At 38.6% G+C, this 57671-nt stretch carries 45 protein-coding genes (2 of these 45 cut by a window edge); 32 read left to right on the top strand and 13 right to left on the bottom strand.

Annotated features, from left to right (window positions below; translation table 11 throughout):
* The 8 genes from LQ227_RS17640 to LQ227_RS17605 form a co-directional block, all read left to right on the top strand.
* Positions 1-825, top strand: partial view of an exo-alpha-sialidase gene (locus LQ227_RS17640; RefSeq protein WP_230140229.1) — the 3' portion only. 345 nt of this gene lie to the left of the window's left edge; the window shows 825 of its 1170 coding nt (coding positions 346-1170); its start codon lies off the left edge, out of view; the stop codon is at positions 823-825.
* An 83-nt stretch (positions 826-908) separates the two neighbouring features.
* Complete coding sequence (locus tag LQ227_RS17635; protein ID WP_230150179.1) at positions 909-4256, top strand: SusC/RagA family TonB-linked outer membrane protein; 3348 nt, start codon at positions 909-911, stop codon at positions 4254-4256.
* 17 nt (positions 4257-4273) lie between these two features.
* Positions 4274-5719, top strand: a complete 1446-nt coding sequence (locus tag LQ227_RS17630; RefSeq protein ID WP_230150176.1) for a RagB/SusD family nutrient uptake outer membrane protein — start codon at positions 4274-4276, stop codon at positions 5717-5719.
* Between the two features lie 11 nt (positions 5720-5730).
* Positions 5731-6510 carry a phytanoyl-CoA dioxygenase family protein gene (locus tag LQ227_RS17625; RefSeq protein ID WP_230150174.1) on the top strand — a complete coding sequence of 260 codons (780 nt, stop codon included), beginning with the start codon at positions 5731-5733 and terminating at the stop codon, positions 6508-6510.
* 9 nt (positions 6511-6519) lie between these two features.
* Positions 6520-7449 carry a dihydrodipicolinate synthase family protein gene (locus LQ227_RS17620; RefSeq protein WP_230140238.1) on the top strand — a complete coding sequence of 310 codons (930 nt, stop codon included), beginning with the start codon at positions 6520-6522 and terminating at the stop codon, positions 7447-7449.
* Positions 7450-7466: 17 nt separating this feature from the next.
* On the top strand, positions 7467-8378 hold the full coding sequence (locus LQ227_RS17615) for a dihydrodipicolinate synthase family protein (RefSeq protein ID WP_230140240.1): 912 nt from the start codon (positions 7467-7469) through the stop codon (positions 8376-8378).
* 37 nt (positions 8379-8415) lie between these two features.
* Positions 8416-9540, top strand: a complete 1125-nt coding sequence (locus LQ227_RS17610) for a galactose oxidase (RefSeq protein WP_230150172.1) — start codon at positions 8416-8418, stop codon at positions 9538-9540.
* A gap of 29 nt (positions 9541-9569) precedes the next feature.
* Complete coding sequence (locus LQ227_RS17605) at positions 9570-10802, top strand: MFS transporter (RefSeq protein WP_230150170.1); 1233 nt, start codon at positions 9570-9572, stop codon at positions 10800-10802.
* Positions 10803-10894: 92 nt separating this feature from the next.
* Here the strand turns inward: LQ227_RS17605 and LQ227_RS17600 are convergent, their stop codons facing one another.
* From LQ227_RS17600 to LQ227_RS17590, 3 genes are read right to left on the bottom strand one after another with little or no spacing between them, the layout of a single operon-like run.
* Positions 10895-11401, bottom strand: coding sequence for a GNAT family N-acetyltransferase (locus LQ227_RS17600; protein WP_230150168.1), 507 nt, complete (start codon positions 11399-11401; stop codon positions 10895-10897).
* 2 nt (positions 11402-11403) lie between these two features.
* Positions 11404-12015: an FMN-binding negative transcriptional regulator gene (locus LQ227_RS17595; protein WP_230150166.1), complete on the bottom strand. Its 612-nt coding sequence runs from the start codon at positions 12013-12015 to the stop codon at positions 11404-11406.
* 31 nt (positions 12016-12046) lie between these two features.
* Positions 12047-12937, bottom strand: a complete 891-nt coding sequence (locus tag LQ227_RS17590; RefSeq protein ID WP_230146612.1) for a DMT family transporter — start codon at positions 12935-12937, stop codon at positions 12047-12049.
* A gap of 90 nt (positions 12938-13027) precedes the next feature.
* Here LQ227_RS17590 and LQ227_RS17585 point away from each other — a divergent pair, with 90 nt between their 5' ends.
* From LQ227_RS17585 to LQ227_RS17545, 9 genes are all read left to right on the top strand, one after another.
* Complete coding sequence (locus tag LQ227_RS17585; protein WP_230140259.1) at positions 13028-14440, top strand: PLP-dependent aminotransferase family protein; 1413 nt, start codon at positions 13028-13030, stop codon at positions 14438-14440.
* Between the two features lie 523 nt (positions 14441-14963).
* On the top strand, positions 14964-16178 hold the full coding sequence (locus tag LQ227_RS17580) for a hypothetical protein (protein WP_230140261.1): 1215 nt from the start codon (positions 14964-14966) through the stop codon (positions 16176-16178).
* Entirely contained in the window at positions 16175-16678 is a 504-nt protein-coding gene (locus LQ227_RS17575) for a hypothetical protein (protein WP_230140263.1), read from the top strand. Before LQ227_RS17580 ends, LQ227_RS17575 begins: the two co-directional genes overlap by 4 nt.
* An 865-nt stretch (positions 16679-17543) precedes the next feature.
* Positions 17544-18626, top strand: coding sequence for an efflux RND transporter periplasmic adaptor subunit (locus LQ227_RS17570; RefSeq protein ID WP_230150164.1), 1083 nt, complete (start codon positions 17544-17546; stop codon positions 18624-18626).
* Between the two features lie 24 nt (positions 18627-18650).
* Positions 18651-21821, top strand: a complete 3171-nt coding sequence (locus LQ227_RS17565; RefSeq protein ID WP_230140273.1) for an efflux RND transporter permease subunit — start codon at positions 18651-18653, stop codon at positions 21819-21821.
* Positions 21814-23247, top strand: a complete 1434-nt coding sequence (locus LQ227_RS17560; protein ID WP_230140282.1) for a TolC family protein — start codon at positions 21814-21816, stop codon at positions 23245-23247. The genes LQ227_RS17565 and LQ227_RS17560 overlap by 8 nt, the downstream gene beginning before the upstream one ends.
* A gap of 349 nt (positions 23248-23596) precedes the next feature.
* Positions 23597-24427, top strand: coding sequence for an aldo/keto reductase (locus LQ227_RS17555; protein WP_230140290.1), 831 nt, complete (start codon positions 23597-23599; stop codon positions 24425-24427).
* Positions 24428-24986: 559 nt separating this feature from the next.
* On the top strand, positions 24987-25448 hold the full coding sequence (locus tag LQ227_RS17550; RefSeq protein WP_230140292.1) for a VOC family protein: 462 nt from the start codon (positions 24987-24989) through the stop codon (positions 25446-25448).
* 66 nt (positions 25449-25514) lie between these two features.
* The gene (locus LQ227_RS17545; protein ID WP_230150162.1) at positions 25515-26672 is read left to right on the top strand and encodes a serine hydrolase; all 1158 of its coding nucleotides are present in this window, start codon (positions 25515-25517) and stop codon (positions 26670-26672) included.
* A gap of 9 nt (positions 26673-26681) precedes the next feature.
* Here LQ227_RS17545 and LQ227_RS17540 read toward each other — a convergent pair whose 3' ends face one another.
* The gene (locus LQ227_RS17540) at positions 26682-26906 is read right to left on the bottom strand and encodes a DUF3606 domain-containing protein (RefSeq protein ID WP_029280094.1); all 225 of its coding nucleotides are present in this window, start codon (positions 26904-26906) and stop codon (positions 26682-26684) included.
* Between the two features lie 298 nt (positions 26907-27204).
* On the opposite strand from LQ227_RS17540, the gene LQ227_RS17535 reads away from it, so the two are divergent.
* The 5 genes from LQ227_RS17535 (at position 27205) to LQ227_RS17515 (ending at position 32176) form a co-directional block, all read left to right on the top strand.
* Positions 27205-28413, top strand: coding sequence for a glycosyltransferase family 87 protein (locus tag LQ227_RS17535; RefSeq protein ID WP_230150160.1), 1209 nt, complete (start codon positions 27205-27207; stop codon positions 28411-28413).
* 107 nt (positions 28414-28520) lie between these two features.
* Positions 28521-28694, top strand: coding sequence for a DUF3606 domain-containing protein (locus LQ227_RS17530; RefSeq protein ID WP_215127755.1), 174 nt, complete (start codon positions 28521-28523; stop codon positions 28692-28694).
* 10 nt (positions 28695-28704) lie between these two features.
* Positions 28705-31401, top strand: a complete 2697-nt coding sequence (gene ligD, locus LQ227_RS17525; RefSeq protein WP_230150158.1) for a DNA ligase D — start codon at positions 28705-28707, stop codon at positions 31399-31401.
* A gap of 48 nt (positions 31402-31449) precedes the next feature.
* A complete protein-coding gene (locus tag LQ227_RS17520; RefSeq protein ID WP_230140301.1) occupies positions 31450-31746 on the top strand; it encodes a Dabb family protein in 297 nt (98 codons plus the stop codon).
* A gap of 232 nt (positions 31747-31978) precedes the next feature.
* Positions 31979-32176: a hypothetical protein gene (locus tag LQ227_RS17515; RefSeq protein ID WP_215127748.1), complete on the top strand. Its 198-nt coding sequence runs from the start codon at positions 31979-31981 to the stop codon at positions 32174-32176.
* Between the two features lie 190 nt (positions 32177-32366).
* On the opposite strand, the gene LQ227_RS17510 is transcribed toward LQ227_RS17515, so the two are convergent.
* Positions 32367-34868, bottom strand: a complete 2502-nt coding sequence (locus LQ227_RS17510) for a TonB-dependent receptor (protein ID WP_230150156.1) — start codon at positions 34866-34868, stop codon at positions 32367-32369.
* 158 nt (positions 34869-35026) lie between these two features.
* Here LQ227_RS17510 and LQ227_RS17505 point away from each other — a divergent pair, with 158 nt between their 5' ends.
* Both LQ227_RS17505 and LQ227_RS17500 read left to right on the top strand, forming a co-directional pair.
* On the top strand, positions 35027-36193 hold the full coding sequence (locus LQ227_RS17505) for a DUF3095 domain-containing protein (protein ID WP_230150154.1): 1167 nt from the start codon (positions 35027-35029) through the stop codon (positions 36191-36193).
* A 110-nt stretch (positions 36194-36303) separates the two neighbouring features.
* Positions 36304-37449 carry a PAS domain-containing sensor histidine kinase gene (locus LQ227_RS17500; protein WP_230150152.1) on the top strand — a complete coding sequence of 382 codons (1146 nt, stop codon included), beginning with the start codon at positions 36304-36306 and terminating at the stop codon, positions 37447-37449.
* A 231-nt stretch (positions 37450-37680) separates the two neighbouring features.
* On the opposite strand, the gene mgrA is transcribed toward LQ227_RS17500, so the two are convergent.
* The gene (mgrA, locus tag LQ227_RS17495; protein WP_230140310.1) at positions 37681-38670 is read right to left on the bottom strand and encodes an L-glyceraldehyde 3-phosphate reductase; all 990 of its coding nucleotides are present in this window, start codon (positions 38668-38670) and stop codon (positions 37681-37683) included.
* Positions 38671-39077: 407 nt separating this feature from the next.
* On the opposite strand from mgrA, the gene LQ227_RS17490 reads away from it, so the two are divergent.
* On the top strand, positions 39078-40250 hold the full coding sequence (locus tag LQ227_RS17490; RefSeq protein ID WP_230140312.1) for an aldose epimerase family protein: 1173 nt from the start codon (positions 39078-39080) through the stop codon (positions 40248-40250).
* A 66-nt stretch (positions 40251-40316) separates the two neighbouring features.
* On the opposite strand, the gene LQ227_RS17485 is transcribed toward LQ227_RS17490, so the two are convergent.
* A complete protein-coding gene (locus tag LQ227_RS17485; protein WP_230140321.1) occupies positions 40317-41012 on the bottom strand; it encodes an HAD family phosphatase in 696 nt (231 codons plus the stop codon).
* Between the two features lie 191 nt (positions 41013-41203).
* Here LQ227_RS17485 and LQ227_RS17480 point away from each other — a divergent pair, with 191 nt between their 5' ends.
* Positions 41204-41812, top strand: coding sequence for a Crp/Fnr family transcriptional regulator (locus LQ227_RS17480; RefSeq protein WP_230140323.1), 609 nt, complete (start codon positions 41204-41206; stop codon positions 41810-41812).
* On the opposite strand, the gene LQ227_RS17475 is transcribed toward LQ227_RS17480, so the two are convergent.
* On the bottom strand, positions 41809-42447 hold the full coding sequence (locus tag LQ227_RS17475; RefSeq protein WP_230140324.1) for a phosphatase PAP2 family protein: 639 nt from the start codon (positions 42445-42447) through the stop codon (positions 41809-41811). The two genes, LQ227_RS17480 and LQ227_RS17475, sit on opposite strands and share 4 nt — an antisense overlap.
* Before the next feature lie 130 nt (positions 42448-42577).
* On the opposite strand from LQ227_RS17475, the gene LQ227_RS17470 reads away from it, so the two are divergent.
* The 3 genes from LQ227_RS17470 to LQ227_RS17460 all read left to right on the top strand — a co-directional run bounded on the left by LQ227_RS17470 (position 42578) and on the right by LQ227_RS17460 (position 45002).
* On the top strand, positions 42578-43621 hold the full coding sequence (locus LQ227_RS17470) for a hypothetical protein (RefSeq protein ID WP_230140332.1): 1044 nt from the start codon (positions 42578-42580) through the stop codon (positions 43619-43621).
* Positions 43622-43636: 15 nt separating this feature from the next.
* Positions 43637-44167: a metalloprotease family protein gene (locus LQ227_RS17465; protein ID WP_199564454.1), complete on the top strand. Its 531-nt coding sequence runs from the start codon at positions 43637-43639 to the stop codon at positions 44165-44167.
* A 334-nt stretch (positions 44168-44501) separates the two neighbouring features.
* Positions 44502-45002, top strand: a complete 501-nt coding sequence (locus LQ227_RS17460; protein ID WP_230150150.1) for a very short patch repair endonuclease — start codon at positions 44502-44504, stop codon at positions 45000-45002.
* Between the two features lie 5 nt (positions 45003-45007).
* On the opposite strand, the gene LQ227_RS17455 is transcribed toward LQ227_RS17460, so the two are convergent.
* Positions 45008-45358, bottom strand: coding sequence for a hypothetical protein (locus LQ227_RS17455; protein WP_230140336.1), 351 nt, complete (start codon positions 45356-45358; stop codon positions 45008-45010).
* A 196-nt stretch (positions 45359-45554) separates the two neighbouring features.
* On the opposite strand from LQ227_RS17455, the gene LQ227_RS17450 reads away from it, so the two are divergent.
* Together LQ227_RS17450 and LQ227_RS17445 are read left to right on the top strand one after the other, a co-directional pair.
* The gene (locus LQ227_RS17450; protein ID WP_230140337.1) at positions 45555-46772 is read left to right on the top strand and encodes a sterol desaturase family protein; all 1218 of its coding nucleotides are present in this window, start codon (positions 45555-45557) and stop codon (positions 46770-46772) included.
* Positions 46762-47454: a lysoplasmalogenase gene (locus LQ227_RS17445; protein ID WP_230140340.1), complete on the top strand. Its 693-nt coding sequence runs from the start codon at positions 46762-46764 to the stop codon at positions 47452-47454. The genes LQ227_RS17450 and LQ227_RS17445 overlap by 11 nt, the downstream gene beginning before the upstream one ends.
* Positions 47455-47702: 248 nt before the next feature.
* Here LQ227_RS17445 and pbpC read toward each other — a convergent pair whose 3' ends face one another.
* The 3 genes from pbpC to LQ227_RS17430 all read right to left on the bottom strand — a co-directional run bounded on the left by pbpC (position 47703) and on the right by LQ227_RS17430 (position 56595).
* On the bottom strand, positions 47703-50084 hold the full coding sequence (pbpC, locus tag LQ227_RS17440) for a penicillin-binding protein 1C (protein WP_230150149.1): 2382 nt from the start codon (positions 50082-50084) through the stop codon (positions 47703-47705).
* 214 nt (positions 50085-50298) lie between these two features.
* Positions 50299-50847, bottom strand: coding sequence for a transposase (locus LQ227_RS17435; protein WP_230140343.1), 549 nt, complete (start codon positions 50845-50847; stop codon positions 50299-50301).
* A 156-nt stretch (positions 50848-51003) separates the two neighbouring features.
* On the bottom strand, positions 51004-56595 hold the full coding sequence (locus tag LQ227_RS17430) for an alpha-2-macroglobulin (protein ID WP_230150148.1): 5592 nt from the start codon (positions 56593-56595) through the stop codon (positions 51004-51006).
* A gap of 213 nt (positions 56596-56808) precedes the next feature.
* Between LQ227_RS17430 and LQ227_RS17425 the strand changes: the two genes are divergently transcribed.
* Positions 56809-57246, top strand: a complete 438-nt coding sequence (locus LQ227_RS17425; protein WP_230140349.1) for a nuclear transport factor 2 family protein — start codon at positions 56809-56811, stop codon at positions 57244-57246.
* Positions 57247-57367: 121 nt separating this feature from the next.
* On the opposite strand, the gene LQ227_RS17420 is transcribed toward LQ227_RS17425, so the two are convergent.
* Positions 57368-57671 carry the 3' portion of a hypothetical protein gene (locus LQ227_RS17420; protein ID WP_230150147.1) on the bottom strand. 101 nt of this gene lie beyond the right edge of the window, so the window shows 304 of its 405 coding nt (coding positions 102-405); the start codon falls outside the window, past its right edge; the stop codon is at positions 57368-57370.

Raw genomic sequence — 57671 nt, 5'->3', positions numbered from 1 at the left:
AACCCTGTTCCCATCCAGGATCAAGCTACTGGCAATATCATTTTAATTTCTACATGGAATTTGGGTACCGACCATGAAAAACAGATTATGGATGGCTCATCGAAAGATGGAAGGCATGTATATATGTTATCCTCTGGTGATGATGGAAAAACCTGGTCGGCCGCAACAGAGATTACTGCTCAAGTGAAAAAAACAGGTTGGACCTGGTACGCAACCGGGCCATGCCATGGCTTACAGGTACTTAAAGGAAAATATGCCGGCCGATTGGTCGTACCGATAAACCATGTAGAAACGGGTACTAATCAGAATTTTGCACACACCATTTATTCAGATGATCATGGCAAGAGCTGGAGTTTAGGCAATAATACCCCTCAGGATAAAATGAACGAAACTACATTGGCCGAAATTTCGAAAGGCCGATTGATGTTGAACATGCGGAACAGTGACCGGACAATTAAAACAAGGCATACTGCTGTAAGCGAAGATGGCGGTCAAAACTGGGCTAATGTTCAGGTAGATACAACTTTAATAGAGCCTATCTGCCAGGGAAGTTTGCTGAGTCATTTTTATCGCAAAAATAAACCAACACTGCTTTTCAGCAATCCGGCAAATACAAAATTACGGGCAAATTTAACTTTACGTTTAAGCGAAAACGACGGTAAAACATGGAAATATAAGATGGTTTTACATCCTGGTCCATCAGCCTACTCAGATATTGCAGTAATAGACAAACAAATAATCGGCTGCTTTTTCGAAGCAGGATATGCAAAGCCGTATGAGGGCATTGTATTTAAAACTGTAAACTATTCAGATTTAACAAAATAATTAAGGCCAATTAGTCACGCGGTGATTAATCAGCGAATTTCTATACTAACCAAATATGTAGTACATAAATACAAATAATAATTATGAGAAAAATTTTATTTATTTTCCTGTTGGCCGCAATTAACCTCTGTGGTTTAACAGGAGCTGCACAAACAACCGATGTGCAGGTATCGGGTACTGTTTCTGATGCGACAAAAAATGAAACGCTGCCAGGAGTAAGTGTAAAAGTAAAGGGCACGCAGACCGCGACTGTTACAGATGCAAATGGAAAATACACTTTACGGGCACCTCAAAATTCAATCCTTGTTTTTAGTTCTGTAGGTTATAACGAACAAGAAGTAAAGGTTGGAATAGGCGGTATAAAAAATGTACAATTAAATCCAAATGCACAGTCTTTAACCGATGTGGTGGTAGTTGGATATGTTAAGCAATCGAGAGAGAAAAACACAGCCGCCGTATCTAAACTGGATACCAAACAACTGGTTAATACTGCCAATGCAGGACCAATAGCAGCCATACAGGGTAAAATTGCAGGAGTTTCGGTACCGTTATCAAACGGGCAACCAGGTTCGGCTGGTACCAATATCATTATCCGTGGGGGTTCAAAACTTAATGTTTATGGAACAGGCACCGGTAATAGTGGTGGAGACCCTGTATTATCTTCTGATGCATCAAGTCCGCTGGTTATTGTAGATGGTGTTTTCAGGACGATGAAAGATCTAAATCCAGATGATATCGAATCATTGCAGGTAATGAAGGATGCGGCTTCAACAGCAATTTATGGTGCCCGTGGCGCAAATGGTGTAATTGTAATCAAAACCAAAAGCGGAAAATTTGGCTCAGGGAAACCCAATATTACCTTCAATTACCGTACAAACTGGGAAACTCCATCGCGGATGTATGATTATTTAAGTGCCAAAGATTACCTTACACTTGCCCGAACAACAGCAAAAAGCACTTACGATTTAATTGATAAGAATACACTGTTAAATAATGGTGGTTTTTCTGCAGGAACAAAGGTGTACACTGCCAAAGGCCAGTACGGTGTTGGAACAAATTTAACAGCCTTATACGATAACATTGTAGCGGTTGAAGGCCAGGGATATGTAGATAATTTATTGGCCAACGGCTGGCAAACGATGGATGATCCGATTAACCCGGGTACTAAACTGTTATTTGCCGACAATAATTACCAGGATCTGCTTTGGAATACCGGCATAAGCAATAATTACAATTTTGGAATTGATGGAGGCAGCCAGATTGCTACTTACAATATATCAATGAACTACGTTGATCAGGCAGGTACTTTCGTGGGCACAAGCTATAAAAGATACAGTGCACTTGGGAATTTTGGGTTTAAAGCAAGCGAAAAGCTACAAATCAATGCCATGCTTAACTACCAGAATGTACAGCCAAATTATGTAGATGCTTATACCAATGATCTGGTCCGCGCTACACGCATTACGCCTCTGATCAGAATTTTTAAAGATGATGGTACACCAACTACAGGCGAAAACCTAACAACAAGAAACCGCTTTCATACGTTGGCCTACGATAATACCAAAGCATCAACTGAACGATTGGTTTCGAGGGTAGATGCAGATTGGGCTATTGTTAAAGGCCTACATTACAGGCCAGCTTTATCTTACTTAATTAGCGATGACAAAACCATTTTTTCGAGAAAAGCATTTCCCGATCCGATCCAGTTTGCAACCACCCGGTTAAAAACGGAGAATACCAATAACACTCGTCAGTTAATGATCGATCAGATCCTTCAGTACGATTACACCTTAAAAGAAAATCATCATTTTACCGCATTGGCTGGTTTTAATTATACCAAAAATGATGGAAACAGTATCGATATAGGTTCGCAGCGTGGAACCAACGATTACATTACAACGATAAATGAACCAACTGTAACCACCATTAACGGTGTAACCGTAACCAATGTTACCAATTTCGGAACACGGATCAGTCAAACTAAATCTGCCAGTTTTTTTGGTCAGCTGAGTTACGATTATAAAAGTAAGTACCTTTTAAGTGGCGTATTGCGAAACGATGGTTTTTCAAATTTCGCCCCTGAAAATAAGTGGGCATTATTTCCGTCGGTTTCTGCGGGATGGAATATCCATAAAGAAGATTTCTGGAAATCGAATGTAGTGAGCACTTTAAAACTTAGGGGAAGCTGGGGACAGGCAGGTTCGAGCGATTTAGATTTAACCGATACTTATGGAAGTTATACTTCGGCGGTTTATGCACAGAATTCAGGCATCCAACGTGCAAACTTATCTAATCCGAACCTGGTTTGGGAAACCACACAAACAACTGATGTTGCGGTAGAGGCAGGTTTTTTCAAGAACAGGGTGAATCTTACCGTCGATTTATATGATAAACTCACCAAAAATCGCATCGATTCTAAACCATTGCCCGCAGAGGCGCCATTTTCTACCATTACATTCAATAACGGAACAATCCAGAACAAAGGGATAGAAATCGAGCTTCAGGCAACCGTGCTGAAAATGAAAGATTTCGCCTGGAACGCCAATTTCTCTTTTGCCTATAACGCGCAAAAAGTAATCAGCTTACCTAATAATGGCAGGTTAAAAAATAGACAGAATGGAGGCGTTGTCATCGATCCGAATACCGGTAAAGAAATTGAAGTGGGTGGATATGCAGAAGGAGAGCGCCCGTTTGGTTACTATGCATGGCAGGTAGAGAAAATTTTTTCTACAGAGGCTGAAGCTGCTGCATGGGGTAAAGTAGATCAGATTGCTACGGCGGCTGGTATAACGGTAGGTAAACATGCGGGAGATTACAAGTTTGCAGATTTAAACAACGATAATATTATCGATAACCGCGATATGGTATTTATGGGCTATAAAACGCCAAATAAAATCGGAGGTTTTCAAAATACATTTACCTATAAAAGTTTTACGCTTAGGGTTAATATGGATTATGCTTTAGGCTTTGTGATCTCTGATGGCGCTTTAGCCAGATCTTTAGGACAGGGCAGGGCCTATAATGAAGGTGCTCCGGCACAAGCTTTAGGGAATGATATCTGGCAAAAATCTGGTGATGTGGATAAATTATATGCCCGTTTCTCTTTCGGGGACGCTGATTTCGGACAGAAAAACTTTATCAGGCAGGGAGCCAGTACGGTAGGGACCGGAAGTGGTTATGCATCGGATGTTTCTACCATGATTTCGAAAGGAGACTTTTTAGCCTTGCGCGAAATTTACCTGAGTTACGACCTGCCTAAAAACATCATGTCGAAAATCGGTTCAACCGGAATGAGTGTTTTTGCGAGCGTTACCAACGTTGGTTACCTCACTAAATACAAAGGGTTAAATCCTGAAACTTATACCGGATTCGATCCGGGAGGTTATCCTCGTCCAAGACAGTTCACCTTAGGCGCATCATTAAGATTTTAACATTTAAAAACATGAAAATGACCAAGAAATATATCCTGCTTTCTGTTATCGTTGTAATAGCAGCAGCTTTTTCATCTTGCAAAAAATTACTCGAAGTTAAACCACAATCGCAGATTACCGATCAGGTTTACTTTAAAAGTGAGGGCGATTTTCTTCCCTATGTTACCGGAACATATACTTCCATCAGGGCCTTTGCCAATTCCATTACCTACGGTACCGAACGGAGCGAGGAGCTCATTAATGGAACCAACAGCCGTTTAACAACGGTATGGTCACAGATATTAAGTCCAACAGTAGGTGCTTTAAACTACAATGGGCAATATAAAGCCATAGGTAACTGTAATCTCCTGCTCAGCAAAATAGAGCCTTTTCCTTTTTCTAATGCGGCTACGAAGAACAGGTTAAAGGCCGAAACACTTTGTCAGCGTGCCTATACTTATTTTTATCTGGTTAGGATTATTGGCGATACACCATTGATGCTCGAAACCATTACCGATGATAATGTTCCACTTTTGCCAAGAGCGAAAGCCACTGAGGTGATGAAACAGGTTTTTGCCGATTTAGATCAGGCTATAGCACTTTTTCCTGAAAAAACTTACGTATCCAAATACAGGTTTTCGTATGGCGCTGCATTGGCGTTAAAAGCTGAAGCTAAATTATGGAGCGCCAAAGTATTGGCTGGAGGTACGGCAGATTTTAATGATGCGATCACGGCTGCTGCTGCGGTAGAAGCTACAGGTGTTTCATTATTGACCAACTTTAAAGATGTAACCACAACAAGGGCAAACGCTGAAGTAATCATGTCGGCCTATTATAACCGTGATGAAAATGGCGCAAACTATGGTTTAAATGCTTTGCCATTTTTAACGGCGATTTCGAATGCATCCAACCTGGATAGCATTGCCTATGCGCTTACTTCTGTTAACGGACAGGGCGGTTACCAGATCAGTAAAGAAAGCAGGGCGCTTTTTAGCGACTTAACCGCTGATAAACGTGTGCCAAATACTTTTATCATCGAAAGACAGGGAACCGTACAAAAGAGCGCATGGATTACCAAAATGCCGGGCACCAAATACGCTGACGACCGGGTTTCTGATAACGATGTCATCATATTCAGACTGGCCGATATTTATATGATAGAAGCCGAGGCTTATGCCGCGCTTGATAATACTGCACAGGCAATTGTGTATTTAAATAAAGTTAGAAATAGAGCCGGAAACGGAGTTTATACAGGTGCAACTGATAAAGCTACCGTAGAGCGCGCCATCTTTGACGAACGCGGTCGTGAGTTTTTCTTCGAAAACAAACGCTGGTACGATATTGTGCGCTTTCATTTCGGCGGTACCATAAACGCCTATACTTACGTACCTAACCTAAAAAATAAAACGGTGCCTTTATTCTGGCCTTTATCTACAACTGTTTTGGCAGCAAATCCCAATTTGGTGCAAACACAAGGATATTAATGTGACCATTTATGAAAAGTGAATCGTTATTTAATTATAAAACACTCAGTGGTGAAGAATTGACGTTTTTTAACGAAAATGGTTATCTCATCATCAAGTCTATTTTAAAGCCCGAAGGTTTGGTTCAGATGCAACAAGAGTGTATGGATGCCTGGGGTAAAGAAAAAGAGACCTTCGATCCGAATAAAAGCTGGCTGCAAAACGCCTTGTTGATTAATATCCATCATCAGGCTACAACAGTAAAGGAATACTATTTTAGCGGTCCGCTGGTTGAAATAGCCTCAGAAATTATCGGTCCGAATATAAAAGGAGCTACCTCACAGCTTACATTTAAAATGAAAGGGAATACAAAACCTTTTGGCTGGCATCAGGACAATGGTTATGGGGAGCTGGAGCCTTATAACGCTTTAACCACTTTAACTGCACTTGATGATACTGACCGGGGCAATGGCTGTTTGTGGTTAATTCCAGGTAGTCATAAAAAAGGCCAGATCAGGGTAGAGCAGAACGAAGCACAAAAGAAAAGTGGCGCTGAAATTATTGTAGATGCCGACGATAGTTTAGCTGTACCGATGGAAATGAAGGCAGGAGATGTTTTGATTTTTAACTGTTGGATGCTTCATAAATCAGACGGTAATATTTCTGATAGCAGAGACCGTAGAATCTTGTTTTTGAGATATGCAGATGCTGACGCAATAGAAGTCTACAATGGTGGCAAACCCCGCTTAGGTAGATTGGTAAAAGGCAAAACGAAGTTTAAGGAGGTTGAAGAATTTGAAGCCAATCTTTAAAAAACACCGATGAATACATTAACAGCAAAAACTTTAAGAGGGAATTGGGCGACCTTGTTGTTGCCCATCCAAACTGACCAAACGATCGATTTCGGATTATTGGCTGATGAAATAGATTATTTGATTGATGCGAAAGTAGATGGTATTTATTCGAACGGAACGGCAGGCGAATTTCACAATCAGACCGAAGCCGAGTTTGATGAGATCAATCGGCTGTTTGCAGAAAAATGCCAGAAAGCATCAATGCCTTTTCAGATAGGCTGTAGTCATCCTTCGCCGGTTATTTCATTAGAAAGGATTAAGAGATCAGTAAGCCTACAACCAAGTGCTTTTCAGGTGATTTTGCCAGATTGGGTAGTTCCTTGTGATGCTGAACAGATAGGATTTTTACAGGTAATCGCAAAGCACGCAAACGGAATTCCTTTGGTATTGTATAATCCGCCACATGCAAAGCTGGAGTTAAAACCAAAAGATTACCTCAAATTCAAAACAGCGGTGCCATCACTTATTGGTATTAAAGTTTTAAGTAAAGATGCAACCTGGACCGAAGAGATGAAGATGTACGCAAGCCATTTATCAATATTCGTCCCTGGCCATTTTCTGGCGAGTGGGGTAAAAGCGGACATTGCGGCCGGGGCTTATTCAAATGTTGCCTGTATCAATCCATCGGCAGCTCAGTACTTATGGAAACTGATGCAAACAGATCTGGATGAAGCTTTGAGAATAGAAAAAAATATTCTAAAATTCTTTAAAATGTGCATTGCCCCCTATCAAAAACAACAGTACAGCAATCCGGCATTAGATAAATTTTTAGCAGCAGTTGGTGGCTGTATTCAGATTCCAACACGATTAAGATGGCCCTATAAATGGATTTCAGCATCAGATGTAACATCGGTGCGCAAACAGGCCAAAATACTAATACCAGAATTTTTTAATTAGACAAATACAAAATACATATGAAAATTAACGGCATAGTTGCTGCAACATTTGCGGCCTACCAGGCAGATGGTTCCTTAAATCTCACCATCATACCGCAACTAGTAGATAAATTGGTGGCTGATGGTGTGGCAGGGGTTTATATTTGTGGAACCAACGGAGAAGGACCAAACATGACTGTTGAAGAGCGGATGGCTATTGCCGAAGCGTACGTAAAAGCTGCAAATAAAAGGATTTTAGTATTAGTGCATGTAGGGCATACTTCCATACACGAATGTAAAAAGCTTGCAGCCCATGCAGCACAGATTGGTGCCGATGCATTTTCTTCAGTTGCCGCATTTTATTTCAAACCGACCTCGGTACAAAACCTGGTCGATTGTATGGCCGAAATCGCCTCTGCCGCTCCCGAACTTCCATTTTATTATTATCATATGCCAACTTTAACTGGCGTTGGAATGGATATGGTTGAGTTTTTAGCACTCGGAGAACAAAAAATCCCAAATCTTGCCGGCATAAAGTATACTGCATCAACACTTCACGAGTTTCAAGCTTGTTTAAACTACAAGGATGGGAAATTCGAAGTATTATCAGGCTATGATGAGATGTTGCTAAGTGCTTTGGCGGTAGGTGCTGTTGGTGCTATTGGTAGTACCTACACCTTTGCCGCGCCGGTATACCTCGAAATAATCAAACTTTTCAGAAATAATGATTTAACTGCTGCCAGGGCATTACAATTAAAAGTGGTCGATTTTATCCGCTGCATTATCAAACATCCATCGATTGCAGCACAAAGAGCGATTATGAAAATGTTAGGCTATGATCTAGGAGATGCCCGGTTACCATTGGTACCACTTTCTTCTGATAAATTTATCGAACTTAAGGCCGATTTAACCAAAACTGGCTTTTTTGAGCTCCTCGAAAAATATAGGTAATGCTTAAAAGCATGCAAATTTTCTATAGGCACATCATATGAAACACTTTAATACCTTACTTTTTCTAAGTTTTATGTTGATATCAACAGCAGGTTTTGCACAGATTACCAAAAAAGCTAATCAATTTGCATGGGGAGAATTGCCGGCCATACCAGATAACTTCGGTTTTGCCGGTTCTTTTAGTGGAGTATCGGGCGATGCATTGATTGTTGCCGGAGGAGCAAATTTTCCAGATGGTGGTGCGCCATGGTCAGGCTCAAAAAAAGCGTGGAGCGATAAAATATTTGTCCTGGATAAACCCAGCGGAAAATGGAAAGTAGCAGGCAAACTTCCTGAAGCTTTAGGCTATGGGCTCTCCATTTCTTGGGGCAAACAATTCATTTGCATTGGAGGAAGTAACGAGAAAGGCCATTCGGCAAAGGTTTATGCTATTCTTTACAAAGATAAAAGCATCAGCATCACTATGTTGCCAAACCTTCCTCAACCCATAGCAAATACTACGGGAGCGGTTTTAGGTGACGTTATTTACCTTGCAGGCGGACTCCTTACGCCGGAAGCTGATCATACTGCCAATGTTTTTTGGTCTTTCGATCTATCTTCCAAAGGAAAAAAGCGGGTTTGGCATAAATTAGAAACCTGGCCTGGCCTTCCGCGAATGTTGGCTGTGGCTGGTGTTGTCGATCAAACTTTTTATCTATTCAGTGGAGCCGATCTGATCAAAAATAATAAAGGAGGCCTAGACAGACAATATCTAACGGATGCTTTTTGTTACAGCGCTGCTGATGGGTGGAAAAAAATAGCTTCTCTACCAAAAGCCGTTGTAGCCGCGCCATATCCAGCCTACAACACCCATCACAAATCGTTGCTCATATTCGGCGGTGATGACGGCGTACTTGCTCCGAAAGCAGCTGTACTAAAAGAAAAACACCCTGGTTTTGCAGATGAAATATTAGCTTACGATATAGAGAAAAACAAATGGTCGGTAGAGGGGAAGGTGTTAAAGAATATCAAAGCAGATGCGCAAACAAATCCCAATAACAGTACCTGGCCTGCGGTAACAAATACAATGGTGCTGTGGCGGGGAAATCTTGTTTTTCCGGGTGGAGAAGTAAGGCCGGCAGTAAGAACGCCAAAAGTGATCATAGCGAGACCAAAACAGTAAAATTATTTTAACAAGAGGAAAATCTAGAAATGACCGGTACAAAATCAAATCAATCATATTATGCCTGGGGCCTGGTTGCACTCCTTTGGATAGTGGCCTTTTTAAATTATTTCGATAGGATTATGATCACCTCTATGCGCGATCCTATTGTGAAAGAGTTTAGCCTTTCTGATGCCCAATTCGGGCTTTTGACTTCGGTTTTTCTTTGGTCTTATGGGATACTAAGTCCCTTTGGAGGTTTTTTGGCCGATAAATACAGCAGGAAAAAAGTAATTATATTCAGTGTTTCAGTATGGTCTGCAGTAACCTTATGGACGGGCTTTACCTCCTCATTTGAAGAAATGCTTGTTTCGCGTTTGTTTATGGGCCTAAGTGAAGCTTGTTATATCCCTGCGGCATTGGCGCTGATTACGGATTATCATAAAGGAAAAACAAGATCGCTTGCCACAGGACTGCACATGAGCGGCCTTTATGCTGGTTTAGCATTGGGTGGCTTGGGTGGTTATATTGCCGAAATATGGGGCTGGAGATATGGTTTCCATGTATTCGGAATTTTTGGGATTCTTTATTCGATTGTGCTGTTGTATTATTTAAAAGATGTTAAACACGAAACGACAGAAAATGAGGTAGAAGAAGTAAAAAAAGAAACCATAAGTTTATTAGGTTCGGTTAAGATCCTGTTTAAAGAGCGGTCTTTTCTGGTATTATTGTTTTATTTCAGTGTTTTGGGTACCGCAAACTGGCTGGTGTATGGTTGGCTACCCACCTTTTTAAAAGAACATTTTCACCTTAACCTGGGTGAGGCCGGAATTTCGGCAACAGGCTATATTCAGATCGGATCTTTTGTTGGGGTAATTTTGGGCGGTTATTTTGCCGATAAATGGTTCCTCAAAAATAAAAGAAGCAGGGTTTTTATGATCATTATCGGTTTTACTGTCGGTGCACCATTTTTATTTCTCATGTCGTCAACCACGGTATTTGCAATAGCCATTATCGCTATGTTCTTTTTTGGTATTGCCAGGGGGATAAACGACGCTAATTTAATGCCGGTACTTAGGCAGATTGCCGATAGCAGGTACATTGCAACCGGATATGGTTTTCTTAATTTCCTGAGTACAATTATAGGTGGATTAATGGTTTATGTTGGTGGCGCATTAAAAGATGCCAAAGTAGATTTATCTATTGTTTACCAGGTTTCGGCGGTGATCATGTTATTGGCAACATGGTCGCTATTTGCAATAAGGATTAAAAAAGACGCTTAACTATGGATAACACCATTGGGCATATATTTCCGTTATAATTGAAGCTCCAAAACCTTCGAACTTGAAGGTTTTGGGGCAGTATGTATTCAGCATTAAATTTGCATCTCGAATAAACTAACTGGCTTATGATGATAATGTGCCGGAAGCAGATCGGTGTTGCTTAGTTCGTATAGTCCCAAAAAATCAAATCCAAATTTTTGATAATGTTGAATCAACCCCCTGTTTTCACCAACGGTATCTAATCTAACAAAACGTTTTCCATTTGCTTTTGCATATTCTTTTGCCCAGTTTATAATTGTACCCACTAGGTTCTGTCCCCTGAAATCAGGATTTGTAGCAATGTGGTGAATGTAAATGGCTGGGTCGAGGTTCTTTTCTTCCCATATCTGCGGATCGCTAAAGGTAGTTGCCCAAATACAGGCTACCTGCCCATTAATAATTATTTTCCATTGCCTGTTTTCCTTAATCTCTGTTTCAATCAACGAAAGTTCGAACTTGGGCCAGTGAACGCTATATTTCGTTTTCTGGAAATCCGTTGCGATTTCATATAGGCGGAAAATTTCTGTTATATCATGTATCGTACTATTTTCTATCTGCATGGTTATGGCTTTAGGTTTTTAATGAATGGAGCGAGTTCTCTTTCTACAGCGCTGTTGCTGTTTTCGAGGTGCGATACAATGTTTTTTCGTTCCTGTTCCGATTTGTTCTGGCTTAGTTTTTTCTTTCCCTGAAGATCGCTTACTTCTATTTCGAAAGCTACAATTCCCCGCATCATGCCTTGTTTAAACTTTTCTGAAAGACTATCCCATTGTAAGAGATATTCTTTTTCGTAATACAGAATCATTTCTTTTAGCGCTTGTTCTTTAGCTTCTTCATCGCTAATAATATTGGCTTTCCCATAAGCATGTACGCTAATATAATCCCATGTGGGTACACTTTCGTGTTTTTCGTAATGGCTGGGAGAGATATAAGCGTGTGGCTCGGTGAATATAATAAGCGATGTATACTGCTCAATATATTTCACCTGTTCGTTGGCTTGCGCAAAGTGACCGCTAATCAAGACCTTTCCATTTACCTCATTTACAACGAAAGGTAACTGAGTGGCTATGGGTAAATTATTGTAGCTGGTAATGATCGTGGCAAAGCTATATCTCTTCATAAAGGCAATTTGCTCACTTTGGTCATCAAACTTAAAACTATTGGATATCAACATTTTTATTAGATTTTTGAAGGGTATATGATGGTTATTTAGCAAACTTTTTTGAACCCGCAACGCAAAGGATTACGCCCATCGTAATGGCTAGCATACCTATAGTTACTTTTTCATGGAGCAGGGTAGTGGCAAGAGCCAATCCAAAAAAGGGCTGTAGGAGCTGGAGCTGTCCAACTGCTGCGGTTCCACCTTGTGCAAGCCCTCTGTACCAGAAAATAAACCCGATGAACATGCTAAAGAGCGAAATATAAGCAAGGCTCAGCCAGGCAGCGGTACCCACTTCAGCAAATGAAGCTGGTTGATAAATGAACATTAAAGGTAACATGAGCGGGAGCGAGAGCACAAGTGCCCAGGAGATTACCTGCCAACCACCCAATGTTTTAGATAGTTTTGCACCTTCCGCATAGCCAAGCCCGCAAAGAACGATTGCCAATAACATTAAAATATCGCCGATTGGTGCGGCGTTAATTCCCTGATAAATGGCGTAACCAATTACCAGAAGGCTACCTACAATTGAGAAAAACCAGAATATGGGTTTAGGACGTTCACCTCCCCGTAAAACAGCAAAAGCAGCTGTAGCCATGGGCAAAAGGCCTAAAAATACCAAAGAATGTGCTGAGGTAATGTGTTGCAAAGCAAGGGCACTTAACAAAGGAAAGCCGATTACCACACCCAGTGCTACAATGACCAGTGAGATTAAATGTTTGCTTGATGGTCTTTTTTCTCTAAATGCAATTAATACGCCCATTGCGAGCAACGCAGCTATAGTGGCACGGGCAACGGTTACAAAAACAGGGCTCATATCCATCACTGCCATTCTTGTGGCTGGCATAGAGCCGCTAAAGATCAGTACGGCGATAAATCCGTTAAGCCAGCCACTTGAAATATTCTCTTTGCTTGGCTCAGTTCCTGTTTCTTTCATGTCTTTCATTTCTTAAATCAAAGGTGCAAAGCTAAAAGCGATAAATACAGTATCAGTTTTGTATATTTGTATGGATACAGTTTGTTGATTATGGAGAAAGTTTACAGGTACAACGAAATAGCAAGCGGAATTGCCACACAGATTAGAGACGGTATTCTTCGATCGGGAGATAAACTTCCTTCTGTTCGGATGCTCTGCAAAGAATATGCAGTGGGCATGAATACGGCAAAACGTGTGTTTTTGGAACTGGAAGCCCAATCGTTGGTTGAGGCCAAGCCACAATCGGGTTTCTTTGTAAGCAACCGTAGGGTAGAACGACTTCCACTACCTGCAGTTAGTAAACCTTCACTAATTGCAAATCATCATGAGCCGAGCGAACTGAGTACCCAGGTATATTCTAGCATTGGTCGCGATGATTTAACCCTTTTTTCAATTGGTGTGCCATCAGGAAGCCTGTTGCCATTGGCAAAACTCAAAAAGGAAATACTTTATGCTACGCGGACGCTTAAAGAAGGAGGGACAGAATATGAGCCGCTTCAGGGCAATGTTAAATTACGCAGAATGGTTGCAGTACGATCTTTAGGCTGGGGAGGAAACCTTCATGAAGATGATCTGATTACTACCGCTGGCGGAGTGAATGCATTATCTTTTTGCCTGATGGCTTTAGGCAAACCAGGTGATACGGTGGCCATAGAAAGTCCCTGTTATCCCGGAATTCTCCAGCTGGTAATCAGTTTAGGTTTAAAAGTACTCGAATTGCCCACGCATCCGGTTACAGGCATTGAGATAGATGCACTTAGAAAAGTGGTGTCGAAAATTGATATTTGCCTGTTAATTCCCAATTTTAATACACCGTTGGGTAGTTGCATGCCCGATGCGCATAAAAAAGAAGTTGTTCAGCTTTTGGCCGCAAATGATATTCCGCTTATTGAAGATGATATTTATGGTGATCTTTATTTCGGCACCCAACGACCAAGATGTTGCAAATCATTTGATACAGAAGGTAATGTGCTGTGGTGTAGCGCAGTTTCGAAAACCTTGGCGCCAGGATACCGTGTAGGTTGGGTAGCTCCCGGAAAGTATAAAGAAAAATTACTTAAACTAAAACTTGTACATGCCCTTGCCTCAACTTCTGTTATTCACGAAGCTGTTGGCAATTTTCTAAAAACTGGTCGGTATGATCGCCATTTGCACCAACTCCGTCGTACATTACAACAGAATTATCAGCATTTTATTGATGCGGTTACCGAATATTTTCCAGAGGGTACAAAAACAACCCGGCCGCAAGGTGGGCTGGCCATATGGATAGAATTTAATAAAGAAGTTGATGCTGTAAAACTCTATGAACTGGCCATGAAACAAAAAATCAGCATTGCCCCGGGTCCGATGTTTACCTTGCAAGATCAATATCAGAACTGTATCCGCCTCTGTATCGGTATTCCATGGTCAGATGAGCTTAAATTTAAACTGAAACAATTGGGTAATCTGGCAAAAATGATGTGACCGAATAATGGCACGCACTAAACTTAGGGGCAATTATAGCTCAATGCCGATACGCTATGATTGATTAAGGATTTACATTGTCTGACTCAGGAGTACTCGGCGTTTCGCCTAAGGGCGTTATTCCGCAAGCTGCCCATATAAATTTAAAAATATTTAGGAACTCGCATTGGATATCCCTGTCAGATTGTATTTCGTTCTCCATATTGTACCGCTTTAATCTATTTATTGAAACATAGAAAGGCTGGTTTTGTGTTAGCGAAGGTAATCCTTTAATGTAAGTTTACTGTTGCCTAAATGTTAAGGAAGATGTTTTAAACCTTAACCGATTCGGTGCAATATTTATTTGAGGTGCAATACGTAAGTGTACCCAATAATCAGTATTGGAATCTCTATGGCGTTATGTTATATTTACATATTTAACAACAGTTATCTGTTTAGTTTTCAATAGAATGCAATGTTTTCTAATTGATTTACTATTATATCAGTATGTCCCTTGCTAAACATATATTTTAATAAACAGAAAATGATATACAACGATCGAAAAGCCATGGATCCTGCTATAAAAAAATGTCTTATCGACAAACTGCTCAATAACAATATCTCGGTTAGCGAACTTATTGAACTGAGGCCTGAAATTAATGAATTCGATCTTTCTGAAATTATTCAGCATATCTACGACCTTAACCTGGAGCAGGTACGAAAAATAGCAGCATTAGCGCCTGTTATGGCTAAAGTTGATGCATTAAAAAACAGCCAGCGCAATACCCGTTTTATAAAAAAGGTGAAAAATAATTTCCGGAAACATACGGCTAAGCACAACGGTCTTAAAAACAGGGTAGTGGTGGTAGAGGGCGATTCGTGGTTCAATTATCCCATTCTTTTAAGCGATGTGATCGACTGGGTTGCTATGGAAGAGAATATGGCCGTTTATAGCCTGGCATCTGGTGGCGATTGGCTGATGAACATGCTTAGTGCCAAAAAATATGTCGAACAGCTTTCTACACTCCAACCGGATGTATTTATCATTAGCGGGGGAGGAAACGACCTGGTTGGAAACCGGAGAATAGCAGCCATGGTTACGCATAAAGGAGACTCCAACGAATTTGAAAAAAGCGCATTTGCGAAATACCTTTATCAAAGCGCTGCTAATCCACCCGATAAACCAGAAGATTTTAAACGGGGTACCCAGTTCATATCCAAAGATTTTTATGCTTTACTGGCCTTTTTCCAGCTCCAATATTATTTTATTATAAATGGGATTCTCACTGGCGGTGAGGGAGAAAATGGTAAATTTCCGGGGATACAGATTATTACGCAAGGTTACGATTACGCCATCCCAAGCGATAAGAAAATAGCAGGATATAATCCACTCAAATGGTACCGGCTGTTTGCGCGAACTTTTCTCGGGCACGGAGGATGGTTAAAAACGCCCTTGCAGCTCAGAGGGATATACGATCCCGAAGACCAGCGCAAAATTGTTTATGCCATGATTTACCTCTTTAACGAAATGATGATTGATATCGGTCGCATTTTTAGTGAAATGTTAGGTGAGAATAGGGTTTTCCATATCGATTCAAGAGGATCAGTTGGTAAAAATGGTTGGACGGATGAATTGCATCCTTTGCCCCAACATTTCAAAAAAACAGCAGCAGCCTTTATTCATTGTATTAACAATCCAAATAAACAAGGAAGTGCAGTTATAGAAGTTGTAAAACAACAGGATGGGGGGCAGAAATGAAAAAGATATTGATTTTAGTATTTATTATCGTTTGTGGCGTAATGTCCTTTCAGGGGAAAGTACTTCAGCACTTCAGCGGAAAAGGAATCGTCAATTTAGAGCTCTCCAATAAAGATGCAGGAGTGGAAATTATTGCGCTTTGGAGCGATACCCTGTATGGCGATCAGACACTTTTAAACATTGCCCAAAAGAATACACACCTCGATTTTCTGTTTATTTTGATATATGTAGTGCTCATCATGACGCTATCTAATTCGCAAATGCAAAGAGAAAAAACAAGTTGGCTAAACGAATTGCTACGGCTTAATTTATTTCTGGCATTTTTAATAGGCTCACTGGATGTAATTGAAAATATCAGGCTATTACACAGTTTCCATCACCCAGGAAATCTGGCTGAATTTTGGCGAACAGATTTTATTGCATGGCCAAAATTTGTGATAGCAGGCTGGGTAATTTTGATTTATGTTTTCTCGGTAATTAAGGGTTACATGAGAAAATGACTTTGAATGTTCTGATTATTAAGGAATTAAGGTCGTTAAGATAATTGTGGTGTCAGTTGTTCCCAACTGACACTAAAACATATACTCTGGATCTTCGCTTTTTTAATAGTCGATAGTCAGACGGTAACATCTGACTGCACATGGAATTGAGAAGATCCTTCGACAAGCTACCATTGACAGATTCCAATATAAGGGTCGTCATTCCCGCGTAGGCGGGAATCTTAAAGCTTATTGCATTACGATTATTCATAAGTTTTCCTTTTTTCGGAGGCATTCATGAGCACTCTGTGGTTCCCAATCAAGTTGGGAATGACGATTTCGCACAATATATTAATTCATTAAAAACCCCTGTCATTTATATTGATTTTTATAAATAAATTATTGCTCAGGATGACAAGCGTGGTTAATGTTTAATTTTCTTTAACGCCACTTAAAACGATGTTCTTGTTAACTTTATGTTAGTTTGTCGTCAATAAATCCTATTTATACATCATTATGAAAATAACTGTCAAATGCCTAGAGTGGAGTTTTTGTGTAAGAAATCGTCGTTTCTTCATCTAATTCTAGCTGTTAACTGGTAATTCGTTCAAAAAGCGAGACTAAATGATCTGTTTATTGTGAAAAATCATCTTTTGCTTCACTAAAACACAATTTCTCAATCCAAACCTGAAGTTCAACTTCATTATAACTTCATAAATCTGTATTTATTTCGCTTTCGAATTAAATCATTGCGTAACCATAATTTATTGAAGTCAATTAAGTATCTGCACATCAGTTGTAGACTGCTTCTTATCATAAATTGGTTGCCAAGGGAGACTAATTAGAGAAAAAAATAAATCAGATTAAAACCATTTAACAAAAAAAAATGAAAAGAGTTGTCATGTGCTTAGGCTTATGTACTTTGCTTTATGTAACGGGTTGTACCTCGAAAAAAGAAGAAAAAGAAGAAGTAACTACTTATGCGGTAACCACACCGTTAAGAATGGATACTTCGTTTACCAAGGAATATGTTTCGCAGATTAAATCTGTGAGGAATATCGAAGTTAGGGCACAGGAAAAAGGTTATCTCCAAAATATTTATGTAGATGAAGGTCAGCGTGTAAAAGCTGGTCAGCTGTTGTTTAAGATTATGCCTAAAGCAGCACAATCTGAGTTGTTAAAAGCACAAGCCGAAACTAAATCTGCAGAAATTGAGCTTGAAAACACCAGATTACTTTCTGATAAAAACATCGTTTCTAAAAATGAGCTGGCCATGGCTAAAGCTAAACTGCAATCAGCAAATGCCGAAACCTCATTGGCCAAATTCCATTTATCCAATACCGAAATCAGGGCACCATTTGATGGTACCATCGATCGTATTCCATTAAAACTGGGTAGTTTGGTTGATGAAGGTGCTTTATTAACCAGTCTTTCAGATAATAGTCAGGTTTTTGCGTATTTCAATGTGTCTGAACCTGAATACCTGAACTATCAGCGTGCAGCAAAGGTAAAAGGCCAGCAAGAAGTTAGCCTGTTATTGGCAAATAATGAGTTATTGAAATCGAAAGGTAAGGTTGAAGTGATCGAGAGCGAATTTGATAATGAGACAGGAAACATCGCTTTTAGAGCCAGGTTTAACAATTCTGATAACTTACTGAGAAACGGAGAAACAGGCAAAATCCAGATGGTTGTTCCTTTAAAAAATGCCTTAGTAATCCCACAGAAAGCCACTTATGATATTCAGGATAAAACTTATGTTTTTGTAATCGATAAAAATAATAAAGTACATTCCAGAGCCATCACCATTGCAGGCGAGGTGCCAGATTTGTACATCATTGGCGATGGCATTACCACGGGTGATAAAATATTGCTTGAAGGCGTGCAGAAAGTAAAAGATGATGATAAAATTACCTTCAAATTCCAACAGCCTCAGAAAGTGATGAAACAATTAAGATTGAAAACTGAATAATCTACCACCCTCCATACTTATTTTATGTTTAGTAAATTCATACAAAGGCCAGTCCTTTCTATAGTAATATCGCTTATCATTGTGTTTCTTGGGGTGTTGGCCATCAGCTACCTGCCCGTTACACAATTCCCCTCTATTTCACCGCCTAAAGTTAATATTACGGCCGAGTATCCAGGGGCAAATAATGAGTTATTGATCAAATCGGTAGTTATTCCGCTCGAACGTGCCCTTAACGGTGTACCGGGTATGAAATATATTGCCTCTGATGCCGGTAATGATGGTGAAGCTTCCATTCAGGTCGTATTTAATTTAGGTACCGATCCCAACCAGGCTTCGCTTAACGTACAGAACCGGGTAGCTGCTGTTACCAATAAACTTCCTCCTTTAGTGGTTCGTGAGGGGGTTAAAATCACCCGTGAAGAGTCTAACATGTTGATGTACATCAACTTGTATAGTAAAGATCCTAAGATGAACCAGAATTTTCTGTACAATTATGCCGATATCAACTTGCTTTCAGAGTTGAAAAGGGTTGATGGTGTAGGTTTTGCCGATATTTTGGGCGATAGGGATTATGCCATGCGGATCTGGCTTAAACCCGACCGTATGCAGGCTTATAAAATCTCAGTAGATGAGGTGATGAAAGCACTTGATGAGCAAAGTTTAGAAGCCTCTCCAGGTAAAACCGGCGAGAGTTCTGGTAAACGTTCTCAGGCCTTTGAGTATGTGTTAAAATATTCCGGACGCTTTAGTACGAAAGAAGGATACGAAAATGTAGTATTAAGAGCAAGTGCTAATGGAGAATTACTTCGTTTAAAAGATGTTGCCGATGTAGATTTTAGTGCTTCAGCTTACAATTTATACTCTACGTTAAACGGAAAGGCTTCTGCAGCTATCGTATTGAAACAATCTTACGGAAGTAATGCCAGTCAGGTAATTAAAGATGTAAAAGCGAAAATGGCCGAGATCAAATCGAGCTCATTTCCTAAAGGTTTAGATTATGAAGTAAGTTACGACGTTTCTAAATTCCTCGATGCTTCTATTGAAAAAGTAATCCACACCCTTGTCGAAGCCTTTATCTTGGTAGGTCTAGTGGTATTTCTGTTCCTTGGCGATTGGCGTTCAACCCTCATTCCGGCAATTGCTGTACCCGTATCCTTAATCGGAACCTTTGTGTTTATGCAGTTTTTCGGTATTACGCTCAATCTGATCACCTTGTTCGCCTTGGTGTTGGCCATTGGGGTAGTAGTAGATGATGCCATTGTGGTAATTGAAGCGGTACACGCCAAAATGGAACACGATCGGAAACTTTCGGTACTGAAGGCTACCCAGCAGGCCATGAAAGAAATTGGCGGTGCAATTATCGCCATTACCTTTTTAATGGCATCGGTATTTATTCCGGTAGCTTTTATGTCGGGACCAGTAGGTATTTTCTACCGTCAGTTCTCGATCACCATGGCAACGGCGATTATCCTTTCGGGTATTGTGGCCTTAACACTTACGCCAGCTTTGTGTGCCATTATGTTGAAAAATAACCATGGATCGAAGAAAAGGAAAACTATTATTGATCGCTTCTTAGATGGTTTCAACAATGGTTTTGCCAAACTTTCGGGTAAATATGAACTGGTGCTAACCAAGGTAGTAAGCCGCAGGATATTAACTTTTGGTATTCTGGCAGCCTTTTGTTTAGGGGTTTGGGGATTAAGTGGAAGTGTGCCATCAGGTTTTATTCCGAACGAAGATCAGGGAATGGTTTATGCCATTATCCAAACGCCTCCGGGATCTACCTTGGAGCGTACTGATCAGATTGCGGAGAAACTGCAAAAAATGTGCGAAGATATTGATGGTGTAAAGTCGGTTTCATCTTTGGCAGGATATGAGATTCTTACTGAAGGTACAGGATCGAACTCAGGTACCTGTTTAATCAACCTGAAAGACTGGAGCGAACGTAAACATTCGGCAGTAGAGATTATTAAAGAGCTTGAAGAGAAATCGAAATCTATTCCAGGTGCAACCATCGAATTTTTCCAGCCACCAGCGGTTCCGGGTTATGGTGCTGCGGGAGGTTTTGAGCTTCGTTTATTGGATAAAGCAGGTAGTGGCGATTACAAAAAAATGGAAACCGTGGCCAACGATTTTGTGAAAGAGCTGAACAGACGTAAAGAGCTATCATCAGTATTTACTTTTTACAGTGCGAGTTTCCCTCAGTACATGTTAGATGTTGACAATGATATTGCGCAACAAAAAGGCGTGAGTATTGATAATGCGATGAATACACTGTCGACTTTTGTGGGGAGTAATTACGAAACCAGTTTTATTAAATACGACCACCAATATAAAGTAATTGTACAGGCATTGCCTCAGTACAGGGCTTTGCCAGAAGATATTTTAAAACTGTCTGTTAAAAACGACCGCGATGAAATGGTGCCTTTCTCGGCTTTTATTAAAATGCGGAAAGTGTATGGCTTATCGGAAATTACCAGACACAATATGTATAATGCTTCGGAGATCAGCGGACAATCTGCTCCGGGTTATAGTTCTGGTGAAGCCATCAAGGCCATTACCGAAGTGGCCAAGAAATCACTTCCAAGGGGATTTGGTATCGATTGGGCAGGTATATCTAAAGATGAAGTATCGAGGGGTAATGAAGCCATTTATATCTTCCTGATCTGTTTGGGCTTCGTTTATCTGGTTCTGGCAGCACAATACGAAAGTTTTATTTTGCCACTTTCGGTTATCCTTTCTTTACCAGCGGGTATTTTTGGCGCTTTCCTGTTCTTAAAATTATTAGGATTGGAAAACAACATTTATGCACAGGTTGCGATGGTGATGCTGATTGGTTTACTTGGTAAGAACGCAGTATTGATTGTTGAATTCGCTGCACAGCGGCATGCCCAGGGTGCAACGGTATTAAAAGCGGCAATGGAAGGTGCAAGTGTACGTTTCCGTCCGATTTTAATGACCTCTTTTGCCTTTATTGCAGGTTTAATTCCATTGATGATTGCATCAGGGCCTGGAAAAATCGGTAATAGAACCATTGGTTCTGCTGCTGCTGGGGGTATGCTTTTCGGTACCATTTTCGGGGTGGTTATTATCCCGGGATTATATTATGTGTTTGGAACAATAGCAGCCAGACATAAGCTGATTAAAATTGAAGAAGAACATCCATTAACTGAAGAAGTAGAAGATAATGTTTAAGAATAATATTTATAAAGGCCTTGGCTTAGTGCTGATATGTGCCACATATACAGCATGTAAATTGCCAGAAGTGGCCCAACGCGCCGAAAATAAAAGTGTTCCTGCAGCCTTTAGTAGTGCACAGGATACCGTAAGTACGGCCAGTATACAATGGCGGAAGTTTTTTACCGATCCAAATCTGGTAAACCTGATCGATACCGCATTAAAAAATAACCAGGAGTTGAATATTACGCTTCAGGATATCGAGATTGCGAAAAACGAAATCAAAGCTAAAAAGGGGGAACTTTTACCAAGTGTAACCTATGGCGTTGGTGCAGGTTTTGATAAAGTTGGTCGCTACACCAGTTCGGGTGCTGGCGATGCTTCTACAGAAATTACACCAGGTAAAGAAGTACCTGAAATATTGCCCGATTATCGTTTCGGTTTGCAGGCCAACTGGGAAGCCGATATCTGGCACAAATTGCGAAATGCGAAGAAAGGAGCCATAAGTCATTATTTAGCAACGGTAGAAGGCAAAAATTTCGTAGTCACCAATTTAATAGCTGAGGTTGCAAATTCATATTACGAACTGCTGGCTGCTGATAATCAGTTAGAGACAGTGAAAAAAAACATTGAGCTGCAGAAAAATGCTTTAGAACTGATGAAAATCCAGAAACAGGCCAGTAGGGTTAACGAACTTGCAGTGCGTAAATTTGAGGCTGAGGTCTTAAGCTCTAAGAGTCTGGAATTTGATATTCAGCAAAATATTACCGAAACGGAGAATAAAATCAATTTCTTGCTAGGCCGTTTTCCTCAGCCAATTATAAGGGATAAATCGAGTTTTACCGATCTGGTACCACCAACAGTACAGACAGGTTTACCTTCACAATTGCTGGCCAACCGCCCCGATATTAAACAAGCTGAGTTAGAACTCGCTGCTGCTAAGCTGGATGTTAAAGTGGCTAAGGCACAGTTTTATCCATCATTGGGTATTTCTGCGGCCATCGGTTACCAGGCTTTTAATCCATCTTATTTATTGAGAACGCCAGAATCATTGATCTACTCGTTAGCAGGAGATCTAGCCGGACCGCTCATTAACCGCAATGCCATTAAGGCCGAATATTTAACCGCAAACGCAAAACAATTGCAGGCCGTGTTTGAGTACGAAAAAGCGATTCTGAACGGTTATATTGAAGTAGCCAACCAGATGTCGAAAATCAGCAACCTGCAAAAAAGCTACGATTTGAAATCGAAACAGGTAACAGCACTTACACAATCAATCGATATTTCTAACGATTTGTTTAAATCGGCAAGGGCGGATTATTTTGAGGTATTGATGACCCAACGTGATGCTTTGCAGTCAAAATTAGAATTGATCGAAACCAAAAAACAGCAGTTAAATGCGGTGGTCGATATCTATCACGCCTTAGGTGGGGGATGGAATTAGGTAAATAGCTATAATTCTCATATTCATATTATCCTTATAAATCTATTTAGGCTGTTCCAAAAACCGGGGCAGCCTTTTTCTTTATTTGTCATTCTGAGCGCAGCGAAGAATCTTTATAGCTGCTAACGCTCGTTTCTAACGAGTGTTGAATAATCAATCGTTTACAACGATAAAATCATTTAGTTATTTATGCACTCATCTGGAAACGAGCGCAGACTAATTTATGCCAAACTGGAGCAGCCTTTTTTCGCTTTATTCATTTCTTTATCATAAAAATTAGTTTAAAAACAAAGCCACTCACTTAGGGTTATCTTTATCGTATAGAAATTATTATCATATCTAAAAGCACATGGGAAATACAACATTTAAATTAGGCGAATTAGAAATTAACCGTTTAGGTTATGGTGCAATGCAGCTAACAGGCAACGGTGTTTTTGGCGAAGTGGATGATCGCGAAAATGCAATAAAAGTTTTGCAGGAAGCCGTAACAAATGGCGTTAATTTTATTGATACCGCAGAAGCTTACGGACCAAAATTTAACGAATCTTTAATCGCTGATGCACTACATCCTTACAAACAGGATCTCCTTATTGCTACCAAAGGTGGTTTTGACCGACCAGGCCCCAACAATTGGGTTCCGAATGGTAATCCTGAAAAAATCAGGCAAGATATTGAAGGAAGTTTACAGCGTTTAAAAGTTGAATCGATTGATTTATGGCAACTGCATCGTATCGATCCTAAAGTTAATGTAGCCGATACCCTTGCACCAGTTATAGAAGCGGTAAAAGAGGGGAAAATAAAATATGTTGGTCTGTCTGAAGTAACCATCGATCAGATCAAACAGGTACAGGATATTCTGCCAATTGTATCGGTTCAGAATTTATACAACTTGGCCAACAGACAATGGGAAAATGTACTTGATTTTACTGCCGAACAAGGTTTAGCTTTTATTCCCTGGTTCCCACTGGCTTCTGGCCCCGCAAAATTAGAAGATAAAATTAAAGTAATAGCCGAAAAATATCAGGCCACTACAGCACAGATTGCACTGGCCTGGTTATTAAAAAGATCTTCAAACATCCTGCTAATACCCGGAACAAAATCTGTTGCGCATTTAAAAGAAAACTTAAAAGCTACAGAAATCGAATTAACTGATGCAGAATTTGAAAGTTTAGCGAAATAAGAACGGAAAATTCCCTTCGATCGTCATTTCAAGCGGAGTGCAACGCAGTTGAGAACCACGATTGCTCAGCGAAGCTACATCTGGCTAGATAGATCTCTCTCGAAAATTCGGGACTGTGCTCCAGTCGAGATGACGATTTTTCTGTTGAAGTTTTTCAATGTTAGCGCAGCAGAGAACCTGAAAACGCTGCGAGGCAAATTTTTAGCACAGAATACATTAACTCGTTTCGTCATCCTGAACTTGTTTCAGGATCTTTACTGGATAGAATGATCAAGTTCAAAGATCTTTCCTCCGAAGGAATTCCTTTGGAACATTCCGCATCCCTCCAGGAGATGAGTATCTCGCTTTGGGCTTTTACGCGCTTTGTCATGCTGAGCGGAGTCGAAGCATCTTCAAACAAAAAATGTCTACTAAGGTATATTATCTGTGTTTATCCTTTTATCTGTGGTTGATAAATCTGCTCAAGAAATACCCGCTCTGTTTTGCTGCCTTAAGCGGAGTCGAAGAATGTATTAAAAAATTTATTAAAATTATTCCTTTATAAGTTTGATATTTAAACATGAAAAAAATCTTCCTGTTTACCACTATTTTATTTTCTATCATTTTTCAAAAAGCCATGGCGCAAAATAAACCCGAAAATGTACCTGCTGTTTTAAATCATATCGCTGTTTATGTAGCTGATCTAAGCGTAGCAACAACTTTTTACGAAAGTGTGTTTAACCTTAAAATCATTCCGGAGCCTTTTAAAGATAACCGCCATACCTGGTTTACTTTAGGGCCAGCCGGACAGTTGCATTTAATCCAGGGAGCAAAAGGAAATGAGGTTTTTGATAAAAACGGGCATTTGTGTTTCAGTGTTCAATCAGTTGATGAATTTGTAAAGAAGCTGAATGCTAAAAATATCAGTTTCGAGGATTGGCCTGGAAAGAAAGGCGGAATTACCTTGCGCGTAGATGGTGTAAAACAAATTTATTTCAAAGATCCTGATGGACATTGGTTAGAAGTAAACGATGCTAAGTAAATTTTTCACTACGTGCAGATTTTGTTCTGCACCATCCCTTATATTTAGGTTTTACCTGCTAACCCTATGAAACTAAAATTCCTGAAGTATTTTTGTATTACCTTTTTAATAATCGGTGTAGTTGAGCAATTAAAAGCTCAAAATGCTAACGCCGAAGCACAATTTAAAGCTGTAATGGAGAAATATAATGCAGTTGGTGCTGCTGTGGCTGTGGTAAAAGAAGGTAAGATTGTTTATACTCACTCTTTTGGACTAAAAGATTTAGAAAATAAAAAGCCTTTAACTGATCAGGATATTTTCAGAATTGCATCTATTTCGAAGTCTTTTTCGGCAACATCCATTATGCAACTGGTAGAGGCCGGTAAAATTTCCTTAGATGATGATTTTGGCGATCTGGTGGGTTTTAAAATCAGGAATCCAAAATTTCCTGATCAGAGAATTACCTTAAAAATGGCTTTATCACATACTTCAAGTTTAAACGATTCTCAGGGGTATCTTAATCTGGATGTAATCAATCCGGATAAAAACCCAAACTGGGCCAAATGTTATAATGAATACGCCCCAGGAAGCAAATTCGATTATTGCAATCTTAATTTTAACCTGATCGGTACCATCATCGAGAAAAAATCAGGTGAGCGTTTCGATAATTATGTAAAAAATCATGTGTTGAAACCCTTAGGACTTTATGCAGGTTATTGTATCGACTCTTTAGATAGCACGCGTTTTGTTAATTTATACGAATATCATGCCGATACGAAGACTTATACACCGTCTCCAACAGCATATGCGCCACGAAGAACAGAAATTGCAAATTACATAATGGGTTATAGTACGCCTGTTTTTTCGCCGACAGGTGGGATGAAAATTTCGGCTACTGATTTAGCTAAATATATGATTATGCACATGAATTATGGCACATCAAATGGTGTTAAGATAATCACTAAAAAGAGCGCGAAAAAGATGCAGACTGCCTTGACCGATGATGAAGGGTATGGCTTGGCCATCAGGACTGCAGATCAGCTTATCCCGGGTGTAAAACTGAAAGGACATACCGGTTCAGCTTATGGTTTATTCAGTACCATGTTTTTTAGTCCGAAAGATAAATTTGGCTTCGTTATCATTACAAATGGTATAAACGCTACCTATACTGATGGCTTCCCTGATTTCAGTAGGGCAGCCATCAACAGCTTGTATCAGGCATTTATTAAACCAAACCTAAATTAATCTTTAAACCTATGAAGGATTAAGAAAGCGTTTATAAGCATTACCAGATTTAATTTTTTCCATTGTCAAATATTCTTTTACAATCGAAAATTCCATACTCTGGATGGCTTTAACCACCGATTTTAGTTTTTCACCTGTAACACCTAATCTGGCTGCCCAGTAATTGCGATCTTGCTCATCTGCAATCTCAATAAACTCTTTCCGGGCATTCATCGAATTAATTTGATATTCCATCTTTTTACTGGTTTTTGGTTAGTTAATATGTAATATAAACACCCATAATTCTGATTTGGTTTTGGAGTTTTGCCAATAAATATTCAAATATAGCTACGCAAAGGTTTTTTTGTTAATGATTACAGGGCAAAAGCCATTAGTTGCCCTAAACCGATTACAAAACTGGTCTTAAAAATCGATTTAGGTGTATTCTTTTATGGATGTTATTTTAGCTTAAAAAAGAGTAACATTTTCCTTACAAAACATTAGGAATTCTCAGTTAGCATTTTTATTATTGTATTGTAATGTAATTTTTACAATGTCAAATTATTTTCTAACCAACGCTACAGGTTTTTCCCATTGCCCAAAAAATTATCAGAACAATCGTTTTGTATTATTTCTTTGGGTATTAATTACACTCATTTTTGTAATCGATTCTTGGGCAACACACAGGTATAATAACTACCTCATTTTTGAGAATACTTTCAGGAATCTTCTTCAACAAAAATCTCTTTATGCGTGGTACCCCGCTTATCACGAAGATGCTAATCACTATGGTCCCATTTTTAGTGTTTTAATTGCTCCGTTTGCCTTAATGCATAATTGGATTGGCTTATTGTTTTGGAACCTGTTTAACTGTTTCCTGCTTTTTAAAGCTATTCAAACTTTACCTTTAAGTGAGGATAAAAAGGTGATTATCGGTTATATTGCCATTCCCTGTTTAATCGAATCGATGCTTAACCAGCAGTTTAATGCCGGTGCCGGCGCCTTAATGATCTTGAGTTATACGCAAATAAATAAAGGCGGAGGGATATGGTCTGCGCTGTGTATTGTGCTGGGTACATTTATTAAGCTTTATGGTATTGTGGGATTAGTATTTTTCTTTTTTGCTAAGAAAAAACCAGTTTTTGTGTTGTGGTTAATCATGTGGTCTGTCGTGATATTCTTATTGCCAATGTTGTTCGCCTCTCCTGATTTTGTTGCGCAAAGTTATATCGATTGGAAAAACTCATTGATCGGGAAAAATATGATTAATGTTTCAGGTGGAGGAGATATTTCGATTATGGGTTTCTTTAGACAACTATTTGATATCCCTAAAGTATCAAATCTTCTTTTTATTACACTTGGCACCTTATTGTTCATGTTGCCTTTTCTGTATATTACTTATTTTTCGAAAAGTAAATTCCAGCTCATGATTCTATCTTCAGTATTGTTGTTTCCTGTACTGTTTAGTACTGGAGCAGAAGATTGTACGTTTATCATTTCAATAACTGGTGTTGGCATTTGGTATGTAAACGAAAATAATAAAGTGCTAAAAAATGTATTGTTGCCAATTTTACTTTTCATCACCTGCAATTTCCCTTTGCTGCTTTTTCCAACTTTTGCAAAAGCGCATCATTTATCATTATCCATCATTAGTTTTCCTTATTTTTTGGTGTGGTTGAGGGTTATCAATATCGCTATAAAAGATAAACTCGTCCATGAAGAAGAAACAGAACCAGAGATGGTAACAGCACTAGTCGATTAACTTTTAAATTTTATTTTTTTAAGGTTTTAATGTCCGTTTGTAAAAATGGCTGTTAAAACCTTTTTTATTATTCGGCTGTTTTATAGCTGTCTAATCAAAAAATAGTTATGGATGATAAACAAAAAAACGGTAGTGCTGATCGGGCTAGGATCAACATTAACGAAGGTTATGAACTAGATTATTGGTCTAACAAATTCGGAGTAAGCAAAGATAAGCTGAAAGCCGTAGTACAAACAGTTGGTACCTCTGCCCGCGCAGTTGAAGATTATTTAAAAAAGTAAAATAGTTATTATGAGTCTGAAAAAGTATGTTGCCAAGCGCGATTTCTCAAAAACCACCGAACCAAAGTCGGGTAAAAGCAGTGATCGGAACAAATTACATTTTGTAATCCAAAAACATGATGCTTCGCGTTTGCACTACGATTTCAGGCTCGAAATGGAAGGCGTTCTAAAAAGCTGGGCGGTACCTAAAGGACCTTCAACCGATCCTAAAACCAAACGTTTGGCCATGATGGTAGAAGATCATCCATACGATTACAAAGATTTTGAAGGCATTATTCCGCAGGGCGAATATGGTGGCGGAACCGTTATTGTATGGGATGAAGGAACTTACGAGCCGATAGAACCGATTAAAGGCAAAAAAGCGCAGGAAAAACATCTGCTAGGTCAGTTAAAAGATGGTTCATTAAAAATTAAACTAAACGGAGAAAAGCTTCGTGGAGAGTTTGCGCTTGTTAAAACGCATGGCATGGGCGAAAACGGTTGGCTGTTGATCAAACATAAAGACGATTATGCTTCTACAAAAGACATTACTAAGGAAGATAAATCTGTGCTTTCCGGAAAAACAATCGAAAAGATGGAAAAAACATCCGATAAGGTTTGGAAAGAAGGAAAGGAGCAGGATTTAAAGACTGAAAAAAAAAGCCCCAAGCAAAAAGAAAAGAAAGAAACTACGCCCGTGGGTGATGACTTAGCGGCAGATGTAAAAAGCATATTAAAGAAAGCACCCAAAACAGCCATTCCGAAAGGGGTGAAACCTATGCTGGCTACCTTGGTTGACGAACCTTTCGACGATCCTGATTGGCAATATGAGGTGAAATGGGATGGTTACCGTGCCCTGGCTTTTATTAATAAAGGAAAGGTTGATTTGCTTTCCAGAAATAACAAATCCTTTAACGAAAAATTTTATCCCATTTACGATCTGCTTTTGACCTGGAAAGTGAATGCGGTATTTGATGGTGAGATTTTGGTGCTCAATAACAAAGGTGTATCCAATTTCGGTTCCCTGCAGAATTGGAGAAGTGAAGCAGATGGGGAACTTGTTTTTTATGTGTTCGATATCCTCTGGTATGAGGGTAAGAACCTGATAGAGCTGCCGCTTTACCAGCGACAAGCAATATTAAATGAAGTGATGCCAACTGATGATGACCGTGTGCGCCTTGGTAAGGTTTTTAAAGCCAGTGGTGTCGATTTTTTCGATGCGGCGAAGAAAATGGGACTAGAAGGCATTATCGCTAAAAAAACAGATAGTACTTATGCAACAGACCGAAGATCAAAAGAGTGGCTGAAAATTAAGGTGCAGAAACGGCAAGAAGTAATTATTGCAGGTTTTACTAAAAATGCCGATACTTCTAAATCTTTTAGTTCTTTACTGTTGGGGGTTTATGAAAAAGGAAAATTGCAATATGTAGGCAAGGTTGGAACAGGGTTTTCGGATAAATTGCAGAGAACAATGATGGAGCAGTTTAAACCTATTATTATCGATAAAAGTCCTTTTGAAAATATACCTGATGTAAATAAGCCCTCACGCTTCAGGCCAAACCCACCAAAAGCGAAAGCAACCTGGTTAAAACCGGAACTGGTATGTGAGGTCGCTTTTACAGAAGTAACTGATGATGGTGTTTTTCGCCACCCGTCTTTCCAGGGTATGCGTGAAGATAAAAAAGCCAAAGAAGTGGTAAGAGAAATAGAAGTACCAACAGAAAAAATTGTTGATGACACGAATGAAGAAAACCCACACGCACAGGCAATAAAAGCACCAAAAGGTAAAATGCCTAAAACTTTGTTAAACCCGAAAGATGAAACACAGGTAAGGAAAATTAAAGGTCACGAGCTTAAATTTACCAATCTGAGTAAAATTTATTGGCCCGAAGATAAAGTAACCAAAAGAGATATGTTTAACTACTATTATCAGGTTGCTGAATACATTTTGCCTTACCTGAAAGACCGCCCACAATCGCTTAACCGCTTTCCGGGTGGAATACACGGCCCGAGTTTCTACCAAAAAGATGTTAAAGGGAAAGCACCAGACTGGGCCGAAACTTTTCCTTATGAAACTAGTGAAGGCGAAAAAAAGGAGTACCTCGTTGGAACAGATGAAGCTTCATTACTCTGGATGGCGAGTTTAGGCTGCATAGAAATGAATCCTTGGTTTAGCCGGGTGCAAAGCCCTGATAATCCCGATTACTGTGTAATTGATTTAGATCCAGATAAACATACCTTTGATCAGGTAGTTGAAGCAGCGCTGGAAACAAAAAAAGTATTGGATGCCATAAATGTACCCAGTTATTGTAAAACATCAGGTTCAACCGGCATGCATATTTACATTCCTTTAAATGCCAAATATAGTTATGAGCAAAGCCAGATGTTTGCCAAAATAGTGGTGAACCTCGTGCATGACCAGATACCAGAATATACTTCGCTCGAGCGCATGATAGCAGCCCGAAAAGGAAAAATGTACCTTGATTTTTTACAGAATAGGCCAGGGGCAACCATAGCTGGGCCTTATTCTTTACGACCAAAAATTGGTGCAACGGTATCAATGCCATTGCATTGGGACGAGGTCAAACCAGGTTTAAAAATGAAAGATTTTAATATTTTTAATACCATCGATCGTTTGAAAGTGGAAGGAGATCTGTTTAAAGGCGTACTGGGAAAAGGAATCGATTTACTTAAGGCTATTGAGAAAGCTAAAAGTGTTTTTGGATAAAACCCACGATCTTTTCCTGCTTTCATTATATTTGGAAAAAATTAAAAAATGATCGCACACCACGTTTTATTCTGGCTAAAAGCCGATACCACCGATGAGCAGAAAGTTGCTTTCCGCAATGGCTTACAAACATTAGAAAATATTGAAGTTGTTAAAACTTTTCACATTGGCGTACCAGCACCAATTGAGCGTGCTGTTGTAGATACTACTTACACATTTAGCCTCGTGCTGTTATTTGAAGATTTAGCTGCACATGATGTTTATCAGGTTCACCCATTGCATAAAGCTTTCCTGGATGAATTCAGGGTTTACTTCGAAAAGGTTGTAATTTACGACGCAGCATAAAAGAAATACCTCCGACAAAAATCGGGGGTATTTTTTTGCTGTTTATTTAATAAATCGGGGTATGAATTTTTTGCCAAAATAAATGAAGCCTTGTACATGAAACGGATTTATGACATTATGTGTTGCTTATTAACACTACAAATCTGTATGTTTGATGCTTATTGAAAAGTAATTTATGGAACTACAAAACCAAAGCGTTTTTGATTACGTAAATACTTCAAACTGCAATCTTATGGAAAAAACAGCTACATTAATTAAAAGAGCATCCCTCAACGTAAATCAGTTAGATAGCATTAAAATTGGTGATTTATTATCTGATGAATATGGTAAATCGGGTAAAGTGTATGAAATCGAAAAAGTAAACCGCCACGGTGAATTCCATTATTACTTTAAATTATTTAAATCAGGCACCATCTTAATTATTCTTTAATTTCTTTTTGCCTTAACCAATTGGCTGGGTTGTTATCAGGATGTATCTTGTAACTGGCTGTATTGCTCATCAGTTACTTTGTTTGCACAAAATACCAACGATGAACGATGTACAAACATTGCCTACTTTATAAAAACAAAAAGCTCCAGATCTGCTGATCTGGAGCTTTTTGTTTAGTCTATTCGTATAATTAGAATTTATAAGATAATGTGGTTACAAACTGGCGTGGAGCAATAGGGTTTACGCTGTAGTTTTCGTGAACGAAATAATTCAGCTCATTGGTAAGGTTCGAAACTTTAGCAAGAAGTGAGATTTTTTTCCAGTTGTATCCTGCAGAAAGGTCGAATGTGGTAAATGCGCTTAAAGGAATTAACCTGCTGTAGGTTTGAATTTTAGTGTCATTATAACCACCGTTACGAGCTCCGGTATAGTAAGCGGAGGCACCAAGTTTTAAACCTTTAAGGCTTCCTTCCTGGAAGGTATAAAATAGGGTACCATTGGCAGTGTTTTTTGTTGAACCGACCAATCGCTGCCCCTCTATAATACCACCTACAATAACATCCTTCGTTGCATTAGGATCGGCTTGGGTTGGTGCAGCCACTTTCAAAACTGTTCTGTCACGGGTTTCTGTATAACGGATAAAGTTGTAGCTATAACCAGCAATAAAGTTTAATCCCTTTACAATTGTACCAGTAATATCAAGTTCTAAACCATCACTTAAAGATTTTCCATTAAGCTCTTTGATATTTGCATCACCGTTTGGTGCTCCTTGAGCGTTGACAAGCGCTTGTTGTGCAAATTTATCGTTCGCAATTCTGTACCAGGTTAAGTTAACCGATAGTCTGCCTTTAAATAAATCGTTTTTAACGCCAGCTTCATATTGTTGTAAAGTTGATGGGTCTAATGGGGCTAAATTTATATCAGTTCCAGCGTTCTGAACAAAATTGCTCGAATAACTGGCATAAATTGACGTTGTTTTTAATGGTTGGTAAATCAACCCAAATTTCGGTGTAAATGCACTTTCTGCTTTTGATTTATTTAAGCTGTTAATACTTAAGGTTTGTACACCAGTGGCTAAGTTTGTAGTAACTGTTCTGGGGGTTTTCTGGAAAGTATAACGGATTCCGGCAAGAACTTTAAATTTATCAGTAATCGAAACCAAATCCTGTACAAATGTACCCATGCGATATAGTGGAGCAAAAACTTCTGAAACTACGTTAACATTTGGCTCAATGCCTGACCCAAAATAAGTTGATGGATCAAGTAGGTTTACATTGCCGTAGTTAAAAGGAGTTACCCCATTGTTGAAGGTAAACCCACCACTAGTTGTACGCGATTGATCTGCATCAGCACCAACCAATAAGGTATGGCTTATGCCTCCTGTTTTGAAATAACCATTTAAGTTAATCTGCTCATTATAAGTAAATTCTTTTGTTTTAGAACGCGTAACATTACGCGCGGCAATACCATAGGGAAGTGGGTTTGTAGACACTTTAGTATCCGCAAATGGACGTTCTGCACTAAAATAGTTGCGGTTGTAAGATTGTGCATTAGCCAATATATTCAACTTCCAATTGTCGTTAAACTTATGGTTAATGTTTAATTGTGCTGTTGCTGTATTCGTTTTGTTATATGCCCAAGGCGCATTTACAAAAGCATTACGGCCGATATCAGCAATTTGGTTTTCAACAGTACCAACACCAAAATCTGGTGTCATGTTGCTTTTCAAATAATCACCCTGTAATAAAATGTCTGTTTTCTCGCTAATCTTGTAAAGCAAAGATGGATTTACATAAACCCTATTCGAGTTTACATTGTTTCTGAAACTTGCAGCATCTTCGTAAGTACCAATTAAACGGAAAGCAAGGTTCTTTGTAATCGGGCCATAAACATCTCCTGTTGGTTTGTACATGCCATAACTGCCGGTGCGCATTGATACTTCACCACCATTTTCAAATTTCGGTTTTTTAGTTACTAGATTTACTACAGCTCCACCGCTTACGCCACCATAAAGCAATGCAGCACTTCCTTTTAAAACTTCAACTGATTCCAAAGTACTGGTTTCGGGCATACCACCACTGGTAGCACGTGATCCATTTTTGAAAACATTATTAGCACCTAAATTATAACCGCGAGCAAAAAAAGCCTCACCACTTACCGAGCCACGATTTTCAGCAAAAGCTACACCGTTTACATTTTTCAGCACATCGCTTAAGCGATTAGCTTGCTGATCAGTAATTACTTGATTACCAATAACCTGCACAGCCTGTGGAAGATCCATAGGGGCAATGGCAATTTTACCTAAGTTAGCTGGCTTTCTATTTGGCGTTTTGTAACCGTTAATGGCTACTTCATCCAATTGAGATGAAGATTCTGCAATGGTGAAATCAGCATTTACAGTTTGACCAGCCACTACAGTAACAGATTTTTCCTGAGCAGAAACACCAATAGCTGATGTTTTGATCGTATAGGTGCCGGGAGTTACATTTTTAATCGTGAAATTACCTTTCTCATCAGTTTGTGTCGTTTTACCAGCGTTTTTTAAACCAACACTTACATAACTGGCCGGATTGCCATCACTCGTTTTAATGGAACCAGAAACAGATCCGTTTTTGCTTTGTGCCATGGTATTTCCTGCTAAAAACAGAAAAAGAGCTATAAAATTTAAAAGAAAAGTAAATTTTTTATTCATCTTTATTTAGATTAATTCTTAGTTGGCGCAAAGGAAGCATTTTTGAAGCGGATTAGCAAATTATTTTTATTTGTTCTAAATAAGACTAATTTTTAGATAGCTTTTTTGAAAAATTTAGCGTTTTTGAATGCGTATATTAGGACATACCAAATCTAATTATGCCAAATAGCGAAGATCATTTCTATTCCAATCTGCCCATTCATAAAATGCCATTACATCAATTGTTGATTCAAAATCAACTATTTGAAAAAGTGGTTGCCAGCTGGTGTGTGATCATTACCGATATTAAGCGTTCAACCGCTGCTGTAAATTCGGGTCTGCATGAAAATGTTAACCTTATTGCTACCGGAAGTATTGTTGCCGTACTCAATATTGCATTTAAAGCAAACATTTCGGTTCCATTTTTCTTCGGTGGCGATGGGGCTTCTTTTATTGTTCCGCCCAGTATTGTAGATGACGTGATGAAATCGCTGTTGAAATACAAAGATAACACCTTACGGAATTTTAACCTCGATTTAAGGACTGGGATTATGCCTGTTGAAGAAATTTACAAACAAGGGCGTACGCTTAACATTTGTAGATTTAGTAGTGCTGAAACATTTTCTATCCCCATTGTTTTAGGCGATGGCCTGGCTTATGCCGAGCAAATTATCAAGGGAGAGAATTACCTGTTAACGGGCCATGATACTGCAAGTGATGAAATCGATTTAAGCGGCATGCAATGCCGCTGGGATAAGATAGAACCACCCGAAAACAGTGATGAGGTAGTTACATTAATCGTTATAGTTCCAGAAATAACGCAACAGGCAGCCGTATTCAGCAAAGTGATCCATCATCTCGATCAAATTTACGGAACACCCGAAAAGCGTCAGCCGATTTCAGTTTCCAAGTTGATTTTCAAAACAAGTTTCAACAGTTTAGGAAAAGAGATGAAACACCGAATTGGAAAAATTAAACTTTTTGAACTGATCAAATCATGGCTCATCAATATTTATGGCTATATCTATTTCCGAACGGAGCGTGGTAAAAAATACCTGAAACAGCTTGTAGAAATGTCGGATACGCTGGTGATAGATGGTAGAATAAATACGGTAATTACCGGAACTGCACAGCAGCGATTAATATTACAGAAAGCGCTTAATCAGCTCGAAAAAAATAATGAAATTTTATACGGCCTCTATGTTAGCGGCGAATCGATCATGTCTTGTTATGTTAGGGATCTGGAGGATGATCACATTCATTTTGTTGATGGAGCAGATGGGGGATATACTCAGGCCGCAGGAATACTTAAACAGAAAATACGCGATAAATTAAATGCCAGATGATAAAAGATTAATAATAGCCAAACTTTTGCAAAGGCCACTTGTATGATACTTAGTATAATTTGATTTTATCATAAATATCAGCATCGTCGGGTTTTAATTTTTAATTATAAATGGAAAATTATTCAAGGGTTTTAAATAATAATCAACTTTTAGAGGTTCTTTCCTTATCAAAAGATGCAACAGCCATATACACATCCGAGCATATTGTAATCGAAATGGCTAATGATGCCATGATTGCTTTTTGGGGAAAAGACCGCTCTATTATTGGTAAACCTTTAGAAGATGCTGTGCCAGAGTTAAAGGGCCAGCCTTTTATCAATATGCTGAAAAATGTATTGCTAACAGGCATTACAGATAAAGGAGATGCTATTCCGGCCGAAACCCTAAGGGATGGGAGATTACAAACAGCTTATTATGCTTATGAATACCGAGCCATTAAGGATGAAGCTGGGATGCCTTATTGTATTCTTCATACCGCAAGAGATGTGACTGATATGGTTAATGCGAAACAAGCCATTAAAGAGACTGAACTGCAACGGGAAGCACTAGATCAGGAACAGATGCTAATCAGTATAAAGGAAGAACGGCAAAAGAATGATTTCATCAGTATGGTAAGCCATGAGCTAAAAACGCCTTTAACCTCTATTAGTGCTTATGTTCAATTGATGCAGAGTAGGAGTTTAACAGATCTTTTTGTCGTAAATACTTTAGATAAAGTTCAAAAACAGATCCGGAAGATGAGTGCTATGATCAGTTCTTTTTTAAATGTATCACGTTTAGAATCAGGGGAAATTCACTTGAGCCTATCTCATTTTGATCTTGATAAAGTGATTTGTGATCTTGTAGAAGACCTAAGGTTAATTCATCCCACTAATCAGATTAATTTTGCAGAGGGGGAACCTAAATTAATATACGCAGATAAAGATAAAATTGGCTCTGTAATTTCAAATTTGATTAGCAACGCTGTAAAATATTCAGATCAGGGCAGTATTGTTTATGTTCAATCAGAAGCCTTGGGAAATGAAGTACATGTTTCGGTAACAGATAACGGCATTGGTATCGAGGCTCATGATTTGGAGAAACTTTTTGATCGGTTTTATCGCGTAGAAAACCAGCAAACTAAAACCATTTCAGGTTTTGGGATTGGTTTATACCTAAGTGCAGAGATTATAAACTTACATCAAGGGAAAATTTGGGCAGAAAGTAATTATGGCGCCGGCTCTACATTTCACTTTTCGCTGCCTGTAAAGCGCTAATTCAAATCAAAGCCCTAATCTTGTATGATTAAACTGCAGTTAAAGTTTTGAATTAGTTAAGAAAAAGTAAATGATTGGATGACAGCTTAAAATAAATCGTCATTTCGACTGAAGCAAAGCTCCGAAGTCAATTCGGAAGAGAAATCTTTGGATTATGTCTTTCGGGTTGCTCAAAGACTTCCCGTCGAAGGATTCCTTTGGAACACTGCGGCGGGAATGACGATCGTTTTTTTAACTTAAAATTTCATCAATCAGTTTTACTTCAGTATCACTAAAAATTATATTATCTAAAGCTTTAATTGAATCCGTAATTTGCTCTGGTTTACTGGCACCTATTAATACTGTGGTAATTCTCTCGTCTTTTAGTATCCACGATAAAGCCATGTGTGCTAATTTTTGACCACGCGATTTGGCAACATCATTTAGTTTGGCAATCACGGCTAATTTCTCGGGCGTAATATTGCTTTCTTTCAGGAAAATACCACTGGTGGCCACTCGCGAATCGGAAGGGATGCCGTGTAAATATTTATCGGTAAGTAAACCTTGTGCTAATGGCGAAAATGGGATACAACCTACACCATTTTGTTGCAAAACATCGAGTAAGCCATCTTCTACCCAACGTTCGAACATCGAATATTTAGGCTGGTGGATTAAACATGGCGTACCGTTATCTTTTAAAATTTTGATAGCTTTTGCAGCTTCTTCTGCCTTATAATTCGAAATACCAACATACAAAGCTTTTCCCTGTTGAACCAAGAGACTTAAGGCGCCCATGGTTTCTTCAAGTGGAGTTTCAGGATCTGGACGGTGGTGATAAAAAATATCGACATAATCCAGTTTCATGCGTTTTAAGCTCTGGTCTAAACTAGAAACCAGGTATTTTTTCGAACCCCAGTCGCCATAAGGACCATCCCACATGGTATATCCGGCTTTGCTAGAAATAATCATTTCATCACGATAGCCCCTAAAATCCTCATGAAGGATTTTTCCGAAAACTTCTTCAGCCGAGCCTGGAGGCGGACCATAATTATTTGCTAAATCGAAATGGGTAATCCCATTGTTAAAGGCGGTGTAGATTAGGTTTTTGCTGTTTTCAAAAACGTTTACATGCCCGAAATTATGCCATAAACCCAACGATATTGCAGGCAATTTTATGCCACTGTTTCCACAACGGCGATATAGCATTTTGTCGTAACGGTCTGTTGAAATGATTTGATTCATATTTGGGATTTGATTGCCGCAATAATAATCAGTTTTACTGGATTTTAATTGATATTAGGTGAATATTATCTTCAAATGAGTAAAAATGCTGAAAGTTCAATTTTGCTGGATAATAACCGTTGCTGAATTCATTCAAGATCTTGCATTTAGTTCATCTTTTAAAAAAGACCCTGAAATAAATCCGATAGTCATTGGCTCAGGAAGACGATAAAATAAATCAAAGATTTTCCAATCGTTCAACATTTTGTTATCACCATTTCTACAAATCGTATCATTGCTGATGTTTAATTAAATTATTATTTAATATATGCATTTTTGATTATTCTAAATCGTTTTATTTGTAATGTTAAGTCATATATTTATATTTAAAAACTTAATTAAAAATTCTAAACCAAGTATTCCAATTTATGAAATTACAATCATTAACGAGCCTCGGTATGCTGGCTGTAATCGGCTTTGCATCTTGCCAGTCCGGATCCAAAAAATCTTCATCAGCTGATCGTTTAAAAGACGATTCAATAGCTGTTGTAAAACTTGTCGCCGATTCTTTTAAAAAGGAAATTGATGGTAAACAAACAGCATTATACACCTTAAAGAATAAGAATAATGCGGAGGCTATTTTTACCAATTATGGTGGTCGCCTGGTGAGTTTACTGGTGCCAAATAAAGATGGTAAGTTAGTTGATGTGGTAGTAGGTTTTAAAAGTATTCATGATTACGAAAAATCAACCGAGCCCTATTTTGGTGCAACTATTGGCCGATATGGCAACCGCATAGCAAAGGGTAAATTTACGCTTGAAGGCAAAACCTATTCGCTATTTACCAATAACGGACAGAATACCCTTCATGGCGGAAAAAAAGGCTATCAATATGTTGTTTGGGATGCTTCTCAGCCAAGTGCCAATACCTTAGTGCTTCATTACTTATCAAAAGATGGCGATGAAAATTTTCCTGGCAATTTAGATGTTAAAGTAACTTATACTTTAACGGATGATAATGAACTGAAAATGGACTACGAGGCTAAAACCGATAAAACCACTATCGTAAATTTAACAAACCACGCATTCTTTAATTTAAATGGTGATGGAAGCGGTGAGATTTTGAACCACGAGGTACAGATTTATGCTGATGAGTACACGCCTGTTGATTCTACCTTGATCCCAACAGGAAAGATTGAAAAGGTTAAGGGAACACCGTTCGATTTTACGAAAGCAACTACCATTGGTGCGCGTATAAACGATAAAAACGAACAGTTAACCTTTGGGAAGGGTTATGATCATAACTACGTGCTGAATAAAACCAAAGCTATGGGCATGTTCCACGCGGCTACGGTTAAAGGAGATAAGTCGGGTATAGTGATGGATATTTATACGCAGGAGCCAGGTTTGCAATTTTATAGCGGCAACTTTATGCAAAGTAAAAATACTTTTAAAACTGGTGCTAAAGATGATTTTAGAACAGCAATTGCATTAGAAACACAGCATTTTCCAGATTCACCAAATCAACCCGCTTTTCCATCAACGGTTTTAAAGCCTGGGCAGGTGTATAAAACAAGCTCGGTATATAAATTTACCAAATAATTGTTTTCAAGATCTCCCAACAATGATAAAATTACAACGGCCTGTAGAAATGCAGGTCGTTGTAATTTAGAAAAGTTCTTGTAAAACCGGATCTGTATAATCTTCTATAAAAGCAATAATGTTGTTGTAAGCTGCAAATTCTTCTTTAGTATGCATGGTTGTTAATACAACACATCTCATCCCGGCATTCTCTGCTGCTTCAACACCTTTTGGTGCATCTTCAAAAACTATGCATTGGCTGGCTTCAACGCCTAAAATTTCTGCCCCTTTGGTAAAAGTTTCCGGATCGGGCTTGCTATTTACCACATCTTCGGCACTTACTATGGCTTTAAAATAAGAACGGATATTTAAATTATCGAGTACAAAATTAATGTTGAAGGGAATAGCAGCAGAGCCAATTGCCATTTGAATGCCTGATTGTTTCGCTTTTTCTAAAAAATCGCCTAAACCTGCTATTAACGTTAAATGTTTTTTATAAGCAGCTTGATATCTATGCTCTTTTTCAATTGAAATCTGATCAATCTGTTCCTGAGAGAAATGACCAATACCAAAAACACGTTCTAACAGATCTTGGTTTTTACCGTACATCTGTTTTTTAACCGCATCGAAGCTAATACTTGCGCCTAAATCTTTTGTAAGTATGTTATGCCAGGCATGATTGTGGAAAGCCATATCGTTAATCATGGTTCCATTAAGATCGAAAAGAAATGCTTTGGGGGTATTATTCGTCATGGTGGCAAAATTATCAGATTTTTTTATCATTAAGTTAAAATATAGTTATCAAAGCGAAAATTTAACGAATAATTTATTCCTCAAAGTGGTGCCAAAAATGGGTAACGCTAAAAATAAATTATCCACAACTGTAATTTTTTGGCTGTTGCACTCGTTTTCATATTTGGAAATCCGGCATTCAAGCAATAGCTTGCATCGTTTTAAAACCCCAGATAAATATTATGACTGCTGCCCATCATGAAAGTGATCCTCTTATTAAGTATTTAAATGAGCTGCAGCCATTAAAGAAAGAAATAATTGAGCAGATAAAAACCGAAACATTCAAAATCTTTGTGCGTAAGAATGAGGTTTTGCCTAACCATAGTGAGATCAGTGGCGATTGTCTATTTTTTATTATTAAAGGCTTAGTGCGGGCTTTTGTAATGGATGAAGGAAAAGATATTACCGCCTGGTTAACAGATGAAAACCACTTTATTGGTAGTATTCGGAATCCGGGAACGCTTATTCCAACTTATCAGGAACAATATCAGGCACTGGAAGATTCAGAACTGCTTATACTCCCATATCGTTTAATTGACGACATATACGCACAGTTTCCTGAAACCAATATTTTGGCTAGAAAATTATTGGCCATACATTATCATATGTCGCAAGAGCGATCTATTTTATCACGAATCCCCTCAGCAGAAATAAGGTACAAACAGTTTAAAATCGGGTATCCTACTATAAAGTCTAGGGTTCCTCTAAAATTTTTAGCCAGTTACCTGGGGATGCGAATCGAAACTTTAAGCAGGATTAGAAAGAAAGAAAAGACAGAAGAAAAGGGTTAATTTGCTTTCTTTTTGAAGTAAAAATAGCAAAGCGGAAAAAGGCAGATTAAGCCTAACAGAAAACCACCAACTGTATCGGTAAACCAATGTGCACCCAGATAAATTCTGGATGGTGCAATGGTGATCATCAAAAATGCTGATAAATAAGTCACTATATTTCTAGTTAACTTCGGTACCCCTTTTAAAGTATTCATCAAAATAATCAAGAAGCCAAAAAAGAGGGTATAAGAAAGTACATGACCACTGGGATAGCTCTGAAAGCGGTTTATTTCCACCAGCCGTACGTAAAATGCGGTAGGACGCGGGCGGTTAATCACATTTTTTATACCCAGAATAACTAATCCAGACAAGAGCACCGTAGAAACGAATAGGCCTTCGCGTTTATATTTTTGCTGGTAAAATATGATTGCTACCACTATTACCGAAAGTAATGAATAGGGGAGTTCTCCAAAAAAACTGATGGCCAACATCAATTTATCTAACCAATCTGCATGATATTGCTGAATGAACAACGAAGTTTTAATGTCAAAATCAAGTATGGGATGCTGTGCAATGAAAAAACTTAAACAGGTAAATGCAGCAATCAGTAAAATAAGGATAAAAATTAGCGTATTTCGTTTTAAAAGAGTAGACATAGGCAGATCGAAAAATCAAAACTATGGATTTTCTGTTAATAGATACAAAATTTTCAATCATTTTAAAGGTGAATCTCTGAAATGCCGAAATTGATAAAAAATATTATCTTTATGGTTTAACGTGATCTCAATGCAAGAAAACCAATCTACAGGGGGTGCTCCTGAAAGCCAATTTAATGAAAGTCTGTGTGTAAACTGCCAGCTAAATGTATATCAACCAGGCCATGCCATTAATCTATGTTCTGATTGCAGGCAAAGCTTAATTAAATTTCCCGTTCCCAGATGGATCAAATTTTTCGCCATTGGGATTATTGCCGTTATGGTAATTAGTTTGATAAGGACGAAACGCTACATTTCTGCAGCTATCCACCTGGGTAAGGCCGAAAATGCCATAGACCAAAAACATTTTGTAACTGCGCAGCAAGAACTGGCCCTGGTGTTAAATAAGTTTCCTGATGATATGGCTGCAAATGGATATATGATGATAGCAAGCGCTTATAATCTTGATTTTGAATCGTATGGTGCGGCATACTCGCGTATTGCTGATAAAAAAACAGATGATGAATCTTTATTGAGCAGGGTAGATGCGGCATCAGCATATATTGATCAGAATTTCCCTAAAGACACCTTAATGTATAAAAGGATAATAGCTGCTGCAAACAATAAAGAAAAATTATTGGCCTTAACAGATAGCACTCAAGAAATTGCTTTGAAAACCCATATTGCAAATTTCTTATACGAACTGAAAGATTATGAACGGGTAGAAAGCATCATAAATAAAGTGTTGGCAGTAGATTCGAATTTTTATCAGGCAGTAAGCTTAATGTCTGCAGTAAAAAGAAATACAGCTAAATATGATGATGCGCTTGCGTATTGCGATCGTTTATTAAGTTTAAACGCAGAAGATGTTTATGCTTTATCTCAGAAAGCAAGGATAGAACTAAAACGGAAACACGATAAAGATGCTGCTATTTATGCAGCAAAGGCAATGGAATTAAGCCCTGATAACAATAGTGCTATTGAAGCAAAAGCAATGGTAGAGCATTTTGCTGGTAAGAAGAAAGAAAGTTTAGCCAGTTTAGCTAAAATTAAAGCTCATGAAGCAGAATCAGGTGATAGCACGATCTCAAAACGGTTAACACTTATTATTAACGGTTCAGAAATTTATAGGTAATTAAAAAATCAAATTATGTTTATTCCAGGTATTTTTATCAGTATAGCTACTTTTCCAGGTGTAATTGTTCATGAGCTTGCCCATCAGTTATTTTGCAGGTTATTTAAAGTTCCGGTTTTTGAAGTTTGTTATTTCAGGGTGGAAAATCCCGTTGGCTATGTGCTTCATGAACCTGCACCAAAGGTTTATCAAACAGTATTTATTTCTGTAGGTCCATTTATTATTAATACATTATTGTGCTTTATCATCGGCTTTTCTGCTTCATTACAGTTTAAATTCGATTCGGCCAATATTTTAGATTATCTATTGATGTATCTGGCCATTTCGATCGGGGCCCATGCTTTTCCAAGCACAGGTGATGCAAGCACCCTATGGAATGCTGTTGTGAAATCTGAAACAAGTTCGTGGTTATCTAAAGCTGTTGTAACGCCAATTGTTGGTTTTATTTATGCAGGAGCATTGGGGTCATTCTTTTGGCTCGATATTATTTATGGCGGTGCTGTAGCTTTAGGCTTGCCTTATTTAATCATTAAGTTTTTAGTATAAGAAAAGCTACAAGACCAAAAATATTCATCAAGGAAATAAAACGATTCATCAAGGAAATACGCCTATCTGTATAATCCGCTATGATATGTTGAAATGATTTTCAATCTTCGAATCAGATAATAAGGATATCTATGCTTACGAGGTTGGCAGGATTAATTTCCTGCCGACTGAAGGAGCACACCGTTCGACAATTTACTCATAAATTATACGTTTTGTATTAACGCTCCAGCCGAAGCCCCCTCCTTTAAATGAGGAGGTGCTTAGGTTGATCAATATCGCCCCTTTCTGTCGCCAATTTTTTAAACAATTTATAGCTATTAATGGTTTCTTTGTTATGGAGCCTAAGCCATATAAAGATGAGGATATTAAAGTCCCCCGCTTTGAAGAAAGTGCCGGTTTTTATACCACTGTACAGCGGAGTAAAAATATGTCTAAAATTAGGGCAAAAAATAGCCTGGCCGAGTTGAAACTACGCAAGGCGCTTTGGGGCAAACATGTTAGGTTTAGAATCCATCCTAAAAATTTTCCTGGCAAACCCGATCTGGTTATCAATAAGTACAGGCTCGCCATATTTGTAGATGGCGATTTTTGGCATGGTTACAAATGGGATGAAAAGAAATCAGCTTTAAAAACAAATTCGGGTTTTTGGATTCCGAAGATTGAACGAAATATGCAGCGCGATAAACATATTAACCAACAGCTGCATGCTCAAGGCTATACCGTAATGCGCTTTTGGGAACACGAGGTACAAGAAAGTTTAACAGCTTGTGTTAATCAGGTTTTACTTTATATCGAGGCGGCTAAAGCGGCAATAATACCGCAGTTTGATGATTAGGCTGTTTATTTTACGGTAATCTGCTTCGGATCGGTAACTAAAATCTGTTTTTTGCCCTTATATTCAGATATAATTCCGGTAACACAGATTTTATTTCCCATAAACATACTCGAAGGTTCTGAAGGGAATTTACGCTCATCTTCTTTATTGATGACTACGGTGATCAGCTCTTTTGGATAGGCACCGCCTAAATTAATTAAAATTAATTTGTCTAAAGCTTTTGCACTATATACCGAATCGCAAATGGTTACATTTTTACCGATATGTTGAGCGGCATCTTTGGCTAATACTAGCGTTTGGCTCTTTGTATAAAATGCCGAAGCAATGAGCAACAACAGGAGAGATAATTTTTTCATAGATGGGATGATTTAAATGAAAAGTTAATAACGCCAAAAGCATTAGTTTAGCCTTTCAAAGGTAAGCTGAATTTCATAAAAATCAATAAATAAGATCAAACAAGCACAAATATTACATGAATTAGATTTTATGTTGAGCCAAAAAATTTCTAAATTGTAGAGTAATATTGCTGGCCAAATATTTCTTCCCATTTATATGAAAGTAGATTACATTGCGTTATCTGTACCCGTGTTTTTTATTCTGATCGGAATAGAATTGGCTTATAATTTTTATAAAAAACTAAATTATTATCGGCTTAATGATAGTATTGCCAATTTAAGTCAGGGTATAGGGCAGCAGCTCACCGGGATATTTATGAAAACCGCATTGTTTTTTGGTTACAAGTATATTTTCGAGCACTGGCGTTTATTTGAATTGCCTAAAACAATATGGGTTTGGATACTGCTATTTATTGGTGTCGATTTTTTCTATTATTGGTTTCATCGGATGAGCCATGAGGTAAATGCTTTATGGGCCGCACATATTGTACATCACCAATCAGAAGAATATAATTTAACCGTGGCTTTGCGGCAAAGCTGGTTTCAGGGCTGGTTTAGCTGGGTATTTTATCTTCCATTGGCATTTGTTGGTTTTGATCCGATTATGTTTTTAACATTAAGTTCTTTCAATACTTTGTATCAGTTTTGGATTCACACCAGAGCCATAAAAAGCATGGGCTTTTTAGAGTATATTTTAAATACGCCTTCACATCATCGGGTACATCATGGCTCTAATCCAAAATATATTGATAAAAACCACGCAGGTACATTGATTATCTGGGACCGCTTTTTTGGTACTTTTCAGAAAGAAGAAGAAGAGGTTTATTATGGTATCACCAAACCTTTGGCCAGCTGGAATCCCGTTTGGGCTAATCTTCATTATTGGGATGACCTGGTTAAAACAGCAAAGCAATCACCTAAATTCAGCGATAAAATTAAAGTTTTTCTAAAACCACCTGGCTGGTTTCCAGCACACTTGGGCGGATTTCAATATGCGCCGGAAATAAATGTAGAAACCTATAAAAAGTATAATCCAGCATATCAGTCAAAGTTAACGGGTTACGTGCTAATCCAGTTTTTAATTGCTTTAACTGCCGGTTCTGCAATACTATTTTCCTATCATAAAATGGAAACCATTGTTTTAGTATCAGGAGCTATTTTTACCATATCCACATTAATTACCTGTGGTGCATTATTAGAACAAAAGGCATGGCAAATTAAGTTCGAGTATTTTAGGCTGCTGTTTGGTGTTTTGCTGGTTTTATTTTTGAAATTTCCGGTCGGATATCAAGTAATTTTTGTGGCTATCCAGTTAATATCCGTAATTTGGTTTTTTAATTTGCAAAAGGCAAATCCCAACCCTGATGAAGACTAAGCTATTTTCATTTATATTTTTCCTTGTATTTGTAATTCAGCTATATGCCGAATATGCCAATAATATTGAGCTCCGAAATTTCTCTAAGCCATTAATTGTGGTGGTACTTTTGATATGGCTTTATCTGAGCACAAACTTGAAAGGGCGTTTCCATAAGAGAATCTTCATCGGATTAATTTTTGCCTGGGCTGGTGATATTTTGCTGATGTTTCAAAGCGGTAAACCAAGTTTTTTTATCTTTGGGTTAATCGCCTTTGTAGCCTGCCATATTTTTTACATCAGGGCATTTACACTCGATCATAGATCGAATCCCAATCACAAAACGCCTTATTTTTTGTGGGCTGTAGGCGCATTTGCTATTTTTTGTTCGGGCCTGTTTTTCTACCTGCAGCCAAAACTAGGCGCAATGCAGTTTCCCGTTTTAATGTATGCCATTATTATCACGGTTATGGCTATTATGGCCGTTAACCGGTATGGGAAAGTGAATATTTTCAGCTTTAAACTCATTTTATATGGTGCGCTGTTTTTCTTATTGTCAGACAGTGTACTGGCCGTAAATAAATTCGCTCAGCCCATTCCACAAAGTGGGGCATTAATTATGGCAACCTACATGATTGCGCAGTATCTGATTGTTTATGGAACAATTTCGCGGCAGCTAGTGGTTACAAGAACCGAAGTATAATAGATTTACGTAAGCCATTTAATCTTTGAAGTTTTAGAAAAGTAGGTTTCTCTAGTAATCGGTTGCAGCAGCCCTGCTCTCGTTCTAATCTTTTTAATGCTGTGCTAAAAGTTAAGTTACTGGAAATTAAAAGATTTCCATTTGATCAGGTTTATAGAACTTTACAATATTGAAACATGCAAAATATAAAACGGTGTTAGTGGTTGACCCCTAAACCCTAAACCCTAAACCCTAAACCCTAAACCTTGCTACCTTCCACCTTTCTTGTCTTTGTCTAAAACCGTAAAAGTTTGCACCAGCCTTTCTCCATTTTCATCAACCAGGGTTAAAGTATGTCTACCAGGCGGTGGACTAATGGCCAATTGATGAAAATTAGTAGTGGTGCTAACATATTCATTATCAATATGCCAATATATTTTAGAGCCTGAATTTCTGTGAGCTGCATTAATCACAATTTTGCCTCTTGTTCCATCTAGCTCTAAAGGAATGTAAACTATTGCATTGTTTTTCGGGTAAATTACCTCCATTACGTTATTTCCACCTGAAAGGTCGCAACCATCTTTAAAAGGAGGGAGGGATTTATAGTCGCTATTCTTTATTTTGTAATAATACTCCATTGCTGGCGGTAAAATAAACCAGCTTTTGTGCTGCATATGGGTAATGCTTTCACATTGGTCGGTAACCCTAAATGTGCCTGTTCTGTCCAAATGAACCAATTTGTGGAAAGGACAAACGACAGTTTTCTCTCCTGCAACCGGCACTAATTCTTCTGTTACATTTGTACAGTACTCTCCGGCTTTATAACCGCTCTGCTTGCATATTTTTATCTTTTTAAGTTTGGTGGCCGGTGTTTCGAACCATTTTCCATTAGGCAGTAACCTAAAAATGTCAAATAGGACTGGAGCAGCTGTTTCAATTCCTACCAGGCCTGGTCTTCCTTCTCCATCGGCATTGCCCACCCAAACACAAACCACATAATTTGGTGTTAAACCAACAGCCCAGGCATCGCGAAAACCGAAACTCGTTCCTGTTTTCCAGGCAACTCTTTGCGATGAAGAAAACTGCTCCCATAAACCTTCATCACCTGGTCGCATTACCTCTTCCATTGCATTAAAAGTAGCCCAAATCGAGCCGTGGTCTAAAAAGGAGGTGCGCTGATAATCTTTTTCATGTTTATTTTCGTTATTGAAATAGCTTGCAGGTTTATAATCTTCAGGGTTATACAAACCTTTATAGGTATTGAAATGGTTTAGCGTACGTACCATGCCCATGTAGGTGTTAGCCAGATCCCACATTGTAACTTCGCTGCCGCCTAAAATTAACGACAGTCCATAATGATCTGCTGGTTGGTTAAGTGTTCCAATTCCAAGTTTTTTAAGTTTATCGTAAAAACGTTCGTATTTATATTGTTGCAGCATTTTCACTGCAGGGATGTTTAAGGAGCGGCTCAGCGCTTTATCGGCAGCAACGGCGCCATCATAGCCCAGATCATAATTTTGTGGTGAATAGCCCGCTATTTGAGTCGGGATATCGGGGACTAAGGTGTGCGGTAATATAAAGCCATCATTCATCATACTGGCATAAAGCAAGGGTTTTAAGGTACTGCCAGGACTTCGTGGCGCTTTAATCATATCCACGTGGCTTTGCAGCTCGGCATTTTCTGGCTGATAAATATTACCTACATAACTTACTACCTGACCGGTTTTGGCATTGAGTACCAGCGCCGAAATATTATTGATGTCGTTTGCCCGGTAACGGTTATTGTACCGTTTTAATATGGCATTAACCTTTAGTTGGATATTTTCATCCAGTGTAGAAGTAATTCTGGTAGAGGAAATTTTAAGACTCGCTCGTTCTATTTTAAAACGGTTCAACAGATGCGGTGCATTTTGGGGTAGAGGCATAGGCTTACCTGGAACGGGTTCTAGTTTAGCTAAATTGGCCGTTGCCTGATCGATGTATTTTAGTTTAGCCAGCTTATCTAATAAATCGTTTCTTTTTTTAATTAATTTCGCCGAGTTTTTACCCGGATGAACCAAAGAAGGACTATTGGGCAATACAGCCAATGTTGCCATTTCACCCCATGAAAGGGTTTTTGCATTGCGACCATAATATCGCCAACTTGCCGCTTCTAAACCTACTACATTACTGCCGAATGGCGCATTGGCAGCGTATAGGCCTATAATTTCCTCTTTTGAATATTTTATTTCTAAGCGAAAAGCTAAAATTACTTCCAATAATTTCTGCCAAATCGTTCGGTCTTGTTTTCGCGATAAACGAATTACCTGCATGCTTAATGTACTACCGCCACTAACCACACTTTTAGCCTTCCAATTCTGACGCATGGCCCTGCTCATGGCCAAAAAATCAATGCCAAAGTGATTATAAAACCGCTTATCTTCGAAAGCAATGATGCAATCTTTAAATTTTACGGGAACACTATCTGCAACAGGGAACCGCCATTGTCCATCGCTGGCAATTGCTGCACTTAATAAATTGCCATTGCTGGCCTCAATTACAAACGATGTAGGCGTTTTAAACAGTTTTGAGGGTAACGAAAAGAAAAAAGCCAAAAACAGTGCAAAGCAAATAACATCGGAAATGAGGAAAGCTTTTGGGATTTTGTTCATTTAATTTTTAAGAATAAATTTCGGTCCGTGGAGACACGGACCGAGGCTCGTTTTTAGCATTTGTGCGTCATGGTTCGTGTCTCCACAGACCAATTCGGGAGTAAAATTTACACTCGTAATTTAAACGAGTGTAAAATGTATTTAATTTTACTCTTGTTTTAGTCTTCATACGCCTTGGTTCGTGTCACCACGAACCAATCGATTAAGCATTTTGTTAAAATTCTAATCTCAAATCTTTTAAGAATGAATAATTAATTTCATTGTTCTCGTAAAAAGAAGCTGATGAGTATAAATAATCTTGAGGTTCTTTGACTAATTGCCAGTGCTCTGTACAGGGATTGTTGTGTAAATAATCTAGTTTTTGATAAGCAACTTCTGGAGAATATAGATGTATTGCCACTGGGTCTCTCTGCCAAAATTCATGATTTTTATTAACCGCATTTGTATAATAATTCATCAGCTCATTTCGATTTAATAATTTTTTGAACTCATGCGCTGTATATTTTAAAAATGAGCCTTGTGCTGTTTCTTTTCCATTTAATTCTTTTATTCGCCAAATTGTGTGAATATGATTAGGCATAATTACAAACGCAAAAACATCGATCTTCTTTAACCTGTTTAGATATTCAAATGAATCTAATATTACTTCTTTAAATTCTGCCTTTTGTAAAAGTTTTTGCCAATTGTTTATGGTTGCCGTCCAAAAATAAATTTGACCTATTTCAATATAATTCTTTCTTTTTTTTTGAAATAAATTATCCATTCTAGTTTAAATTTCGGTCCGTGAGGACACGGACCGAGGCTTCGATTTTATTTTACGCCGTGGTTCTCGTCTTCTTTTTTTTAGATCGTAGCGCGATGCTACGACCAGTATTTTATTTTATGCCGTGGTTCGTGTCTCCACGAACCACTAAATGTTCTATTTCACTACCTGCACCCACTTACCAGCTTCAGTTGCCGAAATATCATTATTGTACATTGCTTCACATTGAACGGCTGATAAGTAATATTTACCTAGATAAGAGGCATTAAGTAATACCTTGTAAACTAAACTTTCGCCTTCCCTTACATTAAAATAGGTGAAAACACGGTCATCTCTGATATCCTGATAAGTAAAAGGAGATGAGGCTAAAATGCTCTGATTATCGTTAACGCGGGTATTGATAATTTCCCAACCTGAAGGGAAAATTTGTGTTAGCGCCATTTGTTCATAATATCCCATTCTGCCTGGATTTTTTACGGTTACCTCCGCATAAAAATCTGTTCCCTGTTTTAAGGTAGTCGGATCCAGTACTTTACCATTTAAACGTTTATAGGTCACGTTCATATCCAATACCTCTGGTCGGTTTGGCAAGAAATTGTTCTGACCAGCAATTGGTTGTCCTTCTAAAACCAAACGGACAAACAATACATTATTGCCATTATTGGTAATAGAAGCCGTATTTCCTTTAAAGGTTACAGGCGTACTGTTAATGTATTGATTTGAACTTACGCGGGCCGATTTTCCGTCTAGTACATACTGATATTGCAGTTTATTCGCCGATTGATTTGAGCCACAGAATTTGGCAATAGCCAACAAACTATAAGCGGTTGTTTGTGTGCTGTACCAGGTGTTTTCGCCAAGTTTAGCAGCTAAAGGTTGTAGCAAACTCGCAGCCTTTGCTTTCTGACCGAGTAGGGTTAGGGTTTCTAAAATCATGGCCTCATCGCGTACGTCAGAGCCATAAGTTCCACCCAATTGTTTGTAAGCCTGAATAGATGTATCTAAACCTCTGATCATATTTTGAGCAACATCATTTTGTCCGGCCAGTTTATAAGCAGCTGCCAATCGCCATTTTGCAGCGATTGATAAATATTCAAAGGCTTTTAAACGGTTCATTGCTGCCATTTCAGGTTTTTTAGCTAAGGCAAGCATATACAAACGGTAGGCCTGAGACAAATCTCCTCCATAAAAATTATTACTGTTTGGCGCCCAGTTTGCCGCTTTTGATTTTTGAAAACGTAACAGTTCATCCAAAAGGCCAACAGGAAGGGTATAACCAGCATTTTGTGCTTCAACTAGGAAGTGTCCGGCATAATTGCTTCCCCATTCGTCAGAAGTACCTTCGCCAGGCCAGTACGACAATCCGCCATCTGTAGTTTGGAAACCTTTTAACCTGTTTATACCGGCTTTAATGTTTTTCTCTGTCGTGGCTTTTTGTTGTTCATTCAACGGACTCAATCTATCCAAAAAGAGTTGCGGAAATATACCCGAAGTAGTTTGCTCAATACAGCCATGCGGATATTGGATAAGGTAACTCAATCTTTTACCAAGGTTGATCGCAGGGATAGAAGAAACTTCCAGTGAACCAGAGTTTGTACCCGTCATACCAATTGGTAAATAGTTTACCGCCCATTTGGTATGCGGCTGAACCGTTGCAGACACCACATTGGTTACATATGGGTTTGGATTTCTGATATCCATTTCCACATCGTAAACTGTTTTTTCAGCTCCACTTTGTGCAATCACTTTTACTTTGGCAATGCCTACTGTGTTGGGCGCTTTTACCTCGAAATAGGTCATCTGCTCACCTGTTTGTTTGTAGTAAAGCTGCTGTTTGTTACTTCCCTGAACAATTAAATTATTTGCCTGGAGTTGTACTGATACATTTTTAAGGTTGTTCTCTGTAGTAAAAACGGTTACTGGTAAGGTGAAACTTTCTCCAGGACCGATAACTCTTGGCAAAGTAGCCAAAACCATTAACGGCTTTTTAACCTGAACTGATTTTTCGGTAAAACCATATGCAGCATCCTGTCCGGCAACTACCATAGCTCTTACCGCACCAATATATTGAGGCAATTTAAATTTGTGTGTTTTACTTTCGCTTTTGCCAACAGTAAATGGCCCCATAAATTTAACCACTGCTTTAAAACGGTTGGCTTTTGCTGGATTCAGGTTTTTGTTGATGCTACCATCACCACCAATGCTTAAAATGCGTTCTAAATTCCCTCCCCATGCGCCTAACACATAGTCGAATAAATCCCAGGTTTTTACGCCTAAACCTTCGCGGGCATAAAATGCACCATGTGGATCAGGTGTTTTAAAACGTGTTAAATCTAATAAACCTTCATCTACGAGGGCAATGGTATAGGTCATTGCTTTGCCGTTCTGCTCAGCAACAGTAATGGTGTTTTCGGTTTCAGGCTTGATTTTATCCAACATTTTTATGGTTGGTTTTAGGATGGTTTGCGGATCTTCAACCGAAAGCGGAATAGCACCATACATTCTAATTGGTAAATCGTTAACCGTTTGTGCATGCGGTTGCAATAAAGTAATATTGGCAAAAACATTGGGTGCCATTTCTTTCTCTGCTTTGAACTTAAATTGCGTTTGTCCGGCTTTGGTATCTACCCAAAAGGTTTTTAATACCCGGCTTCCATTTTCTATAGAAATTAATGCTCTTCCGTTTTTACCAGTTGGGATGGTTAAGGTAATATCCTCTCCAACAGTAAATTTTTCCTTATTGGCAGTAAAAGATAACATAGACGCTTCAGTTGGGTTGCTGCCCTGCTCGCGCTGTGCCCAGCCCGGCCAATCTACATAAACAGATTTTCCGGTAACATGTCCACCATTGGCATCACGCACCAAAATTAAATAACGGCCCCATTCTGGTTCATCAACACGTAAATTCCAGCTCCCCTTTCCGTTAGATAAGTTTACCTGATGACTTTCTACCAGTTTATTATACTGGTTTTGGGTAAAGTTGGCGTAGGTATATTGATCGTCCTGTTCCCACCACCAACGCCATTGTGTTTTATATAATTCTACCTGAACGGTTTTGGTACCGCTCAACAGTTTTCCATCGGTATTTACATTTACAATTTCTATTTTATGGTCTTTTCCGGTAACCAACATGCCACTCAAACGGTCGCCTTTTTCTGGTCGGATACCCAAATAACTGCTATATACATGATAAGGAATGCTGAAATTATCAATGCTGAAATTACCTCCTGGTTCGAAAACTTTGGTTGTAAAGTTTGCCCTTAACACGCCAGGAGCGGTATTGTTCTCATTGAGGTTGGTGTTAATCTGAGCTGTACCATTCTGGTTTAAAGTGCCTTCGAAAATAGTTTTAACCTGCGATTCGAAGTTAACCGTTGGGTTATCGAAACTAAAACCCTCAAAACCTTTAAATTTAGTCTCTGTAGTGTTTAAGTTTACATCAACCTTCGCTTTTAAGTTTTGCGCAACAGCACCGAATAGCCATTTGGCCGATAGGGTAGCGGCTGATGTTCCTGAGCTTAAATATGTTCTGTTGCCAACGTTGAAATCAATTTTCAAACGGTTTGGCATTACGGTTTCGATTTTTAGGGTTTTGGTAAATGTAGCTCCACCTGCTTTAACTTTTGCCATCCAGTTGCCAGTAGGCGCTGTACTTTCAGTAGCCGTTTTAAAGGTGTAGAATCCATTTAAAGGCTTGCCATTGATCAATCTTTTGTATAGCTGACCTTTCGGGTTATAGAATTCCATGGTTACCGGATAATTTGCAGGCAGTTTTTTTAGTTTGTCTTCCAGCACGAAAGAAACAAATAAACTGTCGCCTGGCCGCCAAACGCCACGCTCGCCATAAATAAAGCCTTTTAAGCCACTTTGAACTACATCGCCACCCACATCGAAGCGGCTTAACGGAAGTGAGCTTCCATCATCTAATTTAAGGTAGCCGCGTTCTGAACCATTTTTAGCGATCAATAAGAAAGGTTGACGTTTTAAGTCAAAGCTTGCAAAGCCATCACCATCTGTTTTAGTAGTGAATATAATCTGTTTCTGGTAATCCATCAACTCCAGGTTTACACCACTTAATGGTTTTGCCGTCAATAAATCTGTTGCAACAATAAGCATACTGTTATCGTTACCACGTTTGGCCACTAAACCAATATTCGAAGCAATTAAGTTTCTGCTGGCCCAGCGCTGGTTGGTGTAAAACGATGGCGTACATGGATTGTCTTTATCATTCCACCTGTAATTTGGCGGGTAATAATTATTGTAACGCTGCCAAAAATCATCGTCTTCATCAATTTTTTCGCCATAACCTTCATAATCGCCATATTCGGCTTCTTCCTCACCACCATCGGCTTTTTCTTCCCCGGTTTTACAATTGTAAGCATTGTATTCCTGTCTGAAAGCAATGGTAACGCGGTACATGGCACCCGGCTCAGTACGGATCATTTTGTCAAGATCAAGGGTGAAACGGTTCTTTTTATGGAGGTTAAGTGCCTTATCTTCATCTAATCGCACCGTTTTTTGCAGAATAGGTTTTGCCACCCTACGCAATTCGTTACCATCTTTATAACTATTCGTTTGAAAAAACTGCGGTATATTGTTTTCGTAAATTTTGATCACGGTAACATCAACAGCCTTTAAATTAATCGCTTCGAAAGGTAAAATCAGCTTTCCTGAGTTGGGTAAAATGGTACCATTACCTGCAATGGTAACGGCTGGTAATTTATCCTCGAAAACAAGATTGGCTACTTTACCGTTTGGAAGTGTCTTCGCATTGATGTTTTCTACTCCTGCATTCACACTTAAAGTATAATTGCCTTTAAGTTCTTCGGCAGCATAAACTTTAACCTGACTGGCATCAATGGTATACCTTAAGTCGCTCAGATTGCCAAGCGTAATCATACCTGTTAAATCCTGTCCTACACCAATGGGTTCAGAAAATTGCACCAAAGCATAATCTTCTTCACCCTGAATGGCCTTCATGTCCAGTATTTCGAACTTATTTATGGCCGGAACACGGATTTCTACTTCTCCTTTTTGTTCCGCGTCGATGGCATCGCCATCCCAGTCTATTTTTAATGTTTGATCGTTTCCAGTCTTTTTTATGCTATCTATAGTGAATTTTGAAGTGTTTTTTGCCGGATCATGCTGCCATTTGATTTTTAGCTTTTGATCAAAATCCAATGAAATCGTTTTCTCTATTTTACTGGTTTCTTCTACGTCAGCAGTAGCCACTTCGCCGGTTAATTTCATGTAATCCATTGCAGTATTGTTCTGCGAAACCAATCCGTTTTGAGAAAGCATCATCCCTGGGGTAATTACTTTAAACTCAAAGTCGAAATCTTCAAGGCCTTTTTCTGTAGCGGAAACCTCCGAAAGTTTGAATGTAGCTTCGTAGTTTTTGCCAGGTTTGAGGTTTTCATCTGGCCTAAATTCAACCGTCTGTTGATCTATCCAATAGGTTTTGCCCGAGATAGAAGGGGAGAAGTCGAAAAGTTCGCGTGAATCTGCTTTGCCCAGATCCTGCATGCCTGTTGCCGCATTGGCTAAATGAACTCTGATAAAACTCTTTTTGGAAATGGTTCCGGAAGTATAGGCTTCAATATATTTTGCATAAGCCTGATTTTCTTCATGATTTTTTTTCTTTCTGTTGAAATAGATAAATACAATTGCCGCTATAGAAACAGCAAGCAATCCGATGAAGATAAATTTCTTTTTAGAGGAAGATTGGTAGGTAGATGGTTGTTCCATGTTTGAAATTCGTTAAGATAAATGGAAATATAATGGTGCGGTAAAAGCAATAGATGTGCCGCAATTTATCCTTTGCGTCCGAAACCCTATATTCCATCCGAAAATAAACTAAAATTCACGTTAAAATAAATTATGTTGAAAATTAACACTTAGGGTTTGTTCCTTTGCATGGTTTTGGATAAGTTTACAACATTAACCCCAATACAACCAGATATGATAAAGAAACTCTTGATTTTTTCAAGCCTGTTAATTACAGCAAATTTTTGTTTTGCACAAAAGACAAATGCAGAAAAAGAAGTTAATGAAGCTGTAAACAAACTTATTGGTCTAATGATTAATCCTGATAGCTTAGGCTTAGACAAGTTGTTACTTAATAATTTAAGTTATGGTCACTCAAGTGGAAAAGTGCAAACTAAACAAGAGTTTATGCATTCATTATTATCAGGCGAATCAGATTTTTTAGATGATATTATTCTGGGTGATCCAAAAACAATTATTCAAGGGAATACTGCTCTAGTGAGACATAAACTAATGGCCCAAACAAATGATAAGGGTGTAAAGGGAAGTGTAAATTTATATATTCTTTTAATCTGGAGTAAAGAAAAGTCGGGCTGGAAATTAATTGGAAGACAGGCTGTTAAGGTGCCTTAGGTTAGTTTGGAGTTTACAGTTTGGAGTTTTCAGTTTTGGATGCAGAACTGGCGATAGTACTAAGTTAAATACTTAAAACCTATAAGGAGTGACTCCAAACTCACCACCCTAAACTCCCAACTTACTTAATCATCACCCCAGGTCTGTTTACCAGCGGAATCTTGATCATATTGGAATCGATGATGCTTTCGGGCAAGAAAATAAACTTCTTATCATAAATAGTGCTACCAATGTAATAGCTTAGCCAGTACTCGTTAGTTAAGCCGAAAACTTCAGGATCTATGGCTTCCACTCCTGCAAAAGAATTTGCTTCCATGTCGCCTACAAAATGCCTTAAAACAGAAGTTTTTACCTGCTTTCCGTCTTTTTCTCCATAACCTTTAGAGCTGATCAATACATTGGTTATCGGTTCGTCTTTTAAATTA

Origin of the sequence: Pedobacter sp. Bi27 (assembly GCF_918698255.1) — a bacterium.
Taxonomy (GTDB): Bacteria; Bacteroidota; Bacteroidia; order Sphingobacteriales; family Sphingobacteriaceae; genus Pedobacter.
The sequence above is the reverse complement of the archived record's forward strand: the minus strand, read 5'-3'. Positions and strand labels throughout refer to the sequence as shown.

Coding starts and splice junctions, on each gene's coding strand:
- LQ227_RS17635 (WP_230150179.1), top strand. CDS start 909: ATGAGAAAAATTTTATTTATTTTCCTGTTGGCCGCAATTAACCTCTGT.
- LQ227_RS17630 (WP_230150176.1), top strand. CDS start 4,274: ATGACCAAGAAATATATCCTGCTTTCTGTTATCGTTGTAATAGCAGCA.
- LQ227_RS17625 (WP_230150174.1), top strand. CDS start 5,731: ATGAAAAGTGAATCGTTATTTAATTATAAAACACTCAGTGGTGAAGAA.
- LQ227_RS17620 (WP_230140238.1), top strand. CDS start 6,520: ATGAATACATTAACAGCAAAAACTTTAAGAGGGAATTGGGCGACCTTG.
- LQ227_RS17615 (WP_230140240.1), top strand. CDS start 7,467: ATGAAAATTAACGGCATAGTTGCTGCAACATTTGCGGCCTACCAGGCA.
- LQ227_RS17610 (WP_230150172.1), top strand. CDS start 8,416: ATGAAACACTTTAATACCTTACTTTTTCTAAGTTTTATGTTGATATCA.
- LQ227_RS17605 (WP_230150170.1), top strand. CDS start 9,570: ATGACCGGTACAAAATCAAATCAATCATATTATGCCTGGGGCCTGGTT.
- LQ227_RS17600 (WP_230150168.1), bottom strand. CDS start 11,401: ATGCAGATAGAAAATAGTACGATACATGATATAACAGAAATTTTCCGC.
- LQ227_RS17595 (WP_230150166.1), bottom strand. CDS start 12,015: ATGTTGATATCCAATAGTTTTAAGTTTGATGACCAAAGTGAGCAAATT.
- LQ227_RS17590 (WP_230146612.1), bottom strand. CDS start 12,937: ATGAAAGAAACAGGAACTGAGCCAAGCAAAGAGAATATTTCAAGTGGC.
- LQ227_RS17585 (WP_230140259.1), top strand. CDS start 13,028: ATGGAGAAAGTTTACAGGTACAACGAAATAGCAAGCGGAATTGCCACA.
- LQ227_RS17580 (WP_230140261.1), top strand. CDS start 14,964: ATGATATACAACGATCGAAAAGCCATGGATCCTGCTATAAAAAAATGT.
- LQ227_RS17575 (WP_230140263.1), top strand. CDS start 16,175: ATGAAAAAGATATTGATTTTAGTATTTATTATCGTTTGTGGCGTAATG.
- LQ227_RS17570 (WP_230150164.1), top strand. CDS start 17,544: ATGAAAAGAGTTGTCATGTGCTTAGGCTTATGTACTTTGCTTTATGTA.
- LQ227_RS17565 (WP_230140273.1), top strand. CDS start 18,651: ATGTTTAGTAAATTCATACAAAGGCCAGTCCTTTCTATAGTAATATCG.
- LQ227_RS17560 (WP_230140282.1), top strand. CDS start 21,814: ATGTTTAAGAATAATATTTATAAAGGCCTTGGCTTAGTGCTGATATGT.
- LQ227_RS17555 (WP_230140290.1), top strand. CDS start 23,597: ATGGGAAATACAACATTTAAATTAGGCGAATTAGAAATTAACCGTTTA.
- LQ227_RS17550 (WP_230140292.1), top strand. CDS start 24,987: ATGAAAAAAATCTTCCTGTTTACCACTATTTTATTTTCTATCATTTTT.
- LQ227_RS17545 (WP_230150162.1), top strand. CDS start 25,515: ATGAAACTAAAATTCCTGAAGTATTTTTGTATTACCTTTTTAATAATC.
- LQ227_RS17540 (WP_029280094.1), bottom strand. CDS start 26,906: ATGGAATATCAAATTAATTCGATGAATGCCCGGAAAGAGTTTATTGAG.
- LQ227_RS17535 (WP_230150160.1), top strand. CDS start 27,205: ATGTCAAATTATTTTCTAACCAACGCTACAGGTTTTTCCCATTGCCCA.
- LQ227_RS17530 (WP_215127755.1), top strand. CDS start 28,521: ATGGATGATAAACAAAAAAACGGTAGTGCTGATCGGGCTAGGATCAAC.
- ligD (WP_230150158.1), top strand. CDS start 28,705: ATGAGTCTGAAAAAGTATGTTGCCAAGCGCGATTTCTCAAAAACCACC.
- LQ227_RS17520 (WP_230140301.1), top strand. CDS start 31,450: ATGATCGCACACCACGTTTTATTCTGGCTAAAAGCCGATACCACCGAT.
- LQ227_RS17515 (WP_215127748.1), top strand. CDS start 31,979: ATGGAAAAAACAGCTACATTAATTAAAAGAGCATCCCTCAACGTAAAT.
- LQ227_RS17510 (WP_230150156.1), bottom strand. CDS start 34,868: ATGAATAAAAAATTTACTTTTCTTTTAAATTTTATAGCTCTTTTTCTG.
- LQ227_RS17505 (WP_230150154.1), top strand. CDS start 35,027: ATGCCAAATAGCGAAGATCATTTCTATTCCAATCTGCCCATTCATAAA.
- LQ227_RS17500 (WP_230150152.1), top strand. CDS start 36,304: ATGGAAAATTATTCAAGGGTTTTAAATAATAATCAACTTTTAGAGGTT.
- mgrA (WP_230140310.1), bottom strand. CDS start 38,670: ATGAATCAAATCATTTCAACAGACCGTTACGACAAAATGCTATATCGC.
- LQ227_RS17490 (WP_230140312.1), top strand. CDS start 39,078: ATGAAATTACAATCATTAACGAGCCTCGGTATGCTGGCTGTAATCGGC.
- LQ227_RS17485 (WP_230140321.1), bottom strand. CDS start 41,012: ATGATAAAAAAATCTGATAATTTTGCCACCATGACGAATAATACCCCC.
- LQ227_RS17480 (WP_230140323.1), top strand. CDS start 41,204: ATGACTGCTGCCCATCATGAAAGTGATCCTCTTATTAAGTATTTAAAT.
- LQ227_RS17475 (WP_230140324.1), bottom strand. CDS start 42,447: ATGTCTACTCTTTTAAAACGAAATACGCTAATTTTTATCCTTATTTTA.
- LQ227_RS17470 (WP_230140332.1), top strand. CDS start 42,578: ATGCAAGAAAACCAATCTACAGGGGGTGCTCCTGAAAGCCAATTTAAT.
- LQ227_RS17465 (WP_199564454.1), top strand. CDS start 43,637: ATGTTTATTCCAGGTATTTTTATCAGTATAGCTACTTTTCCAGGTGTA.
- LQ227_RS17460 (WP_230150150.1), top strand. CDS start 44,502: ATGGAGCCTAAGCCATATAAAGATGAGGATATTAAAGTCCCCCGCTTT.
- LQ227_RS17455 (WP_230140336.1), bottom strand. CDS start 45,358: ATGAAAAAATTATCTCTCCTGTTGTTGCTCATTGCTTCGGCATTTTAT.
- LQ227_RS17450 (WP_230140337.1), top strand. CDS start 45,555: ATGAAAGTAGATTACATTGCGTTATCTGTACCCGTGTTTTTTATTCTG.
- LQ227_RS17445 (WP_230140340.1), top strand. CDS start 46,762: ATGAAGACTAAGCTATTTTCATTTATATTTTTCCTTGTATTTGTAATT.
- pbpC (WP_230150149.1), bottom strand. CDS start 50,084: ATGAACAAAATCCCAAAAGCTTTCCTCATTTCCGATGTTATTTGCTTT.
- LQ227_RS17435 (WP_230140343.1), bottom strand. CDS start 50,847: ATGGATAATTTATTTCAAAAAAAAAGAAAGAATTATATTGAAATAGGT.
- LQ227_RS17430 (WP_230150148.1), bottom strand. CDS start 56,595: ATGGAACAACCATCTACCTACCAATCTTCCTCTAAAAAGAAATTTATC.
- LQ227_RS17425 (WP_230140349.1), top strand. CDS start 56,809: ATGATAAAGAAACTCTTGATTTTTTCAAGCCTGTTAATTACAGCAAAT.